The sequence below is a fragment of the Stieleria tagensis genome (assembly GCF_024129865.1).
In the GTDB taxonomy this organism is placed as follows: domain Bacteria; phylum Planctomycetota; class Planctomycetia; order Pirellulales; family Pirellulaceae; genus Stieleria; species Stieleria tagensis.
Genome location: NZ_JAMYFE010000024.1, coordinates 1 through 57,671 on the forward strand (window position 1 = coordinate 1; position 57,671 = coordinate 57,671).

General features: G+C 56.1%; 35 protein-coding genes. 15 read left to right on the plus strand and 20 right to left on the minus strand.

The window, feature by feature from the left end; all coding sequences use genetic code 11:
- Positions 1–137: 137 nt before the first annotated feature.
- From NHH03_RS04240 to NHH03_RS04260, 5 genes are all read right to left on the minus strand, one after another.
- A complete protein-coding gene (locus tag NHH03_RS04240) occupies positions 138–1,640 on the minus strand; it encodes a glutamate synthase subunit beta (protein WP_253154503.1) in 1,503 nt (500 codons plus the stop codon).
- Positions 1,641–1,722: 82 nt separating this feature from the next.
- Complete coding sequence (gene gltB / locus NHH03_RS04245; RefSeq protein ID WP_253154504.1) at positions 1,723–6,300, minus strand: glutamate synthase large subunit; 4,578 nt, start codon at positions 6,298–6,300, stop codon at positions 1,723–1,725.
- Positions 6,301–6,399: 99 nt separating this feature from the next.
- Positions 6,400–7,386, minus strand: a complete 987-nt coding sequence (locus NHH03_RS04250) for a LysR family transcriptional regulator (protein ID WP_253154505.1) — start codon at positions 7,384–7,386, stop codon at positions 6,400–6,402.
- A gap of 173 nt (positions 7,387–7,559) precedes the next feature.
- A complete protein-coding gene (locus NHH03_RS04255) occupies positions 7,560–7,820 on the minus strand; it encodes a hypothetical protein (protein WP_253154506.1) in 261 nt (86 codons plus the stop codon).
- Between the two features lie 292 nt (positions 7,821–8,112).
- A complete protein-coding gene (locus tag NHH03_RS04260; RefSeq protein ID WP_253154507.1) occupies positions 8,113–10,116 on the minus strand; it encodes a hypothetical protein in 2,004 nt (667 codons plus the stop codon).
- A gap of 337 nt (positions 10,117–10,453) precedes the next feature.
- Between NHH03_RS04260 and lepB the strand changes: the two genes are divergently transcribed.
- Both lepB and lptB read left to right on the plus strand, forming a co-directional pair.
- On the plus strand, positions 10,454–12,448 hold the full coding sequence (lepB, locus tag NHH03_RS04265; RefSeq protein ID WP_253154508.1) for a signal peptidase I: 1,995 nt from the start codon (positions 10,454–10,456) through the stop codon (positions 12,446–12,448).
- A gap of 31 nt (positions 12,449–12,479) precedes the next feature.
- Positions 12,480–13,385 (plus strand): LPS export ABC transporter ATP-binding protein, encoded by a 906-nt coding sequence (gene lptB / locus NHH03_RS04270; protein ID WP_253154509.1) that lies wholly within the window; start codon positions 12,480–12,482, stop codon positions 13,383–13,385.
- Positions 13,386–13,471: 86 nt separating this feature from the next.
- On the opposite strand, the gene bioD is transcribed toward lptB, so the two are convergent.
- Positions 13,472–14,143: a dethiobiotin synthase gene (bioD, locus tag NHH03_RS04275; protein ID WP_253154510.1), complete on the minus strand. Its 672-nt coding sequence runs from the start codon at positions 14,141–14,143 to the stop codon at positions 13,472–13,474.
- 27 nt (positions 14,144–14,170) lie between these two features.
- Here bioD and NHH03_RS04280 point away from each other — a divergent pair, with 27 nt between their 5' ends.
- The 4 genes from NHH03_RS04280 (at position 14,171) to NHH03_RS04295 (ending at position 18,316) form a co-directional block, all read left to right on the plus strand.
- A complete protein-coding gene (locus tag NHH03_RS04280; protein ID WP_390895494.1) occupies positions 14,171–15,037 on the plus strand; it encodes a carbon-nitrogen hydrolase in 867 nt (288 codons plus the stop codon).
- Between the two features lie 37 nt (positions 15,038–15,074).
- Positions 15,075–15,740, plus strand: a complete 666-nt coding sequence (locus NHH03_RS04285) for a toprim domain-containing protein (RefSeq protein ID WP_253154512.1) — start codon at positions 15,075–15,077, stop codon at positions 15,738–15,740.
- A gap of 80 nt (positions 15,741–15,820) precedes the next feature.
- Positions 15,821–16,924, plus strand: a complete 1,104-nt coding sequence (locus tag NHH03_RS04290) for a hypothetical protein (RefSeq protein WP_253154513.1) — start codon at positions 15,821–15,823, stop codon at positions 16,922–16,924.
- Positions 16,925–16,930: 6 nt separating this feature from the next.
- Entirely contained in the window at positions 16,931–18,316 is a 1,386-nt protein-coding gene (locus NHH03_RS04295) for an MBOAT family O-acyltransferase (protein ID WP_253154514.1), read from the plus strand.
- A 26-nt stretch (positions 18,317–18,342) separates the two neighbouring features.
- Here the strand turns inward: NHH03_RS04295 and NHH03_RS04300 are convergent, their stop codons facing one another.
- From NHH03_RS04300 to NHH03_RS04320, 5 genes are all read right to left on the minus strand, one after another.
- Entirely contained in the window at positions 18,343–25,293 is a 6,951-nt protein-coding gene (locus NHH03_RS04300; RefSeq protein ID WP_253154515.1) for a DUF4347 domain-containing protein, read from the minus strand.
- Between the two features lie 157 nt (positions 25,294–25,450).
- A complete protein-coding gene (locus NHH03_RS04305) occupies positions 25,451–26,947 on the minus strand; it encodes a lipopolysaccharide biosynthesis protein (RefSeq protein WP_253154516.1) in 1,497 nt (498 codons plus the stop codon).
- 189 nt (positions 26,948–27,136) lie between these two features.
- On the minus strand, positions 27,137–28,183 hold the full coding sequence (locus tag NHH03_RS04310; protein ID WP_253154517.1) for a methyltransferase: 1,047 nt from the start codon (positions 28,181–28,183) through the stop codon (positions 27,137–27,139).
- Between the two features lie 67 nt (positions 28,184–28,250).
- Positions 28,251–30,023, minus strand: coding sequence for a TlpA family protein disulfide reductase (locus NHH03_RS04315; RefSeq protein WP_253154518.1), 1,773 nt, complete (start codon positions 30,021–30,023; stop codon positions 28,251–28,253).
- 81 nt (positions 30,024–30,104) lie between these two features.
- Positions 30,105–33,320, minus strand: coding sequence for a dockerin type I domain-containing protein (locus NHH03_RS04320; RefSeq protein ID WP_253154519.1), 3,216 nt, complete (start codon positions 33,318–33,320; stop codon positions 30,105–30,107).
- 394 nt (positions 33,321–33,714) lie between these two features.
- Here NHH03_RS04320 and NHH03_RS04325 point away from each other — a divergent pair, with 394 nt between their 5' ends.
- Entirely contained in the window at positions 33,715–35,409 is a 1,695-nt protein-coding gene (locus tag NHH03_RS04325) for a hypothetical protein (protein ID WP_253154520.1), read from the plus strand.
- Positions 35,410–35,434: 25 nt separating this feature from the next.
- On the opposite strand, the gene NHH03_RS04330 is transcribed toward NHH03_RS04325, so the two are convergent.
- Positions 35,435–37,465, minus strand: a complete 2,031-nt coding sequence (locus NHH03_RS04330) for a M13 family metallopeptidase (protein WP_253154521.1) — start codon at positions 37,463–37,465, stop codon at positions 35,435–35,437.
- Between the two features lie 197 nt (positions 37,466–37,662).
- On the opposite strand from NHH03_RS04330, the gene NHH03_RS04335 reads away from it, so the two are divergent.
- From NHH03_RS04335 to NHH03_RS04355, 5 genes are all read left to right on the plus strand, one after another.
- Positions 37,663–39,447, plus strand: coding sequence for a peptidylprolyl isomerase (locus NHH03_RS04335; RefSeq protein WP_253154522.1), 1,785 nt, complete (start codon positions 37,663–37,665; stop codon positions 39,445–39,447).
- Positions 39,448–39,528: 81 nt separating this feature from the next.
- Complete coding sequence (locus tag NHH03_RS04340) at positions 39,529–40,965, plus strand: aldehyde dehydrogenase family protein (RefSeq protein WP_253154523.1); 1,437 nt, start codon at positions 39,529–39,531, stop codon at positions 40,963–40,965.
- A 67-nt stretch (positions 40,966–41,032) separates the two neighbouring features.
- Complete coding sequence (locus NHH03_RS04345; protein ID WP_253154524.1) at positions 41,033–42,589, plus strand: phytoene desaturase family protein; 1,557 nt, start codon at positions 41,033–41,035, stop codon at positions 42,587–42,589.
- Complete coding sequence (locus NHH03_RS04350; RefSeq protein WP_253154525.1) at positions 42,586–43,386, plus strand: lysophospholipid acyltransferase family protein; 801 nt, start codon at positions 42,586–42,588, stop codon at positions 43,384–43,386. Before NHH03_RS04345 ends, NHH03_RS04350 begins: the two co-directional genes overlap by 4 nt.
- On the plus strand, positions 43,383–44,510 hold the full coding sequence (locus NHH03_RS04355; protein WP_253154526.1) for a glycosyltransferase: 1,128 nt from the start codon (positions 43,383–43,385) through the stop codon (positions 44,508–44,510). Before NHH03_RS04350 ends, NHH03_RS04355 begins: the two co-directional genes overlap by 4 nt.
- Positions 44,511–44,754: 244 nt before the next feature.
- Here the strand turns inward: NHH03_RS04355 and NHH03_RS04360 are convergent, their stop codons facing one another.
- The 3 genes from NHH03_RS04360 to efp form a co-directional block, all read right to left on the minus strand.
- Positions 44,755–46,179 (minus strand): class II fumarate hydratase, encoded by a 1,425-nt coding sequence (locus NHH03_RS04360; RefSeq protein ID WP_253154527.1) that lies wholly within the window; start codon positions 46,177–46,179, stop codon positions 44,755–44,757.
- A gap of 107 nt (positions 46,180–46,286) precedes the next feature.
- Positions 46,287–47,633, minus strand: a complete 1,347-nt coding sequence (gene mgtE / locus NHH03_RS04365; RefSeq protein WP_253154528.1) for a magnesium transporter — start codon at positions 47,631–47,633, stop codon at positions 46,287–46,289.
- Positions 47,634–47,770: 137 nt separating this feature from the next.
- A complete protein-coding gene (efp, locus tag NHH03_RS04370) occupies positions 47,771–48,340 on the minus strand; it encodes an elongation factor P (RefSeq protein WP_253154529.1) in 570 nt (189 codons plus the stop codon).
- 172 nt (positions 48,341–48,512) lie between these two features.
- Between efp and epmB the strand changes: the two genes are divergently transcribed.
- Positions 48,513–49,565, plus strand: a complete 1,053-nt coding sequence (gene epmB, locus NHH03_RS04375) for an EF-P beta-lysylation protein EpmB (RefSeq protein ID WP_253154530.1) — start codon at positions 48,513–48,515, stop codon at positions 49,563–49,565.
- A gap of 58 nt (positions 49,566–49,623) precedes the next feature.
- Positions 49,624–51,258: an ABC transporter permease gene (locus tag NHH03_RS04380; RefSeq protein ID WP_253154531.1), complete on the plus strand. Its 1,635-nt coding sequence runs from the start codon at positions 49,624–49,626 to the stop codon at positions 51,256–51,258.
- On the opposite strand, the gene NHH03_RS04385 is transcribed toward NHH03_RS04380, so the two are convergent.
- The 4 genes from NHH03_RS04385 to NHH03_RS04400 all read right to left on the minus strand — a co-directional run bounded on the left by NHH03_RS04385 (position 51,255) and on the right by NHH03_RS04400 (position 54,423).
- Entirely contained in the window at positions 51,255–51,932 is a 678-nt protein-coding gene (locus tag NHH03_RS04385; protein WP_253154532.1) for a glycine zipper domain-containing protein, read from the minus strand. The genes NHH03_RS04380 and NHH03_RS04385 overlap by 4 nt on opposite strands.
- Positions 51,933–52,110: 178 nt before the next feature.
- Complete coding sequence (locus NHH03_RS04390) at positions 52,111–52,461, minus strand: P-II family nitrogen regulator (protein ID WP_253154533.1); 351 nt, start codon at positions 52,459–52,461, stop codon at positions 52,111–52,113.
- A gap of 11 nt (positions 52,462–52,472) precedes the next feature.
- Positions 52,473–53,486: a Gfo/Idh/MocA family protein gene (locus tag NHH03_RS04395; protein WP_253154534.1), complete on the minus strand. Its 1,014-nt coding sequence runs from the start codon at positions 53,484–53,486 to the stop codon at positions 52,473–52,475.
- 40 nt (positions 53,487–53,526) lie between these two features.
- Positions 53,527–54,423, minus strand: a complete 897-nt coding sequence (locus tag NHH03_RS04400; RefSeq protein WP_253154535.1) for an AAA family ATPase — start codon at positions 54,421–54,423, stop codon at positions 53,527–53,529.
- Positions 54,424–54,594: 171 nt separating this feature from the next.
- Between NHH03_RS04400 and NHH03_RS04405 the strand changes: the two genes are divergently transcribed.
- Positions 54,595–56,319, plus strand: coding sequence for an outer membrane protein assembly factor BamB family protein (locus tag NHH03_RS04405; protein WP_253154536.1), 1,725 nt, complete (start codon positions 54,595–54,597; stop codon positions 56,317–56,319).
- 127 nt (positions 56,320–56,446) lie between these two features.
- Here the strand turns inward: NHH03_RS04405 and NHH03_RS04410 are convergent, their stop codons facing one another.
- Positions 56,447–57,427 (minus strand): aldo/keto reductase, encoded by a 981-nt coding sequence (locus NHH03_RS04410; protein WP_253154537.1) that lies wholly within the window; start codon positions 57,425–57,427, stop codon positions 56,447–56,449.
- Positions 57,428–57,671 lie beyond the last annotated feature (244 nt).

Consider the following 57,671-nt stretch of genomic DNA (forward strand, 5'->3'; position numbering starts at 1 on the left):
GTTGAAAAGGCTGTTTAGCGCTGGCTCCAAAAACTCACGCGTCGGGCTCGGAAAATACTAAACCACTAGGCGCGAGCGTCACCTCGATGGTCGAGAGCGACCATCAGTTTACTCAACATTCTCGGCCGGGTTGTCAGCTACACAACCTGCATCGACGTCCCCATCGTCGTTCCTGGAGCTGGCAAATGGCTTTCACCTTCCAAGAACTGATCAATCGCACGGGCGGCACCACGGCCTTCGTTGATCGCCCAGACAACCAGGCTCTGTCCGCGACGACAGTCCCCAGCGGCAAACACCTTGTCGATGTTGGTCGCAAACTGTCCGTGCTCCGCTTTGAAGTTGCTGCGGGGATCGGTTTCCATTCCCAACGCTTCGGGCAGGTATTGTTCAGGCCCTAAGAAGCCCATCGACAGCAAAATCAATTGTGCCGGCCAGACTTTCTCCGAACCCTCACGTTCTTCCATCTGCCACTTTCCGGCGTCGTCTTTGGTCCAACAGACTTCGACGGTCTTGATGCCAGAGAGTTTTCCATCGGCGCCGGTGACAAACTCTTTGCTGAGAATCTGGTATTCACGAGGATCGCGTCCGAATTTTGCTTCCGCCTCTTCGTGACCGTAATCGACACGGAAGATGCGAGGCCATTCCGGCCAGGGGTTGTCGTCGGCACGCTCTTCAGGCGGCTTGGGCAACAATTCGAAATTCACAATGCTGCGGCAACCGTGACGCAAACTTGTTGCGATACAGTCGGTGCCGGTATCACCGCCACCGATCACAATGACATCTTTGCCTTCGGCACTGATGAATCCATCACCGAGTTTTTCGCCGTGTACCGATTGACGCGTGTTGGCGGTCAAAAACTCCATCGCAAAATGCACACCCGGTGCCTCGCGATTGGGGATCGGCAGATCGCGTGCCTTGGTCGCACCACAGGTCAACAACACCGCATCGGATTCTTCAATCAACTGCTGCGGTGCAATGTCTTTGCCGATGTTGGTTCCGGTCACAAACGTCACGCCTTCGGCGGTCATTTTGTCGACACGGCGTTGAACCACGGCTTTGGACAGTTTCATATTGGGGATGCCGTACTGCAACAACCCGCCGATGCGATTGGCACGCTCGTAGACCGTCACGGTGTGTCCGGCTTTATTCAGCTGGTCCGCGGCGGTCATGCCGGCTGGTCCACCACCAACGATTGCAACCGATTTCCCCGTTCGGGTTTCCGGCGGCTCAGGAACAATCCACCCCTCCTCCCAAGCGCGATCAACGATTGCGTTTTCAATGTTCTTGATCGTTACGGCCGGCAGGTTGATGCCCAACACACAAGCACCTTCACAAGGCGCTGGACAAGTTCGACCGGTGAATTCGGGAAAGTTGTTGGTCTTGTGCAACCGCTCGATCGCTTCTTTCCAACGGTTGTTGTAGACCAGGTCGTTCCATTCCGGGATCAAGTTTTGGATCGGGCAACCGGTTGTCGATTGACAGAACGGCACACCACAATCCATACAACGAGCCCCTTGCTCCTGCAATTGATCGACTTTGTGTTCGGTATAGATCTCGTCGTAGTCGTTCAACCGGACGACCGGCAAACGCCATGGCACTTTTTTTCGATCGAACTCTTTGAATCCGGTATTTTTGCCCATCGTTCGTTCTCGCTGTGTGTCGGAAGACGCTTTGTTGGAAAAGACGCCGTGTATTGGAAAAGTTGCGGTTGGTCTTGCGTTCTTAGTTCGCCACTGCGGCGCGTGCCTTTTGTTCTTCGAGCACGCGTTTGTAGTCGACGGGCATCACGCGGACGCACTGCGACAGGAACGTGTCCCAATCATCCAGCGCCTCGGCTGCGACTTCGCTGCCGGTGTATTGCTGATGCCGTAGAATCATCTCTTTGACTTCTGCCTGCTCTTCGGCGTCTTGGATTTTCTCCAGTTCGACCAATGCCAAATTGCAGTGCAAATTGAAATCGCCGGTGCGATCCCAGACGTAGGCGATCCCGCCGGACATGCCGGCTGCAAAGTTTCGTCCGGTTTCACCCAGGATGACCACGCGTCCGCCGGTCATGTATTCACAACCATGGTCGCCGACGCCTTCGACGACGGTTTTGGCACCACTGTTGCGGACACAGAATCGTTCTGCCGCACGACCGCGGAAGAAGGCTTCACCACCGGTCGCACCGTACAGACAGACGTTGCCAACCAGGATGTTGTCCTGCGATTTAAAACTACTTTGTCGAGGCGGATAGACAATGATCCGACCGCCGCTCAGGCCTTTGCCGACATAGTCGTTGGCGTCGCCTTCGAGTTCGATCGTGATGCCGTGTGCCAAAAACGCACCCAGGCTTTGGCCGGCCGATCCGGTCAATTCCAAACGGATGGTGTCATCGGGCAGTCCGGCTTGACCATGGATTTTGGCTACTTCATTGCTGATGATCGTCCCCACCGTACGGTTGATGTTGATGATCGGCGACTGAATGACCACCGGTGTCTTGTTCTCAATCGCCGGTTTTGCTTCCATCAGCAACTTCGTCATGTCCAGCGACTTCTCCAACCCGTGGTCTTGGGCCTGGCTACAGATCACTTTCACCCCGGCGTGTGGCTTGGCGGCCGGTCGCAACACGGCGGTCAAGTCCAGCCCATCGGATTTCCAGTGTTTGATCGCATCATCGGTGTGCAGCACTTCACTGTGCCCGACCATTTCGTCGATCGTGCGGAAGCCCAATTTGGCCATCAACTGCCGAGCCTCTTCCGCCACCATGAACAGGTAGTTGACGACGTGTTCGGGTTTCCCATTGAATTTCGCACGCAGTTCCGGGTCTTGGGTTGCAATCCCGACCGGGCAGGTGTTCAGGTGACACTTACGCATCATGATGCAGCCGAGTGTGATCAGCGGCGCGGTGGAGAACCCGAATTCCTCGGCCCCCAACAAGGCAGCGATCACAACATCGCGACCGGTTTTCAATCCACCATCGGTTTGCAACACCACGCGGCTTCGCAAATCGTTCAACACCAACACCTGATGTGTTTCGGCGATTCCAAGTTCCCAAGGAAGCCCGGCGTGCTTGATGCTGGTCAGCGGCGAAGCGCCGGTACCACCGGTATCCCCAGCGATCAAAATGTGATCGGCGAACGCTTTGGCGACACCGCTGGCGATCACCCCCACACCGACTTCGGAAACCAGTTTGACACTGATCCGCGCCGCTCGGTTGGCGTTCTTCAAATCGTGGATCAACTGCGCCAGGTCTTCGATCGAATAGATGTCGTGGTGTGGCGGAGGACTGATCAATCCCACGCCCGGTGTGCTGTAGCGGATGCGGGCGATCGTTCCATCAACCTTGCGACCCGGCAACTCACCGCCTTCACCGGGCTTGGCACCCTGCGAGACCTTGATTTGGATTTCGTCGGAGTTGGTCAGGTATTCGATCGTGACTCCGAATCGTCCCGATGCGACCTGTTTAATGGCCGATCGCTTCGAATCTCCATTGGCCATTGGCAGGAACCGCTCGGGATCCTCGCCGCCTTCGCCGGTATTGCTTTTGCCGCCCACGCGGTTCATCGCGATTGCCAACGTCTCATGCGATTCGGCACTGATACTGCCGAAACTCATCGCTCCGGTGCAGAATCGTTTGACGATTTCCGTTGCCGGCTGGACTTCCTCGATCGGAATCGAATTGCCAGTGTCTTTGAAATCCAACAGACCTCGCAACGTGCATCGAGAACGATTGTCGAAGTTGATCTTTTGAGAAAACTTCCAGTAGGCGTCTTCGTTGTTGCTGCGCGCAGCGACCTGCAAATTGGCAATCGTCTCCGGTGACCAAGTGTGTTTTTCACCCTCGGCGCGCCAGTGATACTCGCCCAAGTTTGGCAGAGTCGGCTGGGTGTCGGATTCGCGATCTGGATACCCCAGGTCATGCCGCCGCATCGTTTCCTCGGCGATGATGTCGAACGAGACACCTTGGATGCGACTGGCCGTGCCGACAAAGCACTTGTCGATGACTTCGTCTTTCAATCCGAGCGCCTCGAAAATTTGGGCGCCTTTGTAACTTTGCAGCGTGCTGATGCCCATTTTCGCCATCACTTTGAGCATGCCTTTGGCAACACCCTTGCGATAGCCGGCAACGATTTTGTCGTCGTCCAGTGTCGAATCCATCAACCCATCACGCCGGGCTTGCCACAACGCTTCGAAGGCCAGGTAGGGGTTGATGGCGTCGGCACCATATCCGATCAACAAACAGTGATGGTGGACCTCCCGGGCTTCGCCGGTTTCGACGACCATTCCGATCCGGGTCCGTTTCGCTTGTTTGACCAAGTGATGGTGGACCGCACCGGTGGCCAGCAAAGCGCTGACGGGAACGCGATCGGGTCCAATGTTACGGTCGGTCAAGACGACTAACTGAATTCCGGCATCAGCGGCCGCTTCGGCTTCTTGGGAAATACGATCCAAGGTGGATTGCAGCCCGGCCTTGCCTTCGCTGCGATCGAATGTGATGTCGATCACCTTGCTGTGCCAGCCTTCGTAATTGATATGCGAAAGCGCCGCCAATTCCTCGTTGGTCAGGATCGGGTGCTCGACCAGCAACCGGTGGCAGTGCGCCGGCGTGGCATCCAACAGGTTTTGTTCAGGACCGATGTAGCACTCGAGCGACATGATCACCTCCTCGCGGATCGAATCGATCGCAGGGTTGGTGACTTGTGCAAACAGTTGCTTGAAATAGTCATAGATCATCCGCGGCATGTCACTCAAGCATGCCAGGGCGCTGTCGTTCCCCATCGATCCGACCGGGTCACGCAGGTCACGCACCAGCGGACGCAACATGAAATTCATCGTCTCGCTGGTGTAGCCAAACGCTTGCATTCGCGGCAGCAACGTTTCACTGTCGAAACCATGCGGTTCCGCTTCGGGGTGCAAGTCGGCCAAACGGATTCGTTCTTCACGCAACCAGTCGCCATAGGGCATCTTCTTGGCGAACGCCGTCTTCAATTCTTCATCGGGGATCAATCGGCCTTGTTCAAAGTCGATCAGGAACATCTTGCCCGGTTGCAGACGGCCTTTCTCTTTGACGATCGCCGGATCCACTGGCAACACACCGACTTCGCTGGCCATGATCACGCGATCGTCGTGCGTCACGTAATAGCGACTGGGACGCAAACCGTTTCGGTCCAATGTCGCACCAATATACTTGCCGTCGGTAAAGGCGATCGATGCGGGTCCATCCCAAGGCTCCATCATGCACGAGAAATACTCGTAGAAGGCTCGCTTGTCTTCACTCATGGTGTCGTGCTTTTGCCAAGCTTCGGGCACCATCATCATGATGGCCTCCTGCAGCGTGCGGCCGTTCATCAACAGGAACTCCAGCACATTGTCGAAGGTGCCGGAATCGCTGCAGTCGGGTTCGACGACCGGGAACAACTGCTGAAGTTCGTCGCCGAACAATTCACTTTTGGCAACGCCTTCTCGTGCCTTCATCCAGTTGCTGTTGCCGCGCAGCGTATTGATCTCGCCGTTGTGGCTCATGAAACGCAGTGGCTGCGCGCGGTCCCAACTGGGGAACGTGTTGGTCGAAAACCGACTGTGCACCATCGCCAGGTGAGTTTCAAAATCGGGATCGCGGAGGTCGGGATAATACGGCAGGACCTGTGCCGGTGTGAGCATCCCTTTGTAAATGATGACTTTGGTGCTCAGCGAACAGATGTAGAACATCAGCGCCTGACGCAGCGTCTTGCTGCCTCGCAACATGTGGCTGGCACGCTTGCGAATCACGTACAGTTCACGCTCAAACGCATCGCCTTCTAAACCGTCAGCGGCACCAACGAACAATTGTTCGATCACCGGTTCGGCGGCGCGGGCGGTCGGACCGACGTCGGCCAAATCGGTGGCTTGCGGGACGTCGCGCCAGCCATACAGGACTTGTCCACGCTCGGCGATCAACGTTTCGATCGTTTGTTTGCACTCGGCACGCTCGGCGTCGTCCTGAGGCAAGAACACCAAACCAGCGGAGTAACGACCGGCTTCCGGCAGATCAACGCCCAAGTCGGCTTTGGCAACCTTGGCCAGGAATTTGTGCGGCAGCCCGCACATCATTCCACAACCGTCACCGGTGTTCGGTTCACAACCACAGGCACCGCGGTGATCCATCGCCCGCAGGATCTCGTCCGCGTCGATCACATTTTGATGACTCGGTACGCCCTTGATATGCGCGATGAAACCGACACCACAAGAATCTTTTTCATGCTTCGGGTCATACAAGCCTTGCGCGGGCGGAAGGTGGATCAGATTTTCACGCGTCTGAGTTTTGCTTGTTGATGTCATAGGTTCTTGCGGAGTCAGTGTACGATCAGTTGGTTTGTTGCATCGTCGGCCAAGTGGCTGGCGGGCGGTTTGTGCGACTGCGATTGTGGGGCGGACCCCTTAGGCGACAACGGATGTTCCGTTGTCAACTGCCGCGTCAGGAGGCGGCGATTTGCGGGCTCCCCTACTGCGTTTTTCACGGTCCGGTGCGAGCGGACGACCTAGCAGTAACGACCCAAACTCGTCTCCCGCGCGACTCGGTTGCCCCGAGCGTCGGAAGACAATTCCCAAAGGACGAGTCATGCTGAGCGAGCGACAGGCGACCACGCGTAGCGCACCTGTCGCAGTTTCTCGGCGAACTGCGGCTTCCGGTAAAAATCCCGCGCTCTCGTTCGCCTGAATAGCACGGACGATGGAGTCCGCATTGTCAAATTCGATTCGGAAGTCCACTTTGATACCAAAACGCTTCAGTTCGGTGTCAATCATGTGGCGTAACTGCAGGCTTTTTTCAAAGCCGACCATCTCAATGCCGTCTAAATCCGCCAAATCGGCTTCGTTTCGCGCCGCAAGGCGATGGTTCGCCGAACAAACCAGCCGCATCGGCTCTTTTTGCCACGGCACCGCGATGATCTGTTTGGTCGATTTGGGAAAACTGACCAATCCAATCTCGGCTCGGCCGTTGATCACGTCATCAATCACCGCTTCGTTGCGGCCATACCCCACGCGGACATCCACTTCCGGATACAGACGCGAAAATTCCTCGTTAGCATCCGGCAGATAGCTCAGGCCCACCGAATAAATCGAGGCCACATGGAGCGGCCCTCGCAGCGAACGACTGGCCGTGATCACCTCGTCTTCCAAGCAGTGATACTTGGACAAGATCTCGGTCAGCCCTCGATGATAGGTCTGTCCGGCGGACGTCAACGACAACGGGCGACTGGAGCGATCAATCAACTTCACACCCAAAATTTCCTCTAAGTGCAAGATCGCTTGGCTGACCGCACTTTGTGTTACGCCCCGTGCATCCGCTGCTTTTGAAAAGCTGCGTAGCTGTGCGACGTCACAGAAAATTTCAAGTGTCCGTAGTTGCAATCCAAATCTCACCATTAGCCGTTACTAATACTGATAGCCCGAACTGTTCGAGCAGCTAATGGGAAGTTAAATCGGTTCGGCTGAAACGTCAAGTCTCGCAACCCGGTGCACCCTAGCCAGCGAGACTAGGGAGGATGGATCACCGTTAAAGAGCATGTATGTACAGACGCTCTCTATTTGACCGCGAATCACTCACCGCCGGTGCGAAACCGCTGCGGCAGCGTGAACGAATAAATCACCACCAGCGCGCCGACGCTGAGCACCAACCAGGGGAACCATTCTTTCGGCTGCCAGTTGATGGTGGTCTGTCCCGTGACCGTAGACGGGTCCAAGAATTCGGCGGCCGTCGAACCACGCGCCGAGTAAAACGTTGCGCTGTGAATGAACAGCGATTCAAAGCCAACGATGATCGCCATGATGCCTACAGCGATGAAGAAGGATCGCCACATCGGTATGGGTCTCCGATTAGAAAGGGGGGGAGGAGGAGGTGTGGTGCCAGAAATTGCATCGGCACCCGCAATGCTAGCAAGTGAAGCATTTACCACTCGGCTGCACAGGCGTCATTTCCGCGCCCAGCGGAATGCTGCTCCCCAGCTGGCCCGGTGAAACCTGGCGCAACATTTTCCCCAGTAGGCCAGGTGAAACCTGGCGCAAGATTCTCCCCAGTAGGCCAGGTGAAACCTGGCGGCAGCGTCTACGGTCAAATTCGAAAGACTTGAGCCGCTCCAGGTTGCACCTGGCCTACTTCTGCGCAGATTTGAATTCTTCCAATTGGCGAATCATTGGCAAAGAAAACGGTTCCAGCCGCAGCGCTTCTTGTTGGGTAACAATTGCTTCGTCAACTTGCCCGAGCGCAAAATAACAGCGTGCGCATGTATCCAGACGTGCCGAGCGGGAGACCGGATCATCCGTACCGGCCATGGCGACCGATTCCAAGGCGGATTTGAGCGCGCGATCAAAGTCACCTTCGGTGTTAGCGACCAGCCAGGCATAGTGATTCAACGAATCGCCCAGTTCGGCTTCGAACTGCGAGGCTAATTCGGCGGGGATGATCTTTCGCTTGGCTTTGAGCTGCATGATTGTCCGCCACAAATTGTCACAGTTTTGAGTGATCTGTTTGACGACCGTGTTTTTCCAATCCGGATCACTGGGATCATCGACTCGATACATTTTGATCAGGATGTCGATATTTTTGTTGTCCAGTTCATACGCCCGCTTGAGCAACATTTTGACTTTGTCGATGTCCGCTGCTGCGGTCTGCTGGTCATCCAGAAGCGCGAGTGCGGATTCGAAATGGTGCAAGCTGCTGATTTGATTCAGACTGCTCAGTCCGTTGCTCATTCGAGCCTGGTAGAGGCGATCTTTTTTGGCTCGGTCGACGATCGGATCCAGCACTGCGGTGGCTTCTTGATGACGAAGTTGTTCGCCGTACATCATCGCCAGGTCGCGTCGTACGATCACCCCGATGATCGATTCGATGCCACAGCGTTCGATCACCGTGGTCAATTCTCGTTCGGCCCAATCAAATCTGCCGCGGCGTTTCAGCATCGTGGCGACTTGAAAGTGCGAGTAGGCGATTTCCTCGGTTTTTTGATCCGTGACGGGATTTGCCTGCGGTTGCCCGTCGGCTCCGTCAGGCGTTTCCTCATCGTCGCTAGGCTGAATTTCTGGCAACGGGTTGATTTGCAGGGCGTCGGTCGCGAGCTGCTGTCCGACCACCGCATCCCCGGACTCATCGAACGCTTGCGCGGCCGAGTACAGCAATTCGGCGTTTTCATGAAAGGCATGCGTGTTCCGCTCGAACAACGAAATCACGATCGGAAACAGCCCGTGCCGGATCGCCCAGGCGGAATGCTCTGCCAAATCGAGAGCGGTCGGCGCGACCAGATCAATGTGTTCGCTAACCAGTTCAATCGCTGGCTGGCGCGACTGTTCGGCGATCGCGCGGGTTGCCAAGACACGAATCAGTTGGATGACCGAATCCGAGGTGATGCTTGCGCTCTCACCGGAGTCGACTTTGTGGCGTTGCTGGCGGACCAATTCTCTCCATTGCTCCGCAGAATAGCTGCCTGCGCGCAAGTCATTCGCATAGGCCAGCAACCATTTCCCTGCATCGCGATCACTTTCTCCGATGATCGATTCAATTTGCTCAGCAAGTTGAGTGCGTGCAGCGGGGTCAGCGGGAAGCGGTTGTTTGAGCACGAGCATTGCGGCGCGACGATTGAGCAACGGTTTGTCGTCAAATTCTGCGAGTCGAGCCAACGCGGGGACACCCATTTGCCCCCGCAACTGGCCCAGTAATTCGATCCGCCCTAACCGCTCGGTTTCCGATTGCGCCCCATATTCCTGCAGGATTTCGCGCACTTCCTTGGGGTCATATTCTTTGGACCAGCTGACCTGCAGACTCCGCATCAAATAGCGTGCGGCGGCCAGGATCTCACTATCAGTATGAAATTGAGCCTCACGAAGCGCACCGAACGCCTCCAACCCATAGCCTTTCAACAAATTCCGTGCTCGGACCCGGGTGGCGTAACTATCGCTCCCTAGTTTTTCGATCAGTTCGGCGATGATTTGGTCCGTCGACTGATCACCGGCACCAGCCCCCGCGGCCTGCTTGTCAGTGGCCGTTCGATTCCCCGGGTCATCCGCAACCGCCACTTGGCTCCCCGACTGACATGCCAAAACGGCCAGTCCGAGACAAAAGGCGACGACTCGCTGGAAATCGATTCGCACAAGATTTGTCATGTTCACGTCCATCTGAAGACCACACGCGCAGTTGATTACCGGGCTTCATTCTATCGACCAGCGTGATTTTGTGCAGCTCAATCATCCCCCGGGGACAGACCCCAACACACCCGGGGACAGACCCCAACACACCCGGGGACAGACCCCAACACACCCGGGGACAGACCCCAACACACCCGGGGACAGACCCCAACGCACCCGGGGACAGTCCCCGATGCAGGCGGCAGTTCATTTGCCAAGATTGGGGCGGCTGAATCGAAGTTCCCAGGCGGGCCGAAAACCGGTACCATCCCGCCGAGCCGATTGTCGTAATTCCGCTGAACAAAATTGACCGTGAATGTCGCAAAAATCCAGTAAACCGACGGAACAGCCCAAGAAGTCCGGTGCAAAAAAGCCCGCTTCGGATGCGAACCGGCCTGACAATCGGACTCGTGAACAGAAATTTGGCGATTCGATCCGTACGGCTGCCCAGCGCGAGACGGTCGAAGCGTTCGTGGTTGCATTTGTGCTGGCGCTACTGTTTCGCGCTTTTGTGGCCGAAGCGTTTGTGATCCCAACCGGATCAATGGCACCCACCTTAATGGGTGCCCACAAAGACCTGTTTTGCCAGCAATGCGACCACCGCTTTCAAGTCGGCGCCAGCATCGAACGGCGGGGGCCGATCCAAGACGACACCGTTGTCGGCGGGGTATGTCCGAATTGCCATTATCTGAACAACTTGGACTTGGCCGGCAACAGCAACGACGCGACTTTTAACGGCGACCGGATTCTGGTCAGCAAATTTGCCTACACGCTTAGCGAGCCAGAACGCTGGGACGTGATCGTATTTAAGTTTCCGGGGAATCCCAAACAGAACTACATCAAACGTCTCGTCGGACTGCCGAACGAAACGCTGTCCATCCAATACGGCGACGTCTATGTGACGCCCGACGACGGATCGGCCGATGACACGATGTTGCGAAAGCCGGCCGACAAAATGCTGGCGATGCGGCACCCTGTCTACCAGACCGACCAGCAATCAGAGTTGTTGGCCAAATCCGGGTACCCTACCCGTTTGCAACCCTGGCGTGAAAACAGTTCGTCCCCGCCAACGGATTCGTGGCAAATCGAGCGCAACAGCGACGGTGTGGTGGCCAAGCTGGACGCGAAAGACAGCGCGGCCCCGAATTGGTTGCGATACTTTCATCGTTGGCCCGATCAAACGCAGTGGGAGACCGCACAAGCCGGCGGATCGCTGGCTGATATCGATCCCTATAGCAGCCGGCTGGTCTCGGATTTCTACGCATACGATTGCTACGTCACCGTCCGAAGCAGTGAGATTTATCAATCGGCGCCTCAAAATGCACGGATGTCGCGCACTGCCGGGTTCAATCCCAGCTACGAATCTGGCGGTCCCATTTCACAGTTCGATGGAAACGCGCGGTTCGGTCAACGCGGCAATGCCGATTACGGCCTGCACTGGGTCGGCGACTTGATGGTGGAGTCCGATCTGAGCGTCGACAGTGAGTGCAAAGAGGTAACGCTAGAGATTGTTGAGGCTGGTGTGCAGTACCAATGCCAGATCGACTTGGCGAGCGGCGCGGCTCAGTTAAGCATTCTGGACGGGGACAAGACGTTAGCATTTGACGGCGACCAGACCTCGGTCAAAGCAACGACATCCGTCCGCGCGGGCGATTCGTTTTCCGTTCGCTTTAGCAACTTTGATGATCAACTCTCGCTATGGATCAACGACAGTTTGGTCGATTTTGAAGGCCCAACGACATTCGATTCCCGCAAATTTCGCACGCCCGAAACCAACTACCCCCATTACTCAGGTAGCGGGCATCCGTTGGACGCCGCTCCGATCGGTATCGCTGTCACTGGCGGCGCGGCCACCATCAATCGCGTCAAACTTGATCGTGACAAGTACTACATTGCAACCGACGACAGCTCGTTCGGGATCTTTGACTATGACATGAACGAACTGTGGGCCGTGTCCAATCGCAACGTCAGCTTCCGAGAAATCCAATCGGTGATGCAACAACCAGAATTGTGGGCGGAGTTCCCGATCTGGCAAACACGCCGCAAAGTCTCGTTTCAGTTGGATGAAAACCAGTTTTTCCCGATGGGCGACAACAGTCCGGAAAGTCTGGACGCCCGCTGTTGGGCGGGCACCAAACGAGGTGCACGACTGCCGGATCGCTTTCATGAGGAGGCGTATGCGTTTGCCGACGCATCGTACGTGCCGCGTGACCTGCTGGTCGGCAAAGCACTGTTGGTGTTCTGGCCACATCCCTGGAACACACCGGTTCCTTTCACCCCCAATTTCGATCGCTTTCGATTGATTCGATAACGCAACCCTCTGGAAAAGGATTTCTGCTGCAATGAATAGGATCAACGACGACGCGACGCCGATTCTGGACGCGATCGATTTGCAGAAAACATATGGCCGCCGACGTGTTGTCGGTGGAGTCAACTTGCGCGTTGGCAAGGCCGAAATCGTTGGCCTGTTGGGTCCCAATGGTGCCGGCAAGTCAACCAGTTTTCGAATGATCTGCGGGATGATCCAACCCGACCGAGGCCGGGTCTATTTGGATGGCCGCGACGTGACCGATTGGCCGATGTTCCGCCGCGCACGCGAAGGACACATGGGCTACCTGCCACAAGAACCCAGCGTGTTCAAAAAGCTAACCGTGGAGCAAAATATCTCGGCGCTGTTGGAATTGTTGGGCATGGATCGCAAGCAACGTAAGCAACGAACACAAGAGCTGCTTGAAGAATTCAACATCACTCACATTCGCAAAAGCAAGGCCGCCGGGCTAAGCGGTGGTGAGCGGCGTCGATTAGAAATCGCCCGCTGCTTGGTATCCGATCCGACCATTGTGATGTTGGACGAACCGTTCGCAGGCATCGACCCGGTGACGGTTCAATCCATTCAAGGCGTGATCACGCAACTGCGCGACTCTGGGATCAGTGTTCTGATCACCGACCACGCGGCCCGCGAAATCCTAGGGACTGTGGATCGCTGTTACGTCATCTACCAAGGCCAAGTGTTGATCGACGGAACACCGGATGAAGTCAAACAACACCCCAAAGTACGTGAAGAATACTTGGGCGATTTGGATGGCGCCACACGCTCACGGGCGGTGGCGATGCCGGCCGAAATGCCGGTGCAAATGCCCGGCGGTGACGCATTGCAAATCCACCCGGCCCAACAAGACCCCGGCCTCCCCCAACCTCACTTCCGCACTCGCGCGGCGCCGCGTCGACGTCAAGTCACCGATATCTAAAACGCTGTTGGGACGCAGCGGTTGCTCCGTGAAGTGCCCGTTTTCAAATTGCACTCGACTGCAACCTCAAACTGCGATCAATCACGTCAACTCTGCCAAGCCAATTCGCTGATGTCCAAACCTGGGCAGAGTGATTTGAGTTGCGCAGCATTGCTGGAACTCGATTCGTCCCCCTTGGGGCCGGCCGCAGTCAGCACCAAGCGGGACACACCGGCCGCCTGTAATTCTGCGGCGCGGCAGGTCGCAATCACATCGTGAATCACCCCCAATCGATTCGCAGCGACCAAGACAAGTTCGGCGTCATCGAGTTGCAGAAACAGGTCAAGATTTAAAAACCCCTCCGCCAGTGGACTGAACAGGCCGCCGGCGCCTTCGACGATCAGCGTTTCGCAATGCCCCCGCCAACGCTGCAGACCTGACAACAACAATGCTCGATCCACGGTCTTTCCTTCACGGCGGGCCGCTTCATCGGGTGCCAGCGCGGCCTGGAAACGCTGTGGGCAAACCGCGTCCAAATCCAGCGGTTTTCCTGCGGCACGCCACAACAATTCAGCATCGTTTGACACCAGCGGCGGTGGCGAATCAACAAAATTCACTTGGCCAGAAGATTCACCTCGGATACAACCACTTGCGACCGGCTTGTAAACTCCCACACGGATTCCAGCACGCAACTCTCGCGCGGCCAGCATTGATGCCACGTAGGTTTTTCCGACTTCGGTGCCGGTTCCTGTGACAAAGATGACTTTCAAAACAAACACTCCCTATCGAGAATCAATCGTATCGTGATCAGCCGAAATGTTCGACTCGCACTGTTACAGATGTCCTATTCCGGATCACGAGATCGGATGTTGGACGATGTCGAATCGATGATCGTAGAAGCGGTCAGCGAGTCGGCACAGGTTATCTGCTTACAAGAACTGTTCGCGAGCCCCTACCCCTGCCAAAGTGAAGACCACCGAAACTTTGATTTTGCCGAACCGATCGACGGGCCGTCGGTCCAGCGGATGCAAAAGTTAGCGGCTGAACATGCCGTCGTGATCGTGGTGCCCATCTTTGAACAACGTGCCCCGGGGGTGTATCACAATACAGCCGTGGTGGTCGATGCCGACGGCAGTGTCGCCGGTGTTTACCGAAAGATGCACATTCCGGACGATCCGCTATTTTACGAAAAGTTCTACTTTGCCCCCGGCGATCTAGGATTCAAACCGGTCACCACCCGCTACGCAAAATTGGGCGTCGGGGTGTGCTGGGACCAATGGTTCCCCGAAGCAGCACGCTTGTTCTCATTGGCCGGAGCAGAAATTTTGCTGTACCCGACTGCGATCGGTTGGATCCATAGCGAAAAAGAAGAATTCGGTGCCGGTCAACAAGACGCCTGGCAAACCGCGATGCGGGCTCACGCAATCGCCAACGGCGTTTGGCTGGGAGCCCCCAACCGTGTCGGGATCGAAGGCGAAATCGAATTCTGGGGAAGTTCCTTCGTCGCTTCACCACGTGGCGAAGTGGTCGGCAAAGCCGGTCACAGCGGCGATCACCTGTTGTGTGTGGATTGCAGCCTGGGCGAAATCGATTTGGTTCGAACCCACTGGCCATTCCTGCGAGACCGCCGAATCGACGCCTACCAAGGGCTGTTGAAACGTTGGATCGATTGACCACATGTGTCGCGGATCCTGTCAGACTATGGCGGCTATGACATTTATCACGCAAAAAACAAAGCTGATCGACTGCGACCGCCAGATCCAAGTTGCTGCGGAGCCTGTCTATCGGGAACTGTTATTGGTCGAAGGCGACTCGGCATCCCAGTCGGTTGCACGCGTGCGAAATTCGCAGTTTCAAGCGGTCTTGCCGATGCAGGGCAAACCGATGAACGCCACGAAAGCAACCGATCGAGCGGTCCGCAAGAATCAGTGGTTCGGTGCTCTGATTGATGCCTTGGGCGTCGGCTGGCATGCGGAAGACATGGCACAGTTGCGATACGACCGTGTGCTGTTTTTGTTTGATCCTGATGCAGACGGAATTCATTGTGGCGCGCTGATGCTGATGTTCTTTGATGACTACCTGCGCCCGTTACTCGATGCCCATCGTGTCTCGTTGATCAAATCACCTTTGTTTGAAATTCGTGCGGCGGGTTATGCCGATTGCCTACACGCCTATAGCGAGGAACACCTTCAACGGATTCGCTCGGCACTGGATGTCAAACAGATCCAGCATTCTCATCATCGATACCGTGGTCTGGCGAGTCTGAATGCCAACGTGCTACGTGAGACCTGCATTGATCCCGATTCCCGGACCGCCTACCTACTGCAACACCGCGACGCCCTGACCGCAAAAGCGATCTTCGGACGCAAAATTTGAACTGTCGCTTTTGCCAGAGCCTTCGGTTTCTCCTCGACCCGTCAACCCACCCGGTTTCACCTGGCCGACGGGTTGTGGTTATGATGTCGCCGTCAACACTTCCTGCCACGGTTTCCAATCCGATGATTCTGCGCTGGACGATCGGCTGCATCGCCGGCCTATTGATAATCGCGGTCACATCCCCCTGTTTTGTGCGCAGCTACACGCCACGCGTCGTGCAGCCGCAACGCAACGCCCTGACGTTGCAGCCTGGCGCGGAATATCGCTGGCGCAGCGAAGGCTATGCGAACACCCAGATCGGGCCGCTCGGTATGCCCGGCGCTTCGCCGCCATTGCCGCTCAATCCGTCCACCGTCCATCTGGCGCTATGGGGTGATTCACAGGCCGAAGGCGTTTGTGTTGCCGATGACCAAAAGATTGCTGCACAAACACATCATCTTTCGGCCGAACGCATCGACGTGCTGCCCTTCGCTCGCAGCGGTGATGACTGCAACGATTGGCTGCCACAAATCACTTCGCTACAGCGATCATCGATCAAACTCGATGCACATGTTTTCTTACTGGTGGAATGGTCCGATTGGTGCCAGCCGGTGCGCCAACCTTCCTCGATCACTGATCAGCAATTCGATTGGGTCGCGGAGCAACTGCCGGCGTTTTTAATCCAAGCGACTCGGAATGTATTGACGACAGGCACGGACAATCAATTTCGTCGACTACGATTTCGCCCCGGGCCGATCACTAGCAATTCTTCAGCAACCGCTGTGGCACCAGCCGCTGTCACAGAGCAACCGGATCAATGGACGTCGCGTGTCGCGATGCTAGCGGTTCAACTGGCGCGACTGAAACATCAGACCCGTTTGCCCTGCATTTTTCTCTACGCGCCGCTATCGCCCGCCATCATCAACGGTGACATCCTGTGGGATGACCCCGATGATGACTTGTTCCAAGCCATGCAATCGATCGCGGCAGAACTGGGGTTTGATGTCGTCGATTTGCGACACCAGATGCAGCAGAGCGTGCGAACGGGAAAACAATGGCCGCGTGGATTTCACAATGGCCAGTTTGGTGTCGGCCACTACAACGCAGTGGGCTACCGAATCATCTCCGCAGCCCTCGCTGCACACCCGCGTCTTGACGCTTTGCCGCTGACTTCTACCGCGAATACCGTTACGGCGGAGCGTTAGACAGCGATGCAATTCACTCAGATTGAATTTTTGTTGTTTCTGGCGTTGGTGCTGACCATCGCCTGGCAGTGTCGGCAACGGCATTCGCGCAACCTAGTGCTGTTGTTGGCCAGCTACTACTTTTACTCATACTGGGACTATCGATTTTGCGGGCTGCTGTTGTTCTCTACCGCAGTTGATTTTGTGGTGGCCAAAAAGATTCAAACCACGCCCGCCCGGCGTTCCAAGCGGTGCTGGCTGGTTGTTAGCCTCTCTTCGAATCTGGGAGTGCTGGGATTTTTCAAGTACTTCAATTTCTTTATTGAGTCCGCAGCGCCGTTGGTTCAATCGTTGGGTTGGAATCCCGGAACACTGGACATTATCCTGCCAGTCGGGATCTCGTTTTACACGTTCCAAACGCTTAGCTACACGATTGATGTGTATCGTGGCAAAATCGACGCCACCGATTCGCTGCTCGATTTTGCGCTGTACGTAGCGTTCTTTCCGCAATTGGTTGCCGGACCGATCGTACGAGCGTCGGAGTTGTTGCCGCAACTCTCTGGCAATGTTCCCCACTGGTCGTCGCGCCGGTTTTACGGCGGCTTTCAAATGGTGCTGCGTGGACTGGTAAAAAAAGTTCTCTTGGCGGACCGCTTGGGCGAGATGGTCGACGTCGTGTTTGCCGGTCCAGAACTTTACGATGGCTGGACCGTCTGGTTAGCGGTGATCGGCTATGCCGGCCAGATCTACTATGATTTCTCGGGCTACAGTGATATCGCGATCGGGATCGCCAAGATGCTGGGCTTTCGATTCCCAGTGAACTTTCGGCATCCGTATTTGGCTGGCAGCGTGACGGAGTTTTGGCGGCGTTGGCACATGACGTTATCACGTTGGCTGCGCGACTATCTGTACATTCCACTGGGTGGTAGCCGGCACGGCTCGATGCGTACGGCGATCAATTTGATCATCACGATGCTGCTAGGTGGATTGTGGCACGGTGCGGCTTGGACGTTTGTTCTGTGGGGATTGTGGCACGGAGTCGCGTTGGTGGTCGAACGTTGGCTGCGCTCACTCAGCGGACGTGCGAGTCCCTTTTGCCTCGGTCACTTGTCAACACTGGCGGTCGTTGGCGTGGGATGGGTGCTATTTCGTTGCGATTCACTTCAGGACTGCTGGCTGGTGGTTCAACAGCTGGTTTTCTGGTCGCCCGGAATCGGCTGGTACCCTCCGCTGGCGATCGCTGCCGTCGGCTGCATGGTGGCCGATCACATTGCCTGGTCAACGAGACTGCGACGCGTGATGCGGCTACGATTCGATCGCTGGTATGCCCCCGTCGTGACCACCATCATGATCGCCTGTTTGATCTTGTATGCCCCACGCGGTTTCGCACCGTTCGTTTACTTTCAGTTTTGATTGTGCGATTGAATTCCGCTGTTTCTCTAGCTCATGATCTGGTCGACGCCATCACTGGTGTTTTGGTTATGTGATCGATAGGCAGTGAGTAGGGATGTCGGATCGATGAATCGCCAGGACGGTAGGCTGGATGCCAGTACCGACAGGAATGCGCCGCCGCGAACGGCCCACGTCACGTAGCCGATTGAAAACAGTCCCAACGCAGCGCCGGCCGAGCCAATAAACATCGTCACCGGTCGCTCGATCGGTGACATGTCGGGATGATCCCACATGTCCCATAAGATGGCCTGTTTCAGATCTTGCTGAAGCAAACGTTCCAACTGCCGAAGCTCTTGAGATGAATCGGCGATTTGAATGTCTTGGTCCACCATACCGGCAAACAGCTCGTGATAGACCAGTTGCAGAAAGGCTGTGTTTTCGGATTCGATTTGATGAGCCAATTCGGAATCGCTCGATTCGTCGCCGCGCCCCTCTTGCGCCCCAGCCCCTTGCCGTGCCCCATCAAAATACTCAACCGCCTCTGATTCCTGCTGTGACTCGCGATCACCCCAGAACGGATCCCCCGACTGATCTGTGATTGCACTTCCACCTTGGCTACCACTGGCGTCGTTGCCGTCACTCCCGTAGGTGGTCGTCCCGGGATGCATGGGCTGGTACCCTAGATTACCATCAGGAAGCCCCGTTGATGGCGCGGGTTCAGTCCCACCCTGCGGCGCGCCGCCGGTATCTGCAACGTTTCCGACAACGACTTGAATGGTCACTCGGGCAACATTGCTGACAGTGATACCGTCGCTGACGCGGTATTGAAACACGTCGGTTCCATGAAATCCATTCGCCGGCGTGTACTGGAATTGCCCATTCGAAAGAAGTTGTACTGTTCCTTGGGTCGGACCGGCCACCAGAATTGTCGTCAACGAATCACCGTCCGGATCATAATCGTTGGCCATCACGCCAGGAGCGGCCGATTGAATCGACTGCGACGCATTGGTCGTCCACGAATCATTTCTAGCAACCGGCGCAGTGTTGGAACGGAACAGTTCGACATCGATCAGTTGATCAACAAACGAAGTGTCCGATGATGTGGCACGCACCACGATTTGTCGCGTCGGTGCATCCACGGACCAGTCAAACCGTCCAGATGTGGTCACGACACCCGTGATCGGGTCAATCACAAATCGACCGCCATCGTCTGTGATCAAACTGTACGAGATCACATTATTGGACACATCGTCGTCGGTGGCTTGAACCGTGATCCCAACAGCGGATCCGGTCGCCGCATCCACATCGATCTGATTCGCTGACGGATCACGATCAATCATTCGATCGGCATCGAATTCATTGACATCATGCACCGAAACCCACAGGGTTTGTGTGTCGGCAGCCAATCCATCGTCCGCCATTACGATCACATGATAGACGCCATCCCCATTCTGATCGCGTGGGTTTTCCGCGTCCGGGTTGTTGCAGAACGACAGTTGCCCCGTCATCACATCGATCGTGAACTCCGCAGCATCAGAACCACCAGAAATTGAATAGTGGATGACGTCGCCTGGCAAATCGGCATCGGTGGCTTGCACGATGGTGACCAAGGAATCGTTTTCAAATCGCGCCAGCGATGCACTGTCGCCGCCTGCATCGGTATAGATCGTCGGCGACTGATCGTTGCGAGGTTCAATCACGATTTGAAGTGTTTGCTGCGGCAATGTTGACGTCGCATCGCTGAGTTCGATCGTGATCGAATCACTAAAATGCTCGCTATCGTCATGCGAGTAGGCAACATGCCCCAATTCAAGTTGCCCTTGCGAAAACACAGTTGCAGGAATCCCATCCACCAATACTTCGCCATGACTTGGACCAGACACAACGTTGTAGATCAATTGGTTTGGATCGGTGTCGATATCGACACCCTCCAAATGCACCGCCGTCAACGTCACGGAATCGCCTTCGCCAACATCAATGATTCCAACGACCAGTGTCGGACGATCGTCTTGCGCAGTGATTGTGACGTGAAACGTCACATCGACCGAATCACCCAGCGGATCTGAAACACGCAGCGTGAGGTCGGCTTCACCATTTTGGTCCGCAGCGTACTGGATCGCTAACGTGCCGTTGGCTTGATCAATCGTGACCGAGTTGAAAAGTGTTGGATCGCTATTGTTGATCAGCGCATAGGTCAGATCAGAATCCTGATGCTCAATATCGTCGAAGGCCGCAGCAAGATCGATCAAGGTCTCTGAAGCATCTTCGAAAACGATGATGTCATCAATTCGTCCGTTCGGTGGCGTATTTAAAAACATGCCTAGCACGCCGTTTACATCGTCATACACCAGGTGTGGAATCCAACCGTTCAGATTGCCTTGCAGTTCCACGTTGTCAAACTGTCCGCTACGGTTGCCGTAGACGATAAGTGCGTCGAACAATCCGCCTCCGCTGAAACCGGAAACGTCTAGTGAGAGTGTCGCGCCGGGAGAAATCGCGAGTTCACCACTGACGCGAATCTGGTCGCGTCCGGAAGGCGACGCTGACGTGCCATCCAAAACAACAGTGGCAAACGAATCGATCTGCAAATCACCCGCGACCTGACCAAACCCTGACAATCGCCCAGATTCAATGGAGACCGTTCCGGGTGTCTCGATTCGCTGACCACTGAGAACGATTTCGCCTTGAACCAAGCGAATGTTTTGCGAGCTGCCGTTGAGCAACAAATCGTCACCCAACAACACTCGTCCCGCTGGTTTGTCGATCACCAAGTCTCCGTCGGGAAGATCATCGGCAAAGATCATTTGATCGCCGCTTCCCACCAGTTTCAACGCGGTGTTCCCCAGCACAGTTGCGTCGTAACTGATCACATCACCGGTGGTAGTGATTTGGCCACCCGCCACAGTGAAGACTTGATTGAAGACCACGTCCCCCTGGACGTTTAAAGAACCAACGATGTCTGCGTCAACAAATCCGATGAATTCAACACGACCAAAATTGAGTGTGCCCGTGTCGATCACCATGTTGATGGATGTGAATCGAGTGGTGACAGCGCTGGTGTCCAAATTCCCATCCAGGTACGTCACATTCCCGGCCAATTCCAAATCTTCCAACGCCGTTGCCGTCCCCCCTGACTTGTTGATCAGCAAATTTCGGATCATTCCCCTGCCGCCGTCGGTCGTCAGATTCTGATCACCGCTACCGCCCAATTCCAATGTTGTGGTTCCAGAGTAAACATTGTCATCTGCGACAACATCGCCCAGTGCACGAATCGTTCCACCGTTCAGCAAGGCGACGTTTGTCAATTGTGTTGTGCCGATGACATCCAATGTCCCACGGATGGTTTTGGCGCTGGTCGCATCAATTTCCAAAGACCCCAGTGGACCGATCTGATTATCGATCGTTGCCGACGAACCCGACGACAGAATCAAATCCAATCCGCTCGCGTCGACGCCGCCTCTGACGACATCGAGATTGCCGCTCATTCGAAATGAATCGGTGATCACCGCGTTCCCGTCGGACTTGTTGATCGTCAGTGAACCAATCGACCCAACTCCGCCCCCAGCAGACAACAATTGGTCAGTGTCACCGACCAATTCAAGTCGATTGGAGCCTGCCCAAGATGACACTGCGATGACGGCATCACCGGCAACCCGCACGGTGCCGTTGCTGATTGACACTGCACTGTCCAGGATGAAATCGCCAACGACGTCCAATTCGCTTGCGTTCAGATCAATGGTGCCGCCGTCGGCGATCCAGTCTCCAAGCACCGTCCAGTCTGAACCGCTAGTGACCAGTGACCCGCCGCTAAAATGCACGTCACCAACCAACATGTCGGCTTGCTGCGAGATTTCGCCAACGAATCCTGTGTCGACTCGAATCACCGAGACCGCACCATTAAATGCAGCATCGATGACGGAGTCCGTGCCACTGGTTGCATCAAACACCACCGTGTCATCTGCGCGGGGAACTCGATCCAGATCCCAGTTCAGTGGGTCTGACCAATCGTCTGAAACACCGCCACCGTCCCAGACCACGACATGAGCGACCGGCGCGACTTCAATCTCAACCGTGTGGATGGATGTGCTGGATGCATCACTGACGGACACAGTGAGCGAAGTGATCCCATTGAATCCAGGGTGTGTTAGCAGTTGCAGGCTGTTCAGCGCCTGTGTGATTTCAGCTTGCTGCCCCACCCATCGCAACGTCCCGTCTGAACCATCGTCATCAATCTGCGTCAAACCGAACGGCACGACTGCAGAGAGCGAAGCGTCGATCGCTGTTAGCTGCAGCGTGAGAGTGTCTGATTCCTCGTCAAACAGATCGAACACCCCCACCCCTGATGGACCAAACTCAATCGCAATGTCTTCGTCGGTCACCACAGCATCGGGGCCACTCAGCAACACCGGATCATCAGACAAATTCACAACGAACTCAAACGTCCCGGTGCTACCAGCACCCTGACCATCCGTGACGATAAAGTCGAACTGGTCAGTGGCAACATGGACGCCGGAATGGTTGTATTGGACCACCCCGTCGATCACGTCTTGCTGGGTAAACGATTGCCCGGCGCTCAAAGCGACTCCGTCTCGCAACAGATCACCGTGCTGAGCAGCAGTTGTCAAAATGTACTGCAGTTCGTTAGGCAATTGTTCCGGATCGGATGTCGACAGCAGGCCGTCTGAAAGTATGACCGACATCGCTTCATCGACACTGGCAGGCCCAACGCGATCCAATGTTGGCGCTTGATTGGCAACCAACAACTCGATCGCGAACGTTTGAACGGAAGGCACTCCCGACGGCGGAATTGCACTGACGGTGACCGTGGGTGCGACGGGATGGGTAGGATCAAACTGCGACCGGTCAGCGACAGTGATCTGCCCCGTGTCAGGGTCGATTGCGAATGCGCCGGGCAAGGACTGGGATTCAATCGAGTACTCGATCGGAGCGACTTGGTCCAACACGTCGTCCGCATCCCATTGAATGATTAGCCCCGCAACCGCGGTGCCGTCGATATCGTCCCAGGAACCGTCGGACTGATGGAGCAACACGTGATCTTGCCCCAGAAAATCGTCAGGTTGTCCCGGATCAAAATTTGCATAACTGCCGTTCGCTGCGTTGCCAGCGGGGCCACCCAACCAGACGGGAGCAACTTCAGTTCCGTTTTCAGTCCAATAGAAATCACCTTCATGCCCACGGTCTGTCGCCGACAGCCAGACGTCTTGCCCTGAAGCGATGGCGATTTGTTGCACCAGTTGATTTTCGCCTTCACTGTGGATGCTTAGCAATTGCCCTGTGAGCCCCAACAGTTCGCTTGATTGAGCCAACGAAAGCGAATCGTCCCATGTCAAATCAGTGCCGACTAATTTGTAGAACTTGTCATTGGACGCCGAATAAAACAGACCGGGATCGTCAGCCAACAAAACCTCCAACACGGCTTGCCGACCGGGATCCTGGGCTTGAACTTGCCCAACAATGGTACCATTGCGACTGCTCGTATCCACCGCCAACGTCAACGGGGTGTCATTGGATTCGAACACACCGCCGGCTATGGTTGCCGGCCGCAGGTGCAGTTGGCCAACTGAATCGGCAAGCACGCCATCGACCACGCCCTCTCTGAAATCCCACTGCGCGATCAACCCAGGTTCGCGATTGGAAACACCGCCAGCATAGTTTGCAGTGATTTCAGTCGGACTGCGAATGTCGTCAAACAATCGAGCGCCGTACAGCACGCCGCGAAAGTTCTGGTCTGGATCATAGTCGGCGTCTTCCGCATCTTGTTCTTGTCCAAATACAAACCGACCGTTGGTTCGCACCTGCTGTCCGATCTGATATCCGGTTCCCTGATCGACGCTTTGGCCATCAACGAAGATCTGCCACGAACCAAATTGATTTTCCCAAGTCACGCTGACCGTATGGTCCTGGCCATCGGTCAACAATGCAACATAGTCGATCGCGGACGAATTCAGTGGATCGCCAGCGGCAATGTCGAGCTCAAATTGGTGACCGGATTGAACCAGTTGAAACGAGAGTTCATCTTCATTGCCGACGTTGTAGGACAAGAAAACCTGCTCTCCATCGAAAGCGTCAGCATTGAATCGTAATTCATAGGTGAACTGATCCAGGTGTGCATCCAGCCCACCATCAGAAATCAGATAGGTATCATTCCCGGTTTGATTGATCGACAACCCCGCCGCCCCGGACTGGGTGACCACAATTGTGTCCGGCACGCTATCAAGGGTGTCCAGCCAGGTTCGTTGGACGACCTGTCCAAAGGCGACGTCAGTTTCAATCTGACCGAATTGAAATTCCAGATCCCAATCACCGCCCAAGCGAAAATGTCCCGTCGGGTCGTCGCTTGCGCTCACATCGCAGTCACACAACGCCGCGATGGATTCGATCAGATCTCGCCCTGCCTGGGTCGCTGCCAGATCACAACCATAGATCAGCACGTCAGCGCCGTCATCCATTGCGTTGCGCCAGGAAGCGATGTCACCGGCGTATCCCGAAAGAGTTTCATTTCCCAGAGTGCTGGTTCCCAGCTGCAGACCAGCTGAATCACTATGGCCGAGCAGATGGATCGCATCGACCCCGCTTAACTGTTGAAGTGAGTCCGTGATCTGTTTGACTCCGTCGCTGTCCGCAGCGATTTCGATGACGACCCATTCGATCCGGCCTGGATCTTGTTCCCGCAGGCCACCGACCAGTGTCTCATAGTCACGGACGTTTTGATCGACGAACACCACTTCCCGGCGAAGTGCCTCACGTTCCTGATTGCCCCAATCCTGGGCGGCAAGATCCGCGTCGTGATCCGAGAAATTTGAATCTGGCGTGGTCGGGAACATCGCTTCGGCGGCAGCCTGATCGACCAACGCATCGAGCATCTCGGCATCGGAATTGGGCAACAACACGTCGCCATCCGGACCATCCGCGCTCAACAATACTCGGTCTTCGAGTTGCAAGAAATCAAAGACGCGTGCGCCAGAAGTTGCTGCCACGGCTAGTGTTCCAAGGATTTGTGTGGGGCGAGTGGGTTCCATTGAAAAGTTAGCTCGCCACAGCTTTAGCCCGATGACAAATCCTTGGGAAAACAATCTGAAAGCAGGCCCGAGAACCCGTCTATCCCGGACCATCGCACCTGTGGGGGGAGGAACTCTAACAAGATCCGCTACCGCAGAGACGTCGTAGGCGCGGATCATGACTCCAACGAGCAATGATCTGCCGAGCATCCTGACTGACGACCAGGACGGCGATCACACTGACGATGGCAACCCATGGGCCGGCGACCAAACAAGCGGGCCAAAGCGTGATGAAACAGGTGGATTGATCCAATCGAAAGCCGCATGCCCACAGCGCGACCCAAATGCCCAACAGCACAATTCCATGAGAGCACAAGGTTGCAACCACCGCACCATGCAATCCCCAACGAGGCAACAGGAACGCGTTGAGAGCGAGGTTTGCCGCCAGTCCGATTGCCAGCGCCAGCCCAGCCCATTTGCCTTGCTCGGTCACCCACAAATAGTTTTGCGCGATCGTCGCCAGTGCCGCCCAAATACAAAATGTGAATGCCATGGGCATCAACGTCAAACCGGCTTGATAACGATCTTGTAGCAATGTCGTAAACAACGTCGGTGCGATCCAAAGTGCCACTGCAGCGCCCAGGGTAAATAGTGCGCTGATGGCAAACAAGGTTTCTCGCAGCCGCGTTCGCACGGCTTGTTTTTGCCCTGCTTCCCAATCAGCAGCCAAATACGGTAACAGCACACCGCTGATCATTGTCGCCAAACTCATCAACAGCACCGGGATGATTCGGCCGCTGTGGTATTGGCCCACTGCGGCCTGACCGATGCTTTCGCCACCAGCGGTTAAATGCAAAATCATATAGCGGTCGGACAATTCAAATAGATTTGCCAGCAGGTTCATTACCCACAGCGCCCCCGCATACGGCAAAATCCGTCGCCACATTTTCGAGGTGTTCAGCGGCGAACCACTGACCGGTAACCCCCGCCAGCCTCGTGCCAATGTGATCATCCCTGGAATAATCGCCAGCAAGGTTGCGACGGCAAACACCAACACCAAACCGGTCAGTCCACCACCGATGCTTAGCCAAGTCACTCCCAATAGCGTGAAACCCACACTCTGGATGAACTGCATCGACGACACGATGCGCACCTGGCGGAGTGCCGAAACCAATTCGTTGACAAAGTAGTAGACAATGATGGACAAGACGCCGATGCCGACCGCATGAACCAATGCCCGATTCTGGGGCTGCAGAAAAATCAGCCAGCCGAACCAATCCGGTGCCCCAAACAGCGCCGCTAGAAAGACCAAGGCGCAGACAATGGTTCCGATTGCCAATCGCCTAACGAATGCGTTCAAGTGTCCGCGACTGCGATAGTGTTCGACAAACCGTGGCAACGATCCCGGCATGCCCATCAGCATGATCGGAGTGATCATGGTGATAAACCCGAATGCCATCGCCCACTGACCGACCGAGGCATCATCCATCAACCGGCAAAACAAAATCCCGCGAAAAAAACCAAAAGCACGCTGAACCACCGTCATCGCCAACATCACCAGCATGCCTGTTGCCAACGAATCGGCGACAAAACTTTGGGGATTGGTTTCAGTGTTTGAAGGTTTGCGTGGCACAACAATCGGTCTACAGCGGATCAAGAAACTCCTCGTAGAACCATGGCTCGCCGCAGCGACGAACGAGCCGTTGAAGGATCACTGCAGACCCAAATCAGCCCAGCCGAATCGGCGTCCTCCGAATAGAACGGCTGTAGCGTTTATCCGGATCTGTCGAAGACGAGTGCAGGACGGATGGCACCGGACTCGCTATCGCTTGACGGCGCTGATGAATCCGCGGTCGGCGACGGTGTCGACGTAGGGTCCAACATCAAACCCAAATTCTTCCAGAATGCTGCCGTATTCCGCTGCGCTATAACATTTACCTTGTGTGATATTGACCAACAGCACTGAATATTCGGCCACCGGCAATGGACCTGTTTTGTCGTCGTTCAAAAAGGTTTCGTGAATGATCACTCGACCACCCGAAGGCAGTGTTTCAGCGGTCTTGGAAATCAATTCACGGACTTGGGGAAAATCCCAATCATGCAAAACATTGGACAACAGCACACAATCGACATCGCTGGGCCAGGGATCACTGAACATGTTTCCCGTCACGACCTTGATCCGATCAGCCAATTCATGGCGTTCAATCTCGGCAAGCGTCAGCCGATCGACGGGAGCCTGTTCGAAAACGGTGGCTCGCATGCCAGGGTGCTTGGAAACCATCGTCGACGAATAGATGCCGGATCCGCCACCAACATCCAACAAATGCTGGCACGATTCAATCAATGGCGCGGCCGCATCAGCCAACACTTGCCCCATCGCGGTGCCACGACAATTCATCAAATCCGTGAATCCTTTGGCAAACGATTCGTCCATCATTGATTGATGCCAATCGTTGCCGTCGTCTTTGGCCTGCCAGTTGGCCGGTCGATCATGCTGCAACACTTGCAGACAACCCTCGGCAATCGGCGAATCCAAGATCGGTGCGTAGTAAGGTCCCAGGAACCAAGGCGACGAATCAACCAGGTGTTCACGTCCCATCGCGGTCAACTGGTGCACCCCGCTTGCCGCGTCCGATTCGATCAATCCACTAGCGCGGCAGAGTGTTAACAACACGTCCAAGGGGCGCGCCGCCAATTTAAATTCGGATTGAATCTGGTCCGTTGTCGCGCCATCACAATCGTCCAACCAAGTGAACAAGTTGAGTTTGCCGATCGCCACGCCCAACATATCTGCGGCATATTGACGATCTCGAAAACGCAACAATTGGGCAGGGTCGGTGGTCGGATTCCGAGTTAAATCAAAAGCCATGAATCAAACGATGCCAAGGGAAAAAGAATCACTTCAATGAACAGACAATGGAGGCGTTAACGCACCACTAATTTTTGATCAGTTGATCAACGATCGATTCCAATTGACGACCGGTGAAATCCAACGCTTCGACATAACCCTGTTGATTGAAAACCGCAACAAAGGGCAACGATACCAATCCGAATCTTGCGGCGACCGGATTGGCAACGCTCTGGGTTGCGGAAGACAGACTGCGGAAACTTGGAAACCCGAGTTCTTGTTGGGCTAAAGACTCTCGCAGCGGAGCTTCTTCGGGATCCAGATTCATCCCCACAATCACGACCTCGTCGGGATGGCGTTGCTGAATCTCTTTTAGCATGGGGACGACTTGCAGCGAGTACGGAAAACTGATCGCCCAGAATGGCATCAAGACAATTTTGCCTTGATACTCACTGGCATTGACTCCCTTTCCATCGACCGAAGGCAAGCGATCGAAATCGAATCGGGTGCCGATCACCTGCTGGCGTGTTTTCCGTGCCTTGTCAGCGGTTTGGACTTCTTCGGTCGTTGGTTCCTCTGGATCGGTGAACTGTTCCTGTAGCAATGAAAATGTTGCTTCCACAAACGGATCACGATCGGCTGCTTCCAATTGCAATGCTGCGCTGGCCAAATACTGAACCGTTTCCATGTCGGGTGCCTGCGAGATCAGTTCACGCACGACATCGGACCATTGATCCACGGTGACATTTTCATCACCCAGAATCTGCAACAACAATCGGTCCGCTGATTCAAACTTGGTCGTTCCCGCAGCGTCCGTCGCCACTTTTGCGATCAACTTGTCCGACGACTCACCGTAGAGAGACAGGATTCGCTCGCGTATTTTGGCGGCGTGGTCGAGTTGTCCATAGCGAGCGAGCATTTGGCGAGCCCGACCCATCACCAGAATCGAGGGGATGTCCGATGAGGGATGCGGATGAACGCCCTCAACCAGCGTGACAATTTTGTCCGCGGCGTCCGGTTTACCGGCTTGCAAATCGTCGACCGCAAAACCGATTAACACGATTCGACTGTCACTGGCAATTGTCGCTTCGGGCGACTCCAGGTTGGTTTCTGCCAGCGTCTCCAATTCGTCGGCTGCGGTGACATCTCCCATCGCGGCGAGATGGGAGAGGGCCTGTAGCTGTCCGCGTCGACCGGCGATCCGCTGCGCCTCGCTGGCGTCCGAGTGATCGATCAGCTTTTGCGCTGCTTCGAGCTTCTTTTTGGCGATGACCTTCATCATCTTGCTGGCTTCCAACTGATCCGCCATTTTGGTCTGGGTCAGTTGCATGTCATGGTCAGCTCCTTCAAGAAACCCGGCCAATTCGTTTGGCGTTAGGTCATCGCGAAACGAACGTTGTTCGGCGCGCGATGCCATCGAACCATCACTCGGTTCACGGGGTTGGTCCAAGACGCCCGGCGGCGCGGGAGTTTGTTCAGCCAAGGGAAATCCAGTGGGACGGTCCGCTGCCGAATTTGCTGCGTCGGAACCTGCCGGGGGAGCGTTTGGTGGCGCTGGCGCCATCGATCCGCTGTTCTGCAGTGACCGTTGGCTCGCGGCTCCGTCGGCTCGATTGGCCGAATCTGGCAACGGCACTTTTGACGACGTGAAGGAATCGGCCCCCACGTCTGGTTCGACTCCTTTGGCCATTAGATCGGCCGCACTGTCAATTCCAGGCGTGGACGGATCGTCGGACGATTGGTTGTCCGATTCCGCGGACTGTTTGCCCGACGAGCATCCCGGCAGTAGAGAGATGCCGGTCAGGAGGACCAATGAGAGCAGAGAATGGAAAACCGCCCCGTGAACATTGCAGTTGGGCATTGAATCAGCATGGGAATGCGAATGAGAAAACCGTTCCCGATCAACTATATCGCATACGATTGTTTTCGACCGCCCCAGATCCTAGTGGGAATCCAGCAAGCGGAGCAATTCGTCGATCGCCAACTGCAGATCATCGTCTTTGTCATCGCGATTGATTTCACGCAACCAGTCCGTGACTTCATCGGCTTGTTGGCTGGGTAAACGCTCGGAATCGCCATTGGCGGTGTCCTGGTCGGCGGCACCGGCTTCCAACGGTGCGTCGTTGATCGGCCCGGTGGGATTCTGCGCCAGGGGTGCGGCTGCTGCCGGCGGCGCGATGCCATGACTGCGGATCGCACCACGAACCGCGTGCGAATCGACGCCATCGGCCGGCTGGTTCGAATCGGCTGGCTCATTGGAATCGGCGTTGTTTTCGGCATCATGGTTGCCGACCGCACCGCCATTATTCTGCAACGTGTTTAGAAAGTTGATGACCAACAACGCGTCGAGCGCGCTAACTTGGCCGTCACCGTTGACATCGTATCCATAGCCCGTATCGCCGGGGCCGACGGGACCGGGGCCGTACAGGTTCAGATAGTTAATAATGGCCAACGCATCGAGCGGTGTGACATTCCCGTTGCCGTCGACATCGTATGGATTATCGTCGTTATGGAACGGGCTTTCGTTCTCCAAAACTTCGATCACAAAGGTCTCCGAGAGCGCTGCAAAGATGCCGCTGCTATCCTGGGCGGTGATCGTCAATTCGATCTGCTCGGCATCCGATCGCAGCACCATCTGCCCGTCGAGCAACTTGAGCAGCGATCCATCGATTTCGAAACGCGGATCGTCGACGCTCAGGTGGTAACTATCCGCTGCGACAACGCCATCGAGTTGTACGTCGCCGACCGACGCCCCTGATTCCCACTCCATCACGGTTTCGTTGGACAACGTGATTTCGCCGACTTGTTCGGGAACATCCATCACGGGGATTCGCACTTCGGTCGACTTGCTGCTACCGGCACCATCATCGGCCGTCACGTTCAGCACGATCAACGTCTCGGCTTCATAGTCGATCGCGATGTCTTCCTTCAGACGCAGCTTGTTTCCCTCGGTCTGGAAACGATTGTCGTCAACAGAAAACGTCACGACTTGGTCAAAGTCTTCGTCAAATGCATCCAGCGTGGCGACGTAGGCTCCAAAATCGTTTTCGAACAGTTCCCGCTGAACCGCCCACAGTTCTGTCACCGGATCGTTTTCGTCTTCGATGTAGACCACCACGTCCGAGCCAAAGTATTCATTGGCATCGCGATCAAAACCGCTGATCTCAAGCAATATTTCCGGTTCGTATTCAAAATTCAGACCGCCGTTGACCAATACCAGCGTCTGATCTTCGATACGGAATCGCGAATCCGAAACGCTTAGTTCGTATACGTCGCCCACATCTGGGTCTTCGATTTCCAGTGCACCGACTCGGTAGCGTCCCTCGGTGTGCTCGGGAATTCCCGCCCCAGCCAAGCGAACGGCGCGGGGAATGTCCGGTCGAGAAGCGACTTCGACCGAAACCGTGATCGGATCGGAAACCGATTGCCCGTCATGGAATTGGATAGAAAACGAATCCGAACCATTAAAATCTTGATCGGGAACGTAATTCAGCTCTCCATCGCTGCCGACACTGGCTTTGCCATGTTCTGGCGATTGGACAATCAAGGAAATCAAGCGATCTTGATCCGAATCGACCACCCAATCAGCCATTTCAGAAGCGCTGATCGAGAGCTGTTTGTCTTCGATGGCATCAAGTGACAACGAATCCACGGCAACGGGCGATTGATTTTCAGCGGGCCGCAATGCGCCAAATTCGATGTTCATGATGTCGTCGTCACGCTGGACCACGACCCGATGCTCGGTGGGTTGGTCCAAACGGATCGTCGCAACCCCCGTTTCACCCAACAAAAACAGGGGACTGAGTGAGTCGCCAACAATCATCGCCTGCGGAGCCCCCAGGCCGGTCGTTGGCAGTGCTTGAGTCACCAGGCGTTTCCCGTCGCGAACATCCAATAACGAGAACACGGTTTCCGAATCGATCGTGGATACCGAAGCCAGCGCGTCGAAGCCAGGGATCAATGCCAGCGGTCCCGGCATTGGCGCGAACTGATGCAGTTCCGCAAAGTTTGCGTCAACGTCCAACACGCCAATGTTGCCGTGGGCATAACGAACCGCCAACAACCCGGCGGCGTCGTCAAAACTGACCAACTCGGTCGCGCCGACGAGAACCGTTTCGCTACCGGCGACCCAACCAGCCGCGCGATTGCTCCAGATCGACGCTTTCAGCGAAGGCACATCTTGAGAATCAAACTGCGTTGCGCCGTTTGTTGTCGCGACCGGCCAAGCCAGAATAGATCGGCTGCCGAAATCTGACTCCGCCGTCAAATCGATCGCAGTCGATGTGGTCACCAATTGCGCACCCAGCGGCACACTAAATGGGGTCTCCTCGATTTCAATCGCAGGCGACGCTTCTGCCGAAGCATCCGTGTCGGCACCAATACGAATCGCATGGATCAAGCTTTCGTCTTCACCGGCGGCTAACAGCAGTCCCAGCCCATCGGTCCCCACAGCAGCCGAAACTTGGCCGCTGGCCGCGAAGACCTGTTGTGTCTGTCCATCACCCGAGGGAACCCACCACAATCCGGATTGCGACGCCCCGTCCAAATCGGTCGAACCAGCCACCAGCGACACCGGGAGCGAGCTGACCTGCCCCGCGCCGACTGTGGTTACCAATTCCGACGGCACAAAATTCAGTGGGAATTCGCTGGTTCGCGTCCCTGTGGTCTGAATCTGCAGTAATGCTCCGTCGGCCAGCACCTGCAATTGATCACCGCTGTGGAATCCACCGATCGATTGCTCGAATGATGCCGGCAGTGACTTTTGCGACACACCGGCAGGAAAAGTCTGACGCTGGGCGGCGGAACCGCTAAACAAGCGAACGGGATAGGTTCCTTTGTCCAGACCTTCAAATCGGAACTGGCCATCAGCGTCTGTGAGAGCGAATCGTTCGTCCGCATCGAGCGTGGCATTTTCGTTGGCATCGATATATGCCAATCGAGACCCCAATCCGACCTCCGAGGCTTCGGCGCGTAGCGAGCCATCGACGTCGTTGAACACCGCACCGGTGATCACCGCCAACACTCGCCGCTGCCCCAAACGCTCAAAAACCAATCGACGGCGACGACGACCGCGTTTCGCGGATTTCTTCGACGCAGAACCGGCCGAGTCTCCAGCATCGATCGGCCGCGGGCTGGCCGCAGGGTTATTGGTCGTCATTCGCCGGCGTGATCCCATTTCGTTCCGGTCTGTCCCTATGTAGTTGAAATTGAGCGACACCTCGCTCGTCTGGATTCCAAGATTCTCTGCTGGAAAGTTAGATCTCAACTCTGACTAAGACCACACAATCCCGACTAAGTTCCCTAACAGAGGGTGTTTTTTTGCACATCGGCAAACTTTTTCGGGTCTGATCATTGTTGCGCTGATCTTTGTTGCACAGTGAGCATCCGTTCCGGCCAGCGTCTATGATAAGCTGACGAGGGAACGTTGCGGACGTGAAATCGCCCATTCCGGGCCACAATGGAGTGATATTTAACGCGAAAATCACCTCCACGGACCGAAGCAATTTGTAGATCGCTTTTTTTTGCTATCGCGATTCCATTCGAGCCATCAAATGATCTCTTACATTCTGAACGCCCCTGTCTGTCGGGTGTACCTGCCCAGTTGCTGCCGGCCCAATCATCGCCAGCGAACATCATCACCCGCTGTTAGCAGGGTGTTTGCCAAACTTCGCGTCACCGCTCCCGTGGCGTTTGTCGCTCTGGCTATTCTGGCGATGGGGCCCCCCCCCGCAGCGTTTGCCCAGAACGAATACGATGACCAGTCCGGCAGCAGCTACGACGAAAGCTACGACCAACAAATGTATGACATGGGCTCCGACGGCGGTTCGTCCAGACGTTCGATGGGCCGTGGCAGTTCGCCCCAGGATCTGATGGCCGAGCGATTGTCTGAAGCGCTGACATCGGTTTACACGTCGGCCAATTTGGGCGGTTTGACGGATCCCGACGCCGCACCGCCGATCCAAGAGGGCCCGGTGCTGTTGAACGAATCCGTCGTTGCCTACACCCACGGCGACTATCCGCTGGCGCTGCGTCTGTTTTTTGGACACATCGTGGCCGAGTACGAATCCGCCCAACCGCAAATCAATTTGGTCCAGTACAGCGGGTTGATGAAACGCCCCGCTTGGCAATTGCAGTGGGGTATCTCGTTTGCAGTTCGTGGTGAAGCCACCGACCCCCAACCGATCAAAGACACCCCGCAGTCAAACCGCGGCGGTTTTGGCCAGGGTGGATACGGTGAAGACGAAATGGCCATGCGAATGGACATGGAAATGCAGGGCGACCAAGGTGGCATGACGGAAGACTATGACCAGAGCGCCATGGAGGAACAGATGCAGATGGAGATGGAAATGCAGATGCAACAAATGGCAATGGGGATGAGCGGCGGACGGATGCCCAACAGCTCTGCCCCCAAACCACCACCAACGCCAGGTGCACGGCTAGCCGAACTGGATCGCAGCATGTTGTCTGAAGAAGCCGAAACCGAACTCTCGGAATCTCTCGGGTTAGTGACCACGATGCTGGGGGAGGAATTTGACAAACGTTACGCCGAAGGCCGCTTCGGCCGTGCCTTGAACGGTGTCACACCCGATTCCGGTTCACCCGAAACAGTGTCCAATGCGTTCGCGGACCTGCTATCCAGCTCGGCCAACACCCAACCACTATGGCACCCTGGAATTGCGTTTGTCGGCAAAGGCGACGCGGATGATATGATCGCAAACGCTCGAAAATCGGGCTTGGATCTGCTGATTCACATCGACGTGTTGCTGAAACCGCTCCGCGGCGAATTTGTTCAGAACATCTGCCGCTGTCGATTGCTTCACGTCCCAACCGGAAAATCTCTGGGCGTGTCCAAACCGATCGACTCCCTCGAAGCCGCTCAAAAGGCCCACGCCAAAGGAACCGCTTCTCGGGACTACGTCGCTGAGCAGCTTTCGAATTTCTTGGCGATCATCGACCGCTCAGCCGTCACCACCGACTTGCCGACATTGACTCCCGAAGTCGCGTCGCGCCGAATCGGATCCATCTTGGCCAGTGGCGGTGGCCGCAATCTTCGCACGCTGGCCGAAGTCCGCTTGTTTCAATCGCAACAGTTGCTGAGCGACGAAGAAGTGATCAAAGCGTTCGACATTGTCGGCGGCGACGAGGCATTGCAAATGATGTACGCATCCGAAGAAGAACGTCTACGCATTGTCCACAAATGGGCTGCCGGCGATGCCAGCGAGCCCGATGGCATCTCGCCCCAATAGTGTTTGACCCGAGTGGTACGACGGATCACCAGATCCGCACGCGATCGTCGGGCGACAGATACAGGCTGTCGCCTTCGCCGATATCAAATGCTTCGTACCATGCGTCCATGTTGCGGACGACTCCATTGACGCGGTACTCACTGGGACTGTGCGGATCAACGACCAATCGTCGCAGCAATTCTCGCTCGCGGTACAGTCGCCGCCAGATCTGGGCCCAGCCGAGAAAGAACCGTTGATCGCCGGTCAGACCATCGATGACGGGCGCCGGTTTGCCGTTCAATGACAGCTGATAGGCCGCATAGGAAACGCTCAACCCACCTAGATCGCCGATGTTTTCACCCAGCGTCAGTTCGCCATTGACGAAGTTGTCTTTGATCGGCTCGAACTTGCCGTATTGCTGCACCAGCCCCTCGGCGCGCCGTTCAAATTCACGACGATCCTCTTCGGTCCACCACATTCGCAAGTTGCCTTTGCCGTCATACTGGCTGCCTTTGTCGTCAAACCCGTGACTCAGCTCATGACCGATCACGGCGCCGATGCCGCCGTAGTTGACCGCATCATCGGCGGCCAGATTGAAGAACGGCGGTTGCAAGATGGCCGCCGGAAAAACGATCTCGTTCATCGTCGGGTTGTAATAGGCATTGATCGTCTGCGGCGTCATGTGCCACTCGCTACGATCAATGGGTCCCCCCAATTTATCCAGGTCGCGTTGATATTCGAATTCAGCCGATGCCAATAGATGATCGCCTAGACATCCCTGTTTGATCGTCAAATTGGAATAGTCTTTCCATTGATCGGGATAGCCGATTTTGGTCGTGAACTGAGACAGCTTTTCGAGGGCCTGTTTTTTGGTGCCCTCTCCCATCCAATCACGGGTCTTGATCCGCTCTTGAAACGCGGCGATCAAATTGCTGACCAATTGATTCATGTGCTGCTTGGCAACCGGTTTGAAATGCTTTTCCACGTACAGTTGGCCGACCAATTCGCCCAGCACTTCGCCGGTCACGTCGACACCGCGTTTCCAAAGCGGTTGCTGTTGGTCGATGCCACTGACTTCCGTTTCATGAAAATCGAAATGGCGTTTTTCCAACGCCTCGGATAGTCCCGACGCAAACGCATCGATCGTGTGATAGGTGTAATAGTCTTTCCACTGATCAATCGAAATCGATTCGCTGAGTTCCGCCAATCCATCAATGAAACTGGGCTGCCGAACCACGACAGCGTCGACCGACGCCAGACCCGCGGTTTTGGCATAGTCAAACCACTGCAACTGACCAAGCATCAAGTCCAGCTCGCTGGGCGTTCGCTTGTTGTAAGTGGCAACCGGATCACGGTTTTCGGTTTTCGTCCAATGCAGCTGAGCAATCTTGGTTTCGATTTCGACAATGCTCGCAGCCGCTGCCTGGGCGTTGGGATGACTGACAAACCCCAACAGATCGACGATGTAGTCGTGCAACTTTTGGCGCAGTTCCACGTAGCGTTCATCGTCTTCCAAGTAATAGTCGCGATCCGGCAGCGACAAACCGGACTGGGTCAGATAGACCGTGTAGGCATCACTGTTACGGGCGTCGACGGAAACGTAGGGCACGATCGGCGCCCCCACACCGGCACGGCGAAGTGTCCCCAGCGTTGCCGCCAAGGAACCCTGGGAATCAATCGATTGAATTTCGTCCAGCAGTGGCTTGATGGGCTCCAGTCCCGCCGCGTTTCGCGTCTCCAGATCCAGCACACTGTCGTACAGGTCGCCGACCTTTTGCGCGGGCGTACCGGGTTCCGATTCAGTCATCGCGGCGCGTTCGATCAAACCGCGCACTTGCTCGCGGGTACGATCGTCCAACACCGTGAAGATCCCGTAATTGGATTTGTCCTGGGGAATCGCTGTTTCATCCAACCATTTTTGGTCGGCGTACAAATAGAAATTGTCTCCGGCTTTGATCGAGTCACTGAACAGGGACAGATCGATCCCCGAAATCTTTTTCGGCGATTCCGCCGAATCCTGGCCGATCGCAGCGGCGATCCCAGTCAAACAAACCAGCGAGAAAACAAACAAACGCATCGGAAACTCCGTTTACGGGGCGAAATGACAGGCGGCCAATGTTGTACTGAATTGGCTTTGGTTGCGACACCAAGATTCGACTTGAGCCAAAATCCGAGTTTTTCTAAAGTCGTCGATCTGTCGGGCGTCGGGAAGCCCCTGAACGTACTGATTCCCGCCTGGTTAGATTGGTCGAACGATTCAAAGGAGTGATCGTCATGGTTTCCACGAGTTGGCATCGAAACGTTGCGTTGGCGCTAGTCATTGGCTACGTCACATTGGTTTTCACCGCGTTTCACGCCGTTTCACCTGCCGCCGCACAAGAAAGCAGCTCGGCCGTCGCCGTTGTCAACGCCGACCCGATCACTCGCCAAATGCTTTCCGATGCGACGCTGGATCGCTATGGAAACAGTGTTCTGGACAACGTGATCATCAATCGCCAGTTGATCCTGCAAGCCTGCAAGGATCGCGGAATGGAAGTCACCGAAGCCGAGGTCAATGAAGAGATCTCGCGATTGGCGACTAAATTTGGATTTCAAGTCCAAGATTACCTGAAACTGTTGCAAGACAAACGCGACATCTCGCCGGGCCAATATGGCCGCGAAATTGTTTGGCCAATGCTGGCGCTACGAAAATTGGTTGCCGACCAAGTCGAACCGACCGAAGAAGAATTCAATCGCGCCTTTCTGGCACAGTACGGCGAAGCGGTCAAATGCCGGATGATCATGTCTGAAAAAGAAGCCAAGGCGCGGCAACTGCACGCCGAAGCAACCGCTAACCCCAATTCCTTTGGCCCCCTGGCCAAAGCCAATAGCGAAGACGAAGTCAGCGCGAGCGTCGGCGGGCTGATTCCTCCCATCCGAAAATTCACAGGCGACTCGCGTCTGGAAGACGCCGCCTTTGCACTCGCCGATGGCCAAATTTCGCCTGTGATGCAGCTGGCTGATCAATGGATTTTTCTACAGGCGGTACGTCGCATCCCGGCCGGCAGCCCTCCCGCCTCGGCAATGCCAACAATCCGCGAGCAAATCAACGACCGGATCCGTGACCAAAAAATGAAAGGTGCCGCAGCAGACCTGTTCGCCAAACTGCAACGCGACTCCAACGTCATCAAAGTGTTGGGTGACAAACAGTTGATGGAACAATATCCCGGCGTTGCCGCGATCGTGAACAACCAACGAATCACTCTCGCACAGCTTGCCGCCGAATGCGTTAAACGACACGGCAAAGATGTGCTCGAAGGCGAGATCAATCGCAAACTGCTCAACCAAGCTCTGACGAAAGCGAACAAGCAAGTCGCACAAGCTGACCTGCAAGCCGAAATCGAACGTGCTGCGAAAAGCTATGGCTTCATTCGGTCCGACGGATCCGCCGATCTGGACGCTTGGACCCAATCGGTCACCAGCGACGGGGAAACGACCACGGACATCTATATCAAAGATGCCGTCTGGCCCAGCGTTGCTTTGAAGAAATTGGTCGAAGATCGAGTCACGGTCACACAGGAAGACCTGGACCGTGGATTCGAATCCAATTTCGGCCCCCGCGTCGAAATCCTGGCTTGCGTGCTCAGCGATCAACGCACTGCACAAAAGGTCTGGAAAATGGCCCGCGACAACCCCTCCGAAGAATTCTTTGGACGTCTGGCGGAGCAGTACAGCATTGAACCAGTTTCGGCCAGCAACAGCGGCAAAGTCCCACCGATCCGAAAATACAGCGGCCAGCCCACCATCGAGCGAGAAGCATTTGCACTCGAGCCGGGTGGTTTAAGCGGTATCATTGCGACCGGTGACAAATACATTCTATTGAAATGCCAAGGCCGCACCGAACCGGTTGTCAGCGATATTAACGTCGTCAAAAACGAACTGGTCCGCGATCTGACCGACAAAAAGTTCTCGGCGGAAATGGCAGCCGAATTTGATCGCCTGAAGGACAGCGCGGAGATCGACAACTTCCTGGTTGCCGTAAAAGAAATTGCATCCGCTGGTCAGACGGCTAAAAAGTAGCGAGATATTCTCTACGAGTCTTCCTATCGATGAATTCACAGAACCCCGGGTCGCGATGCGATACCGGGGTTTTGCAACACCATGCTCAGACAACGTCATCACCAATCGTCACACCACGAAAGTGATTGGCAACACCTGGCGAACAAACAGCGTTGTCAGATCGTGGGCTCCGCCGCCGGCGAATTTTGCGAGCGTTCGGACAAGTTGATTGACGCCTGTGCCTCGGCACAGCGAATTGACCCTGTGGAAACCATCGCCAGCGAGCTGATTCCACTGTGCGCGGCACTGCGGTACCTGGGAAAACGTGGCGCTCGAGTGCTGGCACCACGTCGCGTCGGTTTCCGCGGCCGACCGATTTGGATGTTTGGGGTTCGCTCGGTGGTGCACCGGGTGCCACTGGGCGACGTGCTGGTGCTAGGGACTTGGAACTATCCGTTGTTATTGGCTGGTGTTCAAATCGCCCAAGCGTTAGCCGCCGGCAATCGCGTGCTGTTCAAACCCGCCGAAGGCACGCAACAATCGTCTGAAATCATGGCCGAATGTTTCTATTCGGCCGGCGTCCCCCGATCGCAGCTCTCACTGCTGGAAACACAAACCGCGGCCGCCACAACGGCGATCGAAGGTGGCGTGGACTTGATCGTGTTAACCGGCGCCGCATCCACCGGTCGCAAGGTGTTACAGTCCGCCGCGCCACAGCTTTCGGCGTCAATCATGGAACTCAGCGGCTGTGATGCGGCGATCGCCCTGCCCGGTTTTGACCTCGATCGCTTGCTGGATGCCTTGCAATTTGGATTGCGATTTAACGCCAGCGCGACGTGCATCGGGCCTCGTCGATTGATGTTGCGACAGCCAGATCGTGACGCAGTCTTGTCGGGGCTAGTGTCCAAATTTGGCGATGAACCCGCCGTGATCGTGCACCCGGCAGCGAGAGAAAACGTCGCTCGACAGATTGACGCGGCACTAGAATCTGGCGCCCGAGATCTGTTGGGCCGATACGATTCACGAGCATTGCTGGAGACTGGCAAACTGCACCCAGTCGTGCTGGACGGTGTCACAGAATCCGACAGCATTGCATCGGCCGATCTATTCGCGCCCGTTTTGTCACTGATGACGGTCCGTGACAATCAACATGCCGCTCGATTGGTCAACGATTGCCCCTATCGGTTAGCCGCAAGTGTGTTTGGTCCGGTCGATCAAGCCAGCGAGCTAGCAGAACGACTGGCCGTTGGAACCGTGACGATCAACGACCTGATTGCACCGACAGGCGACCCCCGTGTCCCCTTCGGCGGCCGGGGACAAAGCGGATTCGGTGTGACGCGCGGCCCCGAGGGGTTGCTGGCCATGACCGCGGCCAAAGTGATCAGCACGCGGCGCGGATCGTTCACGCTACACCTGCGGCCGCGACAATCCCGCGACAAAGCTCTTCTACACGGTGCACTACACTGGTTGTACGGCGGCAGCCTGGGCAAACGTTTGGCCGGGTTGCGTCAGATCGTTGATGGAGTCAAAAAGACGTAATCGCCAACTCTCACGTCCTAGTTCTCACCCTACACTCCGATTCATGATCGCAGCCGACTCGAACCAAATGAATGTGATTGTCGTCGGCGGCGGGCTGGCTGGACTCTCCAGCGCCTGCGTCTTGGCCGCCCGCGGCCACCAGGTCACGTTGCTGGAGAAGAATGATTGGGTGGGTGGCAAAGCCGCACAGCTGAGTGCCGAGGGCTATCGGTTCGACATGGGACCAACCATTTTGACCCTGCCGAGTGTTTTGCGACGCGTGTTCGAGGAAGCCGGGCGAAGGCTCGAGGACTATTTGGAAATCGTCCCGTTGGATCCGCAGTGGCGCTGTTTCTTTGAAGACGACGACACCTCTGACAACACCGTGTTGGACTTGGTCGTCGACACCGACCAGATGAAGGCACATCTGAAACAATTCACCGGTAGTGACGTCAGTGGGGATGGCTACCAGCGTTTTCTAAAACTAAGCGAACATCTGCACGGCGTGTCCGATCGGTTTTTCTTTTGGAAATCCATTGGTGGACTGGCCGACACGATGGATGTCGGCGGGGCGTTTTCGATCAACGTTTTGAAAGACGTGCTGTCATTGCGTATGGGCCAGAGCGTCGCTGCAGTCGTCCGCTCTCACGTGCCGGATGCTCGCGTCGCCCAGATGATGGACCACTTCACTCAATACGTCGGATCATCGCCCTATGCGTCGCCGGCGGTGCTGTGCAGTATCGCCCACATGCAAACCGAAGAGGGGATCTGGTATCCAATGGGCGGAACCCGTGCGATCCCTGACGCGCTCGGCAAACTGGCCGAGGAACTGGGCGTCGAGATTCGCTGCGGCACCGATGTGATGCGAATTCAAACCAGCGGCCGCCAGATCACCGGCGTCATCACCGCATCCGGCGAGACGTTGCCTTGTGACGCCGTGGTCAGCAACTGCGATTCCGTACGGACCTATCGCGAATTGTTAAAAGACACTCCGCAGGCCGCAAAATTCGAAAAGAGAAACACCCACTCACCGGCCTGTAGCGGTGTCGTCTTGTACCTGGGATTAAATCGACGCTACGAACAACTACTGCATCACAACTTTGTGTTTTCCAAAGACCCCGAGTCGGAGTTTGAGTTCATCTACGACAAGGGAGAACCGGCGCCGGATCCCAGCGCCTATGTCTGCGCCCCGACGATTAGCGAACCCGGTGTCGCTCCGGACGGTTGCGAGGCGTTGTATATTTTGGTTCACACGCCTTACTTACGCCCGCATCACGATTGGACCGCAATGTTGCCCGACTATCGGGAAGTGATTTTGGACAAACTGGAATCGTGTGCCGGGATGACAGGCATCCGCGATTGCATTGTTTATGAACAAGCGCTGACCCCCGAAGGCATCCATAACCGCTTTCGTGTTTGGAACGGAGCAATCTATGGGCTGGCCAGTCACGGTAAATTCACCGGTGCGTTCAAACCGGGAAATCGGCGCAAAGATTTCGAGGGACTTTATTTTGCGGGCGGTGCCGCGCACCCGGGCCCCGGAATGCCGATGGTATTGATGAGCGGCTGGATCGCAGCGGACTCGCTGGACCAAGACGCACGGGGCGGAAAACTGAACCGACAATCTGGGAATCCCAACCGTTGAACACCGCTGACGATCCTGTTCCTCCACCGGCAACCTGGTTCCTGAACGGCTTTCATCGTTTTCTGCGGCCCTACCTTGGCCGCCATTTTCATACGGTGGCGATCGAACGCGCCAGCCGGTTGGATCCACCGATTCCCGAACAGACCCCAGTGATTGTCTATGCAAACCATCCGTCCTGGTGGGACCCATTGATCGCCCACTACTTGCATCGCCAGCTATTCTCACCAAGACACTTCTTCGCGCCGATCGATGCCGAAGCCCTGCAACAGTACCGTGTGTTCGAAAAGCTGGGTTTTTACGGGGTTCAACTGAGCAGTCAATCGGGTGCCGCAGCATTCTTGAAGACCAGCCTGTCGATTTTGGACCAACCGAATTCGGCAATTTGGATCACACCAGAAGGCCGCTTCGTTGATTCCCGCGACCTCTCTGCGACGCTGATGCCCGGACTAGCACACCTGTGTCACCGCAGCCAAAACGTTGTCGCCGTGCCGATCGCACTTGAATACACGTTCTGGGATGAACGATTGCCAGTCTGTCTGGCTTCACTCGGCACGCCGATCGCTGCCAGCGAACATTCCCAATGGGACAAACCACAATGGGCAACCGAACTGACCGCCGGATTGCGGTCGGCACAATCGCAATTGTCTCGATTGGCAATCGAGCGTTCCAGTGAACCGTTTGACAACCTGCTACGCGGTTCCACCGGCAGCGGCTGGTTTTACGACTCGTGCCGACGAATCAAATCGTTTGCGACCGGTGGGGCTTTCAAAGCCAACCACGGAGATCAATTTCAGTGATTCTGTTGCTGGCGATTATCGGACTCGGATTGTCCACTCTGCCACTGGTGATGCTGCTGGCAAACCTGCCGTTGTTTTGTGATCAAACGACAAACGATGCAACGGACCGCGAGTTACCGCCGGTGTCGGTGCTAGTGCCCGCGCGCGACGAAGCCGACTCGATTTCAAATTGCATCGATTCCGCACTCGCCAGCAAGGCGATCACCATCGAAGTGATTGTCTTGGACGATCAATCGACCGATGCAACGCCCGCGATCGTCCACCGATATGCGGATATGGACCCTCGAGTCCGGTTGGTTAGGGGCAAACCGCTGCCGCCGGGTTGGAACGGAAAACAATACGCCTGCGCACAACTTGCCGATGCCGCTCGCTACGAGCACCTGCTATTTCTGGATGCCGATGTCCGCCTATCAGCCGACGCGATTCGAAAATTAGCCCAGCATTTGGATGACAACGACGCCGGGCTATTGAGTGCGTTCCCGCATCAGATCACTGGGACATGGCTGGAAAAATGGCTGATCCCGATGATGCACTTTATCCTGCTGGGCTATCTACCCTTCGCTCGTATGCGCCGCGATTGCCAACCAAGCTTGGCGGCGGGCTGTGGCCAACTGTTTCTCACCACGCGTCAATCCTACGATCACGCGGGGACTCATGCAGCGATCAAATCATCGCGTCACGACGGTGTCAAACTGCCCCGCGCCTATCGCGCCGCAGGAATCATGACCGACGTGATCGATGGCAGCGATCTGGCCGAGTGTAGGATGTACCAAAACACCCGCCAAGTCGTTCGGGGTTTGATGAAGAACGCGTCCGAAGGCATCGCCAATCCACGCCTGATCATTGTCTTCACTGTGTTACTACTTGGTTGCAGCCTGCTGCCGTTGGCCGGCCTGGTCGTAGCTGTCGTTGGCCAGCACTGGACGGCCACAGCGATCTGCGTCGTCGCGTTAGTGGTTGCGCACCTGCCGCGACTGATCGCCGCCGCTCAATTCCGCCAGTCTTGGCTAGGCGCCTGCTGCCACCTGCCGGCGACGTTCACCTTCGTTGCCCTGCAATGGTTCGCACTCGGCAATCAGTTGCTCGGCCGACAAGTCGCCTGGCGGGGCAGAGTCGAAAACTAAACCCCCGTCTCCCGCCGTAACTGGGCCCCAATGCCATCTACTTTGGCACCCCAAGGGTCATTATTGTTAGCGGCAGGGCCCTCCCGGTACGGCAGGCTATTTTCAAAACGCAATACCGGACGGCTCGCGCCGCTTCGCTACGAATCAGATGGACTGGGACCGCCAGGGTTCAGACCGCCAGGATTCAGACCGAATGAACCCTGGCAGCCCTGGCTCAGCTACGGCGTCCAACTCGCGTTGGCGATCACTCGTGTGGCTCGGTCATCTTCCAGGGGTCCAACGCTTCGCGAAGTGTTTCCTCGGGCAGAATTTTCTTCTCCAAACACAATTCGCGAATTGTCTGTCCGGTCTTGAATGCTTCCTTGGCCAGCTTGGCAGCCTCGGAGTAGCCGATCAGCGGATTCAGACTGGTGCACATCGACAAACTCTGTTCAACGGCTTGATTGCACGATTCCTCATTGGCTTCCATTTCGTCGACACAGAACTCGATGAAGGCGTTGGATCCGCTGGACAACAACAGAATCGATTCCAGCACGGTGTGAGCCATCACCGGCATCATGATGTTCAGCTGGAAATTGCCACCGGCGGCGCCGCTGACCGTCATCACGCCGTCGTTGCCGATGACGCGTGCGGCCAACTGCATCAGCGACTCACACATCACCGGATTCACTTTGCCCGGCATGATCGAACTGCCCGGTTGCCGCGAGGGCAACTGAACTTCGTAAAATCCACAGCGAGGGCCACTGCCCAACCAACGGATGTTGTTGGATAGATTAAACAGCGTCTGTGCAATGCATTTCAGTTCGCCATGGGTTTGTACCAACGCGTCACGCTGCGCGTTGGCTTCGAAATGGTTGACCGCTTCGACAAACGCGATCCCGGTTCGCTGGGCAAGTGCATCCGCCACACGCCCGCCGAATTCAGGGTGGGTGTTGATTCCACTGCCCACTGCGGTGCCGCCAACGGGCAGTTCCAACACTGCATCGCGAGCGACTTCGGCGCGGCGGATCGACAATTCAATTTGACGAGCGAAACCGCCAAATTCTTGCCCCAGACGCAGCGGCGTGGCGTCCATCAGGTGTGTCCGACCGATCTTCATCACTTTGTCCCAGGCTTTTGCTTTGGCAGCCAAGGAAGCATGCAGTCGAGTCAGTGCGGGAATCAGGGCCGTGTGAATCTGGACGGCGGTGGCAACATGAATCGCGGTGGGGAACGTGTCGTTGGTCGACTGTCCCATGTTGACATGATCGTTGGGATGAATCGCTTTCTCAGCCAGCGTCCGATCACCACCAGCGATTTCGATCGCACGATTGCTGATCACCTCGTTAACGTTCATGTTACTGCTGGTGCCGCTGCCGGTCTGAAAGACGTCGACCGGAAATTGGTCTCGCAGTTTGCCATCGGCGATCTCTTCGGCGGCCGCCAGCATCGCATCCACCTGAACATCGTTCAACGGATTCATGCCGCTGCCGGTCAGTTTTCCCAGATCGCGATTTGCGACTCCACAGGCATGCTTGACCATCCCCATCGCACTGATCATCGCATCGGGCAATCGCCACCCGCTGATCGGAAAATTGTCAACGGCACGTTGGGTTTGGGCACCGTAGTAGGCGCTGGCTGGGACATGGACATCACCCATCGAGTCGCGTTCGGTTCGGTAATCATTCATGGCAATTCAAGACGGCGAAGTGGCAGCAAAATATGAAAGCGAAGTTTACCGCAGCGGTTCAGAATTGAACATCGGCCACTGAATCGGCCATCCGCTTTGGACGCTTGCTACAAAACCATTCTGGCGATGTTGATGTAGACGACGATGCCCAGGATGTCGACGATCCCGGCGACAAAGGGATTGCTCATCATGGCCGGGTCCAGGCCCAATCGTTTGAACAAGAGCGGCAGCGCGGCGCCAAAAAAGCAGCCCATGATGATCACCGCCAACAATGTCATCGGAATCACCGTCGCGGCGATCGCCGACGGCGCCATGAAGATCGCAGTCGCGTATCCGATCAGGGACAAAAAACTGCCCAGAATCAGCGACACCACCACTTCGCGTTGCAACACCTGTCGCCAATCCGTCAATTCGATTTCACCACTGGTCATCGCGGTGATCACCAATGTCGCCGATTGGCTGCCGGAATTTCCACCGGCGCTGATGATCAGCGGGATAAAGGACACTAACCAAATGAACTCGCTCAGTTCCTGGTGATAGTGCTCCAGTGCGAACGCGGTCAACAGAGCCGCAAAAAACAAGATGATCAGCCAAACACCGCGTTTCCACGACAGGGTCAACAGACCGATCCGCAAGTAGTTTTCCTCGAGCGGCTCGACCGCGGCAATACGCTGGGCGTCTTCTGTCAATTCTTCCCGGATCACATCAATCACATCGTCGTGCGTGATGATCCCCAACAACTGGCGGCCCGAATCAACGACCGGGATCGCAAGCAAATTAAAATGCTCGACTTTCTCAGCCACCGATTCCTGGTCTTCGTCCACCTCGGCGACGACAACGTCTGTCTCCATCATCTCGCCGAGCGTCTGCTCGGGATTTCGCAGTGAAGACACGAGTTGTCGAGTCGACACGATCCCGCGCAGGATCTTGTCGTCGTCGACCACATACAGGTAATAGATCGTTTCCAGCTGGCTGGCTTGACGCCCCAGTTCGTCCAGTGCCGCGCGGACGGTCAGCGATTCGCTCAACATCGCGACCTCCGATGTCATCAGCGATCCGGCGGTTTCCTCTTCATAGGAACGCAGGCGCTGAATGTCGCGGCGATCGGCGGCCGGCAACAACGGCAGGATGTCCAACACCCGAGCGGGCGTCAAACGATTGATCAAGTCGACACGGTCATCCGAGGCAATTCGATCGATCAGTGCGGCGGTTTCCGCAACGTCTTGAGATTGCAGCAATTCGACTTGCCGCTCCTCGTCGAAATAGCCAAAGATCTCGGCGCGACGGTCGGGATCGGCAAATTGCAGCACCTGCCAAACTTCTTCGTCGGCCAATCCCTCCATAAACTCCGCGGTCCGACCGGCGTTCAGCGCGATGCAGAACTCCTGAAGCTCAGCCGCGTTTTGTTCGGCCAGCATCTCGCGAATTTCAGGTAGGAAAAGCGTGTTGACCATATCACCTGGCTAACCATCAGTGTCGTAGCTGGGCCCGCCAGGGTTCAGTCGGTCAGTAAACACAGTCAGTCTGAACCCTGGCGGGCCCAGCGACAAACCATTCTGAACCCTGGCAGCGACCGACACGGTGCACCGATCTAATTGCTGACTCGTTCGCTGTATTCGCCGGTTCGCGTGTCAATCTTGATCACGTTACCGATCTTGATGAACCCCGGCACGATGAATTCGGCACCGGTTTCTACCGTTGCTGGTTTCGTGACGTTGGTCGCGGTGTCTCCCTTGGCACCCGGAGCACACTCGGTGATTTCCAACTCGACCATGGTCGGTGGTTCAACGATGATGGCGTTGCTGTTGTACAACGTCATCGTGCAGATCATGCCGTCTTTCAAGTACTTCCAGATATCGCCGGCAACATCGGCCGGAACTTCGTACTGCTCAAACGTTTCTTGATGCATGAAGACATAGTCTTCGCCCTGACGGTACAGGAACGATACGTCGGTGGTCTCGACGTCCGCCGATTCCAATGAATCACCGCCTTTATAGGTGCGATCCAAAGTGGTCCCACGAATCAAATTTTTCAGTTTGCATTTGTAGAACGCGTTGCCTTTGCCGGGCTTGACGAATTGCATGTCCGACATCAAGTAAGGTTCTCCGTCGATTTGAACCTTCAGCCCTTTTCGGAAATCGCTAGTGTTGTAAGTTGCCATTGTTTATTCGGCTCCATGATCGTTGACCTACCAGAAGGGTCGAGAGTTTACCGACCGCAGGCGGTTTTGTCCCGACCGGGTCGCCAGGACTTTTTTTCCGCCGATGGGGGCCGTTCCGATCCGCTGGCGCAACTGCCGTTCACTCCCATCGATCTGCCAGGAAATCTCGTTCATGTCGCCCAGCCCAGACCCCGACCGCTGGCGCAACTCGACCTCCCCGAACGGCCCACGCCCCCCTCTGGCAGACGAATTTCCCGTGGTGGATTGGCAGCGAGCGATGAAGCGAGCGATTCGCAGCCAATCCGAACTCCGCCGCCGTTTGGGTCTCGGTGCCGACGTGGCAGCCGACGCCGGCGAGCACTTTCCGACCTTTGTGCCGCTGGAATTGCTGGCTCGAATCAAACCCGGTGATCCGAACGACCCGATCCTGCGCCAGGTCCTGACGACCGCCGACGAATCCATTGACCAACCGGGATTTGTCGCTGATCCGGTTGGCGACCTGCAGGCCGAAGCCGGCGGCGGCGTTTTGCACAAGTACGCCGGGCGGGCGTTGATCATCACCCATGGCGCCTGCGCGGTACATTGCCGTTACTGTTTTCGCCGCGAATTTCCCTACAACGAACTCGGATCCCGAAAACAACAGTGGGGTCCGGCCATCGACTATATCCGCGGTGATGATTCAATCCACGAAGTCCTGCTCAGCGGCGGCGACCCGCTGACGCTGACCGATTCCGCACTGTTCACGCTGTTGGACCAAATCGAATCGATCCCGCACGTTCGGCGGCTCCGAATTCACACTCGTTTGCCGATTGCGATCCCCCAACGGATCACGACCGAGCTCGCCGATCGATTGTCCGAGTCACGTTTGGCGGTGTGGTTCGTGATTCACGCCAACCATGCCAATGAGATCGACGATGCGGTTACCGAGTCGGTCGGGCGGTTGTCCCGCCGCGGGATTCCGGTGCTCAATCAATCTGTCCTGCTGGCCGGGGTCAACGACGACGTGGATGCGCTACAATCGCTGTCGCTGTCGCTGATCGATATCGCCGTCCAACCCTACTACCTGCACCAACTGGACCAAGTTCGCGGCGCCGGGCACTTTCAAGTCGACGTGGCCCGCGGAATCGAATTGGTCAATCAACTGCGACAACGCCTGCCCGGCTATGCTGTGCCAAAGTACGTGGTTGAAAACGCCGGCGAAAAAAGCAAGACGCCAATCGCGTAGAATAGCGACCGACCAGGCAACCGGCGTTTCGTGAGAATACGGGGAAGACTTTTCATCGATGTACGTTTTTGAAAATCCAGTTCTACAGCGCGAGCTTCTGGTCAACCTGCGCACCAAACGGGCCTTTGTGTTGCTGGCCGTTTACCAGTTACTGCTGGCAACCGTGGTGGTGACCGCTTGGCCGTCGGACCAACGATTGGACCTGACGTCCAATCCGCCCTCTGCGACCAAACTGGTGAACCTGTTTTTCCTGGGGCAATATGTGATCGCGTCGCTGATGGCGCCCAGCTTCGCGGCGGGAACGATCGCCGGCGAAAAGGAGCGTAAGACATACGAGATGCTGCTGGCCAGCCCACTGCGTCCGGGCGCCATCGTGCTGGGCAAGGTCGTCGCATCGTTGACCCACATCGGCATGTTGATCATCGGATCACTGCCCATCATCGTGCTCTGTTTGCCACTCGGTGGCGTCAGCGTGTACGAAGTCTTAGCGGCGTACCTGGGTCTGATCATTTCGGTGGTGCTGTTTGGCGCCATCGGTGTGATGTGCAGCAGCTATTTCCCTCGGACCAGCAGCGCGCTGGTCGTCAGCTACTTGGCCATTCTGCCGTTGGTCATCGGTGCCTGTATGTTTTGGGCCTCGATGGCCAGCGACGGCGATCTGCGACTCAAGATTGCGACCATCGTGTTTCCCGCATTCGGGCTGACCGCTGTGATCCTGATGGGTGCAGCCGCAGCCGGACGAATGCTGTACCCGCCGGATGTGGGCAGTGAGGGCAAGGAAGTAATCGACCTGGAGCGTGAAGCCGAGGACGCCGTCGGACTGGTGATTCAACCGGATCAATTCCCCGATCGGCTCTTTGCCCCGCCCAAGAAAAACGAATTGATGGCCGATGGCACCAATCCGGTCTATGACAAAGAACTACACAGCGAAATCTTCAGCCAGGGCACGTTGATGCTGCGACTGGTGATCCAGATCAGCATCTTACTGGCGATCCCGATGATGGGTGTGTTCCTGTTTTTTCAACAACAACACGCCCCCTGGTTCGGTGTCTATGTGATCGTGTTCAACATGTTGGTCGGCCCGTCGTTCCTGGCCAGTAGCATCACCAACGAACGCGAACGACAGACGTTGGATCTGTTGCTGACAACGCCGCTTTCGCCCCGTCAAATTCTGTGGGGAAAATTTGTCGTTCGCTTTCGCATCACGCTGGTGCTAACGTCGTTCCTGCTTTGGCCCCTGATCTTGGGCGCGGGCCTGAACCCATCGCTGTGGTCCAACTGGCCGACCGTGCTTGGAATGTTTGCGATCGTCATCACGGTCTGTCTGGTCAATTGCGTGATCGCGCTGACCTGTTCCATGTTCTGTAGCAAAACGTCAATCGCATTGCTAACCACCTACGCGGTGTTGCTGGCGCTGTACGTGATGCCGCCCGCCCTGTCGACGTTGGCGCGGACACTGGAAATGCCAGGAAACACGATCGCCTGGGCGGACTGGACCGGCGTGGCGAGCCCCTTCTCCGCGTTGTTTTCGTTACCGTTGAACGAACAGATCGCGCCCGATAACCCGGTGGTCAATGCCGGCAATGTCCCGATCGTGATCGGCTACTTTGCGTTCAGCGCGGTGGTGGTGTTACTTTCCACGGCCGCCATGATGTTGCGACTGCGTAGCCGCCAAGGCCTATCCGACGGCTAGAACCCGAAATACAACGAACTGCGACCGGCGTGACGATGATGGTGGTGATGCGATCGGTAGTACGGCGGCGGGTAGTGCGGCAACACATGCTCGCGGATCACGACCGGTGGGCGTTCAATGTATTGCTTGACGACCGTGGGTGCGGGACTGGCGATGGCAACCGGTTGGCCGTCGGCCATCGATTGAATCCCGGTGATCACGTTCTCGCTGACACCTTGCTGATGCAATGAAATGATGTCGTTGACCTGGAGTTTGCCGACATAACCACGCTGACGAATCTGATTCAGCACGACCTGGTCGCTCAATCCGCTGCGAGTCATCGTGATCACGTCTTGTAGCGTGACCGCCGACTGCAACGCGGCGGTCTGTTGCTGTTGGGCGTATTGCTGTTGTTGGGCGCGATAATACGCCGCCCGCTGGCGTTGCATCTCGGCTTCTTTGTCAGAGGCATTGCCTAGAATGCCCCCCGCAACGGCGCCGACCACTCCGCCAATGGCGGCTCCAGCACCCGCCTTGTCGTTGTTGTCACCAATGATTCCACCGGCAATTGCACCGGCCAATCCGCCCATCACTGTGCCACGCTGCTGTGCGGCTTGACCGTAGGCACCGCTGGTCGTTGCAACCGCCAGAGAAACGAATACAAGCAGTGTCATGCTGCGTGTGCTAACAATCATCCGTGATCTTCCGCAACAAATGGGAACGGGCAGTGGAGCCCCGTCCAAACGAGGCGACTGGCGATTGAGACTCGCCCAGTACTTCTTCGCGGGCGGCTGATCACCGATGGCAACCGCGCACCAGCGCTGACATGATCAATACACCTCGCTGGCGTATTCACGCAATGCCATTTTCAACTCATTCAACCGGCTCGAAGGCAATGTTCTTATCGGCCAGATCGATGACCTGGGCAACGGGAAGTACAAAAATCTTGCCGTCGCCAATCTGGCCAACCGATCCCGTCAGCGCATTGCGACTGATCGTATCGATCACGGCTTCGAGCTCGTCTTCATGCACCAGCACTTCCACCACGACCTTTCGTAGCAAATCGACTTTGTACTCGTTGCCACGAAACAGTGCACTTTGCCCCCGTTGACGGCCATACCCCATGGCGTCACAAACCGTGATCTCACCAAGGTTTAGCTCTCGCAGCGCATCGCGAACCGTGGACAGTTTCGTGGGCTGAATGATTGCGACGACAACGCGCATGGGACAGTGGCTCAGAAGGAAAGAGGAAAATCCAGTGCAACCGGCTCGTTCGACTCAGCCGATACCGTCAACGCATCCAGCACGGCTTGGGTTTGCAGCGCCAATCGATTCCAGTGATCCAACGGCTGATCACCGATCAAACATTCAATCATCCGCTGCTCTTGGCGGTCATTGCTCTCGTGCGAGTCGACTTGGCCACTGGCATCATGCACCCAATATCGGGTCGGACGATCCGCCCAGGGACGGGTAAAGTCGTCGCAGATCAACGATGCATCACTGCCGGCAACCTCGAACCACTTTCGCGTCGCGGTGTCGTACCCACAAGAAAAACTAGCGGTTAAATCGTCCGCAAACCAGAGCATCGCATTCGCACGAAGCGGAACCCCAGTCTCGCGAACGCAGCTGGCGAACACTCTTGTCGGCGTTTGGCTGGCAAACTGCAGGATCGCTCCGACCGTATACCAGCCCAAATCCAACAGGCATCCGCCGCCCAATTGGGGGTCCAAACGGTGCTCGCCCGATTGAAACGGACGGTAAAACGAAACCGACGCAGTGATGTGCCCCAGCTTTCCTAACTGTCCGTCACGAGCCCGTCCCAGCATCTGCGCACTGCGAGCGTGGTGCAACCAACCGGTCGCATCCAGCCAGCGGACCCCAGACTGACGACAAACCTGATCGATTTCAACGGCTTCGGCGGCCGAAATCGCCAATGGTTTTTCACACAGGATGGACTTTCCAGCTGCGGCCGCTCGCAAGCACCACTCGGCGTGCAGCGAGGGCGGCAACGACAGGTACACGGCGTCGACGTCGTCGCGGCCGATCAACTCCGCGTAGCCCTCCACACCAGCTGCGATCCCGTATTGCGACGCAAACCAATCTGCACGCTCCTGCGAGCGGCTTGCGATCGCCGTCACGGCGACCGAATCGGTCGACTGCAAATCAGCCACCAAACGACGGGTGATCCGGCCTGTCCCCAACACGCCAAATCGTGTGACGCCAGGTGCTGCGGTCTGCTGAGAGTTCAATGAATTGCTAGTGCCAAAGTGTGAATGAAAGGGCTGATGCCTAGACCGGAACGGGAATCTTGCGCAATAGTTCGGCCATCAATTCTTCTGCCGTCTGACGCCCCGCAGTCCCTGAAAAATCATCGATCAACACTCGGTGGGAAAGTGTTGATACGGCCAGCGATTTGACGTCGTCCGGAGTCACAAACTCACGTTCCTCGGTGATCGCGCGGGCTTGGCAACCACGATAAAAACTAAGTGCCGCGCGAGTGCTCACGCCCAACTGAAACGCATCGGTCGAACGTGTCGCTTCGACGATTTCCAACAGATAGTCTTGCAAGCTTTCATCGAATCGCACCGAACGCACCGCGGCTTGCGCCGCTAAGATGTCGTCGGCATTGACGACTTTGGCGATCGAATCGACCGGTTCACCATTGCGATGCGACTCCAACACTCTGCGTTCGCTTTCGCGCGGCGGATATCCAATACTGGTGCGCATCAGAAACCGATCCATTTGACTCTCCGGCAAAATGTACGTGCCCTCGAATTCAAACGGGTTTTGAGTCGCAACCACGATAAACGGTTGGGGCAACGGATAGGTTGTGCCGTCGACCGAAACCTGGTGGTCACTCATCGCTTCGAGCAACGCTGATTGAGTCCGTGGCGGTGCCCGGTTGATTTCGTCGGCCAACACGACGTTTGCAAAAATCGGCCCCGGCGTAAACCGAAACTCTTGGGTATCGCTGCGATAGATCGAACTGCCGGTGATATCACTGGGCAACAGATCCGGTGTGAACTGGATGCGGCTAAATTTTGTATCAATGCTTCCCGCCAGTGCTTTGGCAGCCAGCGTTTTTCCCACACCCGGAACGTCTTCCAGCAACAGATGCTCACCGGCCAGCAATGTCAATACGATCGAGCGGACGGCTTCGTGTTTGCCCAAAATGACCGATTCCATGTTCTCCCGCAGCCGTCGAGCGGTCTCGTAAGCATGCTGCATCGTCGATAAAACAAGATCGGGTGAGAGAAATCGAATCAGTCAGTGCGTATGTTAACCGACCCAGGACCAACCGCGGAACCCACTGCCCCGACTGGTTCACAACATTGAACCTCGCAGAGAATATCTAGGATGACGGATTCGCCAGCCGACAACATTGACCCCCAATCTCCTGACAAGCAGGCCGCTGACAAGCAGTCGCCGTACCAGCCGCAGCAAACCGAACCCGCCGCTGGCTCTCGGCCGCCCAGCATGCGCTCTGCCTGGGTGGCGCTGGGCTTGGCTACCGCCGTGATTGCGATCGCTCAATTTGTCTACGCGCCGCGATTCGATTACCAGAACGCACACCTGATTTCGCTGGTCAGTGTCTGTATCGCGACGTTGTACCTGCTGTTTTGCCTGCACCGCCGCGTCCGCTGGGGGGGCCATCCCTGGCGAGTGCCAATCGTGGCCCTCGTCGCAGGTCTCTTGTTGATGATCGGATTTCGCTTCGACGGTTTCAGTGGCGAAATGTTTCCCCAATTTCAATGGCGATTTCAAACCGCTCCGCAACACAAGCTCAAATCGATTGTTGGTGAAGCGCCGTTGGCCGATACCAACAGCGAATCTGGTTCAACCGCCGCGGACTCCTCGATCGCGGTCCCTGGCGGCGGTGATTCACCGCAGTTCCTTGGCCCAAATCGCAACGCGGTGTACCCGGACCGTGATTTTTCAATCCCTGGCAATGACAGCGATTTGGAAGTCGTCTGGGACCAGGGCATCGGCGCCGGATGGTCCTCCTTTGCCGTCCAAGATGGCTATGCAATCACGCTGGAACAACGTGATGATCAAGAATGCCTGACATGCTATCGGCTTGCCGACGGCGAATTGCTGTGGATTCAAAGGCATCCCGGCCTACACACGAACACGCTCGGCGGTACCGGACCACGCTCGACACCGACCCTCGTTGATGGCAAAGTCTATGCGTCCACTGCGACCGGTTGGATTTGGTGCGTCGAGCAATCGAGTGGTGAAATCGTTTGGACCGTTGACCTGCTAGCGCTGGCCGGATGGAACCAATCCGAATTCGAAGCGGCTGCCCCCTGGGGCTATGCCGGATCACCTTTGATTGTTGATCAACTCTGTGTGTTGCCGATGGGTGGCCCCGTTGGCCAGCCGTCGTCCGCTTCGTTGGTTGCGCTCAACAAAGACACCGGCGAAACCGTCTGGACCTCCGGCGACGACCAACTCAGTTACGCTTCACCGATCCTCACCACACTCGGCGGCCAACCACAGATCGTTTCGGTCAACGAAAAAACAGTGTCAGGACATGCGATCGCAGATGGCACCCAACTGTGGTCATTCGATTGGCCCGGATCAACCAACACCGGAGCGAATTGCTCGTCAGCCATTTCCGTTTCCGGCGACCGCCTGTTAGTCGGCAAAGGCTACGGCGGCGGCAGCGCCCTGGTCGAAGTTTCCGACCGAGACGGCCAGTGGACAACGCAAGATGTATGGCGCAGCAACCGGATTCTGAAAACGAAGTTCAACCATGCGTGCATCAAGAATGAGGTTGCTTTCGGAATCAGCAACGGTGCATTGCAAGCAGTCGACTTAAACGACCAGTCAGTTTTTTGGACTCAACCGCGTCAGAGCCGCGCCGCACAAGGCCAGGTGATCCTGGCGGGCGATGTTTTGATCGTCCAGGACGAACAAGGGGACGTGGTGTTTGTTCCCGCGATCACCGAGGACTACCAAGAAGCGCTGCGTCTGCCGGCGCTCGATTCGAAAACATGGAACATTCCCACACTTGCCGGTCGTTTTCTGTTGGTCCGCAACGACCGCCAAGCCATCTGTTATCGGTTACCGGCGAAATAGAGTCGCATGCACCCAATCCCATCGCTACGCCAACGGCGTTCAATAGCTTAGCCCGGGGTCACTGTTAAACTTGCTGGAGGCAGGTTCGGCAGGAACCCCGGGTGAACTTCTGATCGATCAAAATCTTCTACTCGTAAATCGGGAAGAACGTGTTGAACGCCTTCTCGCCAAAATCACCCGGGTCATTGAACCGACGGTGCTGGTCCATCGCGGAAAGTCGATCCATCTGCTGCGACGTCAACTCAAAATCGAATAGCTCGATGTTTTCTTTCAAACGTTCCTTGCGTGTCGTTTTGGGAACAATTGATGTGCCACGTTGGATGCCCCATCGCAGCACGACCTGGGCTGCTGTCTTGCCGACTTCCGCAGCAATTTGCTTGGTCTCGGACCGATCGATGACGCCTTCGCCCTGCTCTGCCATCCCGATTGAGAAATAGGATTGGGCGCCCAATGGAGAAAACCCGGTGACATGGATCTCGTTTTCGTTACAGAAACGCAACAGTTTTTCTTGTGTCAGATAAGGATGCAACTCCACCTGCATGACAGATGGCTTGACCGACGACGACGCCAGCAAATCACGAAGCAACGAAACGCCAAAGTTGCAAACACCAATGTTGCGAACCAAACCGGCCTTCTTCAGTTCGATCATCGCTTGCCACGTCTCCAAAATCGGGACCGGTGCTTCGACCATCCGAGGATGTTCCGCTGTGGGATCTTGAAACCATTCCGGCGGATAGCGATCTTCGAAGGGCACAAAGGCAAGTGAGATCGGAAAGTGGATGTGGTACAGATCCAAATAATCCAGTTGCAAATCCGCCAGCGTTCGCTCACATGCCTGGCGCACATGTTCGGCACGGTGATAGGTATTCCATAATTTGCTGGTGACCCACATCTCGTCGCGGCTGACCAAACCATCTTTGATCGCAGCCTGAATCCCCTGCCCGGCCTGCGGTTCATTGCCATAATCACAGGCGGCATCAATGTGCCGATAGCCGACCTCGACCGCCGAACGCACCGTCTCCGCCGTCGCATCACGATCAATTTTCCACAGCCCCAATCCAACGGCGGGAATCGAGTCGCCACCGGCCAATTTAAATTCAGTCGTCATCAGGATGTCATCGAAAGAGAAACGGGCGATCAAATAGTCGCCCGCATGATCCCACGTTCGCCCCACCCAATGCAACCCTGCCCACCGTCGTCGATGACGTAGCGCAACCCGATTGAGAACCAGAAATACTTTCGCTGCAGTGATTGCCTGGGCCACTCAAAAGGCGGACAATATCGCTAGAAACACGGCCAACACATGACAAGTGAGTTTTGAAGTTGCGCTTTTACGTGGGGCATTGTTTTTT

Excerpts from the sequence above, each read along its gene's own strand:
- NHH03_RS04250 (WP_253154505.1), bottom strand. The coding sequence starts at position 7,386 with ATGGTGAGATTTGGATTGCAACTACGGACACTTGAAATTTTCTGTGAC.
- gltB (WP_253154504.1), bottom strand. The coding sequence starts at position 6,300 with ATGACATCAACAAGCAAAACTCAGACGCGTGAAAATCTGATCCACCTT.
- NHH03_RS04330 (WP_253154521.1), bottom strand. The coding sequence starts at position 37,465 with ATGCGTTTGTTTGTTTTCTCGCTGGTTTGTTTGACTGGGATCGCCGCT.
- NHH03_RS04380 (WP_253154531.1), top strand. The coding sequence starts at position 49,624 with ATGTACGTTTTTGAAAATCCAGTTCTACAGCGCGAGCTTCTGGTCAAC.
- NHH03_RS04320 (WP_253154519.1), bottom strand. The coding sequence starts at position 33,320 with ATGACGACCAATAACCCTGCGGCCAGCCCGCGGCCGATCGATGCTGGA.
- NHH03_RS04260 (WP_253154507.1), bottom strand. The coding sequence starts at position 10,116 with ATGACAAATCTTGTGCGAATCGATTTCCAGCGAGTCGTCGCCTTTTGT.
- lepB (WP_253154508.1), top strand. The coding sequence starts at position 10,454 with ATGTCGCAAAAATCCAGTAAACCGACGGAACAGCCCAAGAAGTCCGGT.
- NHH03_RS04345 (WP_253154524.1), top strand. The coding sequence starts at position 41,033 with ATGAATGTGATTGTCGTCGGCGGCGGGCTGGCTGGACTCTCCAGCGCC.
- NHH03_RS04360 (WP_253154527.1), bottom strand. The coding sequence starts at position 46,179 with ATGAATGATTACCGAACCGAACGCGACTCGATGGGTGATGTCCATGTC.
- mgtE (WP_253154528.1), bottom strand. The coding sequence starts at position 47,633 with ATGGTCAACACGCTTTTCCTACCTGAAATTCGCGAGATGCTGGCCGAA.
- NHH03_RS04340 (WP_253154523.1), top strand. The coding sequence starts at position 39,529 with ATGCTCAGACAACGTCATCACCAATCGTCACACCACGAAAGTGATTGG.
- NHH03_RS04285 (WP_253154512.1), top strand. The coding sequence starts at position 15,075 with ATGACATTTATCACGCAAAAAACAAAGCTGATCGACTGCGACCGCCAG.
- NHH03_RS04410 (WP_253154537.1), bottom strand. The coding sequence starts at position 57,427 with ATGACGACTGAATTTAAATTGGCCGGTGGCGACTCGATTCCCGCCGTT.
- NHH03_RS04290 (WP_253154513.1), top strand. The coding sequence starts at position 15,821 with ATGATGTCGCCGTCAACACTTCCTGCCACGGTTTCCAATCCGATGATT.
- NHH03_RS04315 (WP_253154518.1), bottom strand. The coding sequence starts at position 30,023 with ATGCCCAACTGCAATGTTCACGGGGCGGTTTTCCATTCTCTGCTCTCA.
- NHH03_RS04400 (WP_253154535.1), bottom strand. The coding sequence starts at position 54,423 with ATGGAATCGGTCATTTTGGGCAAACACGAAGCCGTCCGCTCGATCGTA.
- epmB (WP_253154530.1), top strand. The coding sequence starts at position 48,513 with ATGTCGCCCAGCCCAGACCCCGACCGCTGGCGCAACTCGACCTCCCCG.
- NHH03_RS04240 (WP_253154503.1), bottom strand. The coding sequence starts at position 1,640 with ATGGGCAAAAATACCGGATTCAAAGAGTTCGATCGAAAAAAAGTGCCA.
- NHH03_RS04405 (WP_253154536.1), top strand. The coding sequence starts at position 54,595 with ATGACGGATTCGCCAGCCGACAACATTGACCCCCAATCTCCTGACAAG.
- NHH03_RS04310 (WP_253154517.1), bottom strand. The coding sequence starts at position 28,183 with ATGGCTTTTGATTTAACTCGGAATCCGACCACCGACCCTGCCCAATTG.
- NHH03_RS04390 (WP_253154533.1), bottom strand. The coding sequence starts at position 52,461 with ATGCGCGTTGTCGTCGCAATCATTCAGCCCACGAAACTGTCCACGGTT.
- lptB (WP_253154509.1), top strand. The coding sequence starts at position 12,480 with ATGAATAGGATCAACGACGACGCGACGCCGATTCTGGACGCGATCGAT.
- NHH03_RS04255 (WP_253154506.1), bottom strand. The coding sequence starts at position 7,820 with ATGTGGCGATCCTTCTTCATCGCTGTAGGCATCATGGCGATCATCGTT.
- NHH03_RS04325 (WP_253154520.1), top strand. The coding sequence starts at position 33,715 with ATGATCTCTTACATTCTGAACGCCCCTGTCTGTCGGGTGTACCTGCCC.
- NHH03_RS04295 (WP_253154514.1), top strand. The coding sequence starts at position 16,931 with ATGCAATTCACTCAGATTGAATTTTTGTTGTTTCTGGCGTTGGTGCTG.
- NHH03_RS04335 (WP_253154522.1), top strand. The coding sequence starts at position 37,663 with ATGGTTTCCACGAGTTGGCATCGAAACGTTGCGTTGGCGCTAGTCATT.
- NHH03_RS04385 (WP_253154532.1), bottom strand. The coding sequence starts at position 51,932 with ATGATTGTTAGCACACGCAGCATGACACTGCTTGTATTCGTTTCTCTG.
- efp (WP_253154529.1), bottom strand. The coding sequence starts at position 48,340 with ATGGCAACTTACAACACTAGCGATTTCCGAAAAGGGCTGAAGGTTCAA.